At 41.1% G+C, this 57,671-nt stretch carries 34 protein-coding genes and 2 pseudogenes (2 of these 36 cut by a window edge); 21 read left to right on the top strand and 15 right to left on the bottom strand.

Features of this window, described 5'->3' with window-relative positions; genetic code table 11:
• The 6 genes from V7K44_RS19195 to V7K44_RS19170 all read right to left on the bottom strand — a co-directional run.
• On the bottom strand, positions 1-441 hold the start of the coding sequence (locus tag V7K44_RS19195) for a cation:proton antiporter domain-containing protein (protein WP_334933497.1). 1,698 nt of this gene lie to the left of the window's left edge; only the first 441 of its 2,139 coding nucleotides appear in the window; its start codon is at positions 439-441; the stop codon falls past the left edge of the window.
• Positions 442-589: 148 nt separating this feature from the next.
• Complete coding sequence (locus V7K44_RS19190; protein ID WP_334933496.1) at positions 590-1,246, bottom strand: HAS-barrel domain-containing protein; 657 nt, start codon at positions 1,244-1,246, stop codon at positions 590-592.
• A gap of 120 nt (positions 1,247-1,366) precedes the next feature.
• On the bottom strand, positions 1,367-1,564 hold the full coding sequence (locus V7K44_RS19185) for an NAD(P)H dehydrogenase subunit NdhS (protein WP_094351697.1): 198 nt from the start codon (positions 1,562-1,564) through the stop codon (positions 1,367-1,369).
• A gap of 161 nt (positions 1,565-1,725) precedes the next feature.
• Positions 1,726-3,039 (bottom strand): rod shape-determining protein RodA, encoded by a 1,314-nt coding sequence (gene rodA, locus V7K44_RS19180; RefSeq protein WP_334933495.1) that lies wholly within the window; start codon positions 3,037-3,039, stop codon positions 1,726-1,728.
• 167 nt (positions 3,040-3,206) lie between these two features.
• A complete protein-coding gene (locus V7K44_RS19175; protein WP_334933494.1) occupies positions 3,207-4,277 on the bottom strand; it encodes an Mrp/NBP35 family ATP-binding protein in 1,071 nt (356 codons plus the stop codon).
• A gap of 265 nt (positions 4,278-4,542) precedes the next feature.
• The gene (locus V7K44_RS19170) at positions 4,543-5,067 is read right to left on the bottom strand and encodes an SRPBCC family protein (RefSeq protein WP_334933493.1); all 525 of its coding nucleotides are present in this window, start codon (positions 5,065-5,067) and stop codon (positions 4,543-4,545) included.
• Between the two features lie 447 nt (positions 5,068-5,514).
• Between V7K44_RS19170 and hemF the strand changes: the two genes are divergently transcribed.
• On the top strand, positions 5,515-6,555 hold the full coding sequence (gene hemF / locus V7K44_RS19165; RefSeq protein ID WP_334933492.1) for an oxygen-dependent coproporphyrinogen oxidase: 1,041 nt from the start codon (positions 5,515-5,517) through the stop codon (positions 6,553-6,555).
• A gap of 268 nt (positions 6,556-6,823) precedes the next feature.
• A complete protein-coding gene (locus V7K44_RS19160) occupies positions 6,824-7,192 on the top strand; it encodes an STAS domain-containing protein (RefSeq protein WP_094351701.1) in 369 nt (122 codons plus the stop codon).
• A 63-nt stretch (positions 7,193-7,255) separates the two neighbouring features.
• Here V7K44_RS19160 and V7K44_RS19155 read toward each other — a convergent pair whose 3' ends face one another.
• Complete coding sequence (locus tag V7K44_RS19155; protein WP_334933491.1) at positions 7,256-7,861, bottom strand: chromophore lyase CpcT/CpeT; 606 nt, start codon at positions 7,859-7,861, stop codon at positions 7,256-7,258.
• Between the two features lie 209 nt (positions 7,862-8,070).
• On the opposite strand from V7K44_RS19155, the gene psb29 reads away from it, so the two are divergent.
• A complete protein-coding gene (psb29, locus tag V7K44_RS19150) occupies positions 8,071-8,778 on the top strand; it encodes a photosystem II biogenesis protein Psp29 (RefSeq protein ID WP_334933490.1) in 708 nt (235 codons plus the stop codon).
• A 272-nt stretch (positions 8,779-9,050) separates the two neighbouring features.
• Here the strand turns inward: psb29 and V7K44_RS19145 are convergent, their stop codons facing one another.
• From V7K44_RS19145 to V7K44_RS19135, 3 genes are all read right to left on the bottom strand, one after another.
• Positions 9,051-9,413, bottom strand: a complete 363-nt coding sequence (locus V7K44_RS19145; RefSeq protein ID WP_334933489.1) for a phage holin family protein — start codon at positions 9,411-9,413, stop codon at positions 9,051-9,053.
• 355 nt (positions 9,414-9,768) lie between these two features.
• Positions 9,769-10,461, bottom strand: coding sequence for an ExbD/TolR family protein (locus V7K44_RS19140; RefSeq protein WP_334933488.1), 693 nt, complete (start codon positions 10,459-10,461; stop codon positions 9,769-9,771).
• Positions 10,462-10,503: 42 nt separating this feature from the next.
• Positions 10,504-11,232 (bottom strand): MotA/TolQ/ExbB proton channel family protein, encoded by a 729-nt coding sequence (locus tag V7K44_RS19135; RefSeq protein WP_334933487.1) that lies wholly within the window; start codon positions 11,230-11,232, stop codon positions 10,504-10,506.
• A gap of 398 nt (positions 11,233-11,630) precedes the next feature.
• On the opposite strand from V7K44_RS19135, the gene trmB reads away from it, so the two are divergent.
• Positions 11,631-12,278 carry a tRNA (guanosine(46)-N7)-methyltransferase TrmB gene (gene trmB, locus V7K44_RS19130; protein ID WP_334933486.1) on the top strand — a complete coding sequence of 216 codons (648 nt, stop codon included), beginning with the start codon at positions 11,631-11,633 and terminating at the stop codon, positions 12,276-12,278.
• A 222-nt stretch (positions 12,279-12,500) separates the two neighbouring features.
• Here the strand turns inward: trmB and V7K44_RS19125 are convergent, their stop codons facing one another.
• Positions 12,501-13,163, bottom strand: coding sequence for a GIY-YIG nuclease family protein (locus V7K44_RS19125; RefSeq protein WP_334933485.1), 663 nt, complete (start codon positions 13,161-13,163; stop codon positions 12,501-12,503).
• Between the two features lie 171 nt (positions 13,164-13,334).
• Here V7K44_RS19125 and V7K44_RS19120 point away from each other — a divergent pair, with 171 nt between their 5' ends.
• Positions 13,335-14,261 (top strand): carbohydrate ABC transporter permease, encoded by a 927-nt coding sequence (locus tag V7K44_RS19120; RefSeq protein WP_334933484.1) that lies wholly within the window; start codon positions 13,335-13,337, stop codon positions 14,259-14,261.
• Between the two features lie 65 nt (positions 14,262-14,326).
• Positions 14,327-15,118: pseudogene (locus V7K44_RS19115) on the top strand (Rpn family recombination-promoting nuclease/putative transposase).
• Between the two features lie 14 nt (positions 15,119-15,132).
• On the opposite strand, the gene V7K44_RS19110 reads toward V7K44_RS19115, so the two are convergent.
• A complete protein-coding gene (locus V7K44_RS19110; protein ID WP_334933483.1) occupies positions 15,133-21,207 on the bottom strand; it encodes a translocation/assembly module TamB domain-containing protein in 6,075 nt (2,024 codons plus the stop codon).
• A gap of 260 nt (positions 21,208-21,467) precedes the next feature.
• Between V7K44_RS19110 and V7K44_RS19105 the strand changes: the two genes are divergently transcribed.
• The 8 genes from V7K44_RS19105 (at position 21,468) to V7K44_RS19070 (ending at position 33,740) form a co-directional block, all read left to right on the top strand.
• Positions 21,468-21,914 (top strand): DUF3110 domain-containing protein, encoded by a 447-nt coding sequence (locus tag V7K44_RS19105; protein ID WP_289795635.1) that lies wholly within the window; start codon positions 21,468-21,470, stop codon positions 21,912-21,914.
• Between the two features lie 161 nt (positions 21,915-22,075).
• Entirely contained in the window at positions 22,076-23,002 is a 927-nt protein-coding gene (murQ, locus tag V7K44_RS19100; RefSeq protein WP_334933482.1) for an N-acetylmuramic acid 6-phosphate etherase, read from the top strand.
• A gap of 618 nt (positions 23,003-23,620) precedes the next feature.
• A complete protein-coding gene (locus V7K44_RS19095) occupies positions 23,621-24,820 on the top strand; it encodes a response regulator (protein ID WP_334933481.1) in 1,200 nt (399 codons plus the stop codon).
• A 484-nt stretch (positions 24,821-25,304) separates the two neighbouring features.
• Positions 25,305-25,667, top strand: coding sequence for a response regulator transcription factor (locus tag V7K44_RS19090; RefSeq protein WP_334933480.1), 363 nt, complete (start codon positions 25,305-25,307; stop codon positions 25,665-25,667).
• A 122-nt stretch (positions 25,668-25,789) separates the two neighbouring features.
• Entirely contained in the window at positions 25,790-26,263 is a 474-nt protein-coding gene (locus V7K44_RS19085) for a chemotaxis protein CheW (RefSeq protein WP_334933479.1), read from the top strand.
• 125 nt (positions 26,264-26,388) lie between these two features.
• Positions 26,389-29,697, top strand: a complete 3,309-nt coding sequence (locus tag V7K44_RS19080; protein WP_334933478.1) for a GAF domain-containing protein — start codon at positions 26,389-26,391, stop codon at positions 29,695-29,697.
• A 38-nt stretch (positions 29,698-29,735) separates the two neighbouring features.
• Entirely contained in the window at positions 29,736-30,116 is a 381-nt protein-coding gene (locus tag V7K44_RS19075) for a four helix bundle protein (protein WP_334933477.1), read from the top strand.
• A gap of 3 nt (positions 30,117-30,119) precedes the next feature.
• A complete protein-coding gene (locus V7K44_RS19070) occupies positions 30,120-33,740 on the top strand; it encodes a hybrid sensor histidine kinase/response regulator (RefSeq protein WP_334933476.1) in 3,621 nt (1,206 codons plus the stop codon).
• Positions 33,741-33,886: 146 nt separating this feature from the next.
• Here the strand turns inward: V7K44_RS19070 and V7K44_RS19065 are convergent, their stop codons facing one another.
• The 3 genes from V7K44_RS19065 to V7K44_RS19055 are packed head-to-tail and all read right to left on the bottom strand — an operon-like array spanning position 33,887 to position 36,670.
• The gene (locus V7K44_RS19065) at positions 33,887-34,594 is read right to left on the bottom strand and encodes a Uma2 family endonuclease (RefSeq protein WP_334933475.1); all 708 of its coding nucleotides are present in this window, start codon (positions 34,592-34,594) and stop codon (positions 33,887-33,889) included.
• Positions 34,595-34,648: 54 nt separating this feature from the next.
• Complete coding sequence (locus V7K44_RS19060) at positions 34,649-35,542, bottom strand: ABC transporter permease (RefSeq protein WP_334933517.1); 894 nt, start codon at positions 35,540-35,542, stop codon at positions 34,649-34,651.
• A gap of 42 nt (positions 35,543-35,584) precedes the next feature.
• Positions 35,585-36,670, bottom strand: coding sequence for an ABC transporter substrate-binding protein (locus V7K44_RS19055; RefSeq protein WP_334933474.1), 1,086 nt, complete (start codon positions 36,668-36,670; stop codon positions 35,585-35,587).
• Between the two features lie 442 nt (positions 36,671-37,112).
• Here V7K44_RS19055 and V7K44_RS19050 point away from each other — a divergent pair, with 442 nt between their 5' ends.
• The 7 genes and pseudogenes from V7K44_RS19050 to V7K44_RS19025 all read left to right on the top strand — a co-directional run.
• Positions 37,113-38,663, top strand: coding sequence for an ABC transporter substrate-binding protein (locus V7K44_RS19050; protein ID WP_334933473.1), 1,551 nt, complete (start codon positions 37,113-37,115; stop codon positions 38,661-38,663).
• Between the two features lie 352 nt (positions 38,664-39,015).
• A complete protein-coding gene (locus V7K44_RS19045) occupies positions 39,016-41,238 on the top strand; it encodes an ATP-binding protein (RefSeq protein ID WP_334933472.1) in 2,223 nt (740 codons plus the stop codon).
• A gap of 28 nt (positions 41,239-41,266) precedes the next feature.
• Positions 41,267-43,075, top strand: coding sequence for a response regulator (locus tag V7K44_RS19040; protein ID WP_334933471.1), 1,809 nt, complete (start codon positions 41,267-41,269; stop codon positions 43,073-43,075).
• Between the two features lie 72 nt (positions 43,076-43,147).
• Complete coding sequence (locus V7K44_RS19035; RefSeq protein ID WP_334933470.1) at positions 43,148-49,042, top strand: trifunctional serine/threonine-protein kinase/ATP-binding protein/sensor histidine kinase; 5,895 nt, start codon at positions 43,148-43,150, stop codon at positions 49,040-49,042.
• Positions 49,043-49,115: 73 nt separating this feature from the next.
• Positions 49,116-50,447, top strand: a pseudogene (locus tag V7K44_RS33235) (serine/threonine protein kinase); the annotation flags it as partial.
• 32 nt (positions 50,448-50,479) lie between these two features.
• A complete protein-coding gene (locus V7K44_RS33230; RefSeq protein WP_442940702.1) occupies positions 50,480-51,781 on the top strand; it encodes a GAF domain-containing sensor histidine kinase in 1,302 nt (433 codons plus the stop codon).
• A 111-nt stretch (positions 51,782-51,892) separates the two neighbouring features.
• Positions 51,893-57,671: the 5' portion of an AAA family ATPase gene (locus tag V7K44_RS19025; RefSeq protein ID WP_334933469.1), read on the top strand. 23 nt of this gene lie beyond the right edge of the window; the window shows 5,779 of its 5,802 coding nt (coding positions 1-5,779); it begins with the start codon at positions 51,893-51,895; its stop codon lies beyond the right edge, outside the window.

Here is a 57,671-nt window from a genome sequence, read left to right as displayed (position 1 = left end):
GTATGCCAAAAGGGTATAGGAAGCGAATAAAGAGCCAATTAAGATTGAAGTATTCCAGCCATAGCCTAAAATCAGCCCTACTAAAGTTCCCATGACTAGGGGTACACTGAAAGTGAAGCTAGCAAACCCAAAGGCACGACTTTTTTTCCGGCGAAACTGTTCTAAATCAATTTCTAGCCCAGCGACAAACAGCAAATAAATTAACCCAATGTCTGATAGTAGGTTAATCATCGGTGAGTCAGACTGAAAAAGATTCCAACCGGAGGGTCCAAGTACCAGTCCTGAGAAAACCAAACCCACTAATCCTGGTAATCTTAGCCGCTCAAACATGATGGGTATAACTAAGATGACCACCAGCAAAATAGCAAAGGGAACAATTGGTTCTTTGCCAAGAACTTGGGAAGTTGGTTCCAGAACAAGAACTTGTGATATGAGTTCCATATATAGAAATTGAAGGGGCTATGGTAAAACAGCGATTACCTTGGGGGCGATCGCCCGATCAATATGAATAAATAGAGAAGCCACCTGACGATAAATCAAAAATCTTCTTAATTTACACTAACTAGGCGATTATTTAAGAATTAACTACCTACGGGTGGATTTGACTCAAAATGAACCGTAAGCGATCGTAGTCGTCTTTTAGTAGCACACTTAAGCTACGTCCAGCTTTAATTAGCCATTGTCGGTCAGCTTTGCGTAACTGGTATACATCTCGAATGGCAGCTGCGGTTAAAGACTCTATTGGCGCACCATTTATACACAGCAGTGTCCGTAAAAAATCTAGTTCTTCAGTAAATTTAATGATAGCTTCTGGTTCACATCGATAAACAGCTTGATGAATTTGCGGGGGACGAGGTGGAAGATACTGATATACTCTTTGGTTATAACTTTGATTTTGCGAAGATAGTTCAAATCCCACGATCGCAGCCCGGAATTCTGTACGGAGCATGGCAAATATTTGGGGTTGTTCTTCCCGTAAGTCTTGCAAGGACAACCCCAAAGCTCTCGCCCTGTGTACGGAATCTATGGGCATAGTTGTGGCATAATACACTACAGCATAAATTTTATTGCCAGATTCTTCATCTACAGAACAGACCCAACTACCAAAGGGTGGCATGGAGGGAAAGCTTAAATCTTCTGGCTCTAAACACTGAGCTAAAAATTCAGTACTAGTAGTTTCAATCACCTCCGCAATGTGGTTCGGATGGCGATCGCCAGTAGCAAACTGTGGTAGGGGGAGGCGCATGGGAGTGCTGTTAGCGATAGCGGGGCGTTTAGCCCGTGCTGAGTTAAGAATTAGGAGTTAGGAGTTAGGAGTTGAGGAATCATAACTCCTAACTCCTAACTTCTCACTCCTAACTAAGTCTTATTTGGCTTTTTTACGTCCGGCGGTGGTTTCTACGAGTTCCAATTCGCTCAGGCGGAAGGTAACTAATTTATCCCAGTTACCACCTTCAAATAATACGGCTACTTTGCCGTCACTCACCCGTTGCACAAGTCCTTCGTAGCGATAATAGGTATCTGCGGGATTCTTGACGCGAACAGTTGCTCCAGGCAGAATCATTTTTTTTAGCCTCGCTTGTTTCCTTTTAATAGCTTAATACTTGTTAATAGTCATTTGTCATTAGTTATTAGCAAAGGACATAGACGCGCCAGCGGCTACTCTTCGAGAACGCCAAGGGCGAACCCGCAGGGTAGGACAAAGGACAAATGACTAATGACGAATCAATAATACTTCTGCCTTTGTCGAAAATTTGCTACCGATTCTACTATTCCCAAGGAAATGAAGTTAGTCAGCATCGCAGAACGCCCATAACTCATCCAAGGTAGGGGAATTCCTGCCACAGGTGCTAAACCAACAGTCATGCCAATGTTGACAATCAGCTGAAACACAATCATGGACAAAACGCCAATAGCCAACAAGGAACCAAAGTTATCTTTGGCGGTTTGGGCAACATGCAGTAGACGCAAGCAAATTAAGCAGAAGACAAACAGCACTAACAAACAACCGACAAAACCAAATTCTTCCCCCACTGCGGAGAAAATAAAGTCTGTATGCTGTTCTGGTACAAAATTCAGTTGTGTCATGGGCCCCTTGAACAGACCCCATCCCCAGATTTCACCGGCACCAATCGCAATGCGAGATTGGATTAAGTGATATCCAGCACCGAGTGGATCGTGATCGGGATTCATGAATACAGTTAGTCGGTCTTTTTGATACTCTTTCAAAACATGGTTCCAGGCGAAGACTCCTAATTCGCCACCCAGTATATTGAGAGTCCACGCACCAATAGCACCTAAACCAAATCGACGCCAGGGAAGAGTTTGCCAGCCCACAATAGCCATTACAACTGACCAAATTAATCCTAATGGGCCAAAAGATAGTTCTTTGAATAAAACTATTGGCTCTGTTAAAGGCCAAGATATACTAAACAAAATGGCGGCAACCACCGGAGAAATCATCAGAATTAACCAGCCTGGGTTAGCATTTGCCCAGTAAAGCATTCCTAAGACGATCGCACCAAATACCAGTGATGTTGCTAAATCTGGCTGCAAAAATACTAATCCCCAAGGTATAGCGGTGATTGCCAGAACGCGGAAAACACCTTCGAGGCTAGAAGCAGTCCGCCTGTGTAGCAAAGCTGCTAATGTGATAATCATGCCGACTTTGGCAAATTCTGAGGGTTGCACATTAAAGCCGGCAATACTAATCCACCGTTGCGCCCCTTTGGCGCTAGTACCAGCAATCATCACGGCAATTAAACTGAAGTTCGTCAGTGTGTATGTTACCCAGTGCCACTGCATCAAGAGTTCGTACCGGATGCGAGATAAAAATAGGGCTATAAGTACGCCGATACCCGCTACCATCCAGTGCCACCACCAGTCAGTTACTGGCTGCTTCAGTTCCGTACTGAGAATCATCAGTCCGCCAAAAATACTGACAGCAATCGGCAAACAAAAAAGTAGCCAATCTATATGCTGCCAGGGCTTAACCCAAGACTTCCAGCGAATTTTGGGGAGCGATCGTTTTAACAACATTGTGCCAGTTTAGACTTTAGCTTTAATTGTTGGGAATTGGGAATTGGAAATTGGGAATTAGGCATTGGTTATTCTCCCTTGCTCCCTTGCTTCCCCACTTCCTAATACCCAGTCCCTAGTATTCCCAAGCTATAGCCCAGGAAGTAGATAGAAATCAAAATTTATAATTATGTCAGGGCAGCAACTGATACTTTACCAGCAATAGTAAGAGCGATCGCTGTTAATGCTTTTGCTGAAGCTGAATCTGGGTCGCCAACGACTATTGGCACACCGCTATCACCACCAACTCGCGTGGAAATCTCTAGCGGTACGCACCCCAACAGTGGCACTCCCAATTCAGCAGCTGTTTTGGAGCCACCACCGGAACCAAAGATGTCATATTGCTTATCTGGTCGATCGGGGGGGATAAAATAGCTCATATTTTCCACGATTCCCAATACCGGAACATTCATTTGCTGGAACATCCGCAATCCCTTGCGAGAATCTAATAGAGCTACGTTTTGCGGTGTGGTGACAATTACTGCCCCTGCCATCGGCACTGCTTGCGTTAAAGTTAACTGAGCATCTCCCGTTCCCGGTGGCATATCTACAATTAGATAGTCCAGTTCACCCCATTCAACTTGATAGAGAAACTGACGAATTACACCATTGAGCATAGGCCCCCGCCAAATTACTGGTTGATCTCGGTCAATCAAAAAGCCCATTGAAACTAATTTGACGCCGTGATTAAAAGCAGGTTCCAGGATTTCACCTGTTTCAGTAGAACGCACGACAATTTGGGCATTAGACAAACCCAGCATGGTGGGGTCATTGGGTCCGTAAATATCAGCATCTAGCAAGCCGACTTTCGCCCCAGTTTGGGCTAGAGCCACTGCTACATTTACTGCAACCGTACTCTTACCAACGCCACCTTTACCGCTAGAAACAGCAATGATATTTTTGACTCCAGAAATGCCAGTGCGGTCAGGTAAACTTTTTTGTTGCGGTGTTTCTGCCGTCACTTCTATGCTGACATCTGTCACGCCTGGGAGTTTTTTGACAGCTTTCTGACAGTCTTCGACAATAAATTCACGTAAAGGACAGGCAGGAGTGGTTAATACTAAAGTGAAACTAACCTTACCACCGTCAATTTTTACGTTGCGAATCATATTCAGTTCTACCAGACTTTTGCGGAGTTCTGGGTCTTCCACTGGTCGCAGCACTTCTAAGACAGAGCGGGAATCTAGGACATCGTACATAAAAATTCAAAATTCAAAATGAATAAATACACTTGTGGCGAACATCTTAGCTATTAACTGGATGCTTTCTTAAGTAAGGTCAGCTTAGTGTTATCACTGTCACTGCCATAATAAAACTTAACAAATTGCATTATTACCTAATAGAATCTTAACTTTCTTTGGGCATTGGGCATTGGGCATTGGTTATTCCCCTTGTCTCCCCAGTCCCCAGTCCCCATTACCCCTTATCCCCAGAGGGGGCCCCACCATCACCAGTTTCCAGTCCCTAAAAATCAAAACAACTGTCATTAAGGGATTTTTTCTTACCAGATACCGCTGGTAATGCCGTCTTTTCTACTGCCTCGACTAAAGATCGTGCAACGCGGTTTGCATAAGGACGGGATAAAGACCAAATCAGGGGCGATAACCAACCCCGTAGAGTTACAGAATAAGACAAACAAGTACCACAAACTGTTGACTCTACTTGGTAAGTTACCCGTTCCTCTATTCCAGGAATCGCCATCACTCGGATACTCAGCATCTCTCTGGGATTGACGCGTTCCACAAAAATTCTGATGGGAATCGGCGAAAAGCGTGTAACAGCTTGAAAAATTAATCCTGGTTTGGGTACTAATCCGTGGGGAACATTAGTACTCTTAAGTTGTGGATGCCAGGAAACATCTGTTAAGTCAACCACTTTTTGCCACAGTTCATCTACAGAAGCAGAACTAATCTCTCGATACGTCCACACTAGAGAAGCGCAAAACCGACGACGTTTGCGGTGGATGAATTTGGATAACCAACCTTGCATTTTCCTAATCCTCCTCCCTAGACACTTTCTGGTAACTCTGGTATGGTGTGCAACTACGCTCAATCCCTAAATTAAAACTTTCTCAAAAATGCCTGAAAAATAGCAAGCCTCGATTCGATACAAATCTTAACAGCCAATATCAGCAATATGACAAAAAAGTTTTGAGTAGAACCAAAGCCTTGATACTTCAAGCTTAAGACTAAAATTTAGTCTTTATACCAGAATATTCCAATTAAGAATTTCAAAAAAAACTAATTCAATATACAAGCCTATACGCATTTGGGGGAAAATAACTCTAGTGATGCCCATCAATCGGATAAATGCTTAACCCAGGAAGAAAAAAGCGGGTTGGGCAAATAGAGCTAGATTGTTGGCGCGTGTTTCCCCCAAATTTTAAAATGAAAAATTTGTGGCTTTCTGGAAATTGTAATTTAGGTTCGGGAATCTATGTTGACCAACTCGCAAACACCAACTGTAGAAGCAGAATCATCAAAGTCTTTGCCAGCACCTGACGCTCAGACTAGGGTCAGTCAATTTATGAAACAGCTGCAAGACGAAATTACCGAATCATTGGCAGAACTAGATGGTGTGGCTAAGTTTAATGAAGATAGTTGGGAACGCCCAGAAGGAGGAGGAGGGCGATCGCGCGTGCTGCGAGATGGTGCAATATTTGAACAAGCAGGTGTAAATTTTTCTGAAGTTCAGGGTTCCCATTTGCCACCCTCAATTTTAACCCAACGCCCTGAAGCCGCAGGGCATGGCTTTTATGCCACAGGCACTTCAATGGTATTACATCCTCGCAATCCTTATGTGCCCACAGTTCATCTCAATTATCGCTACTTTGAAGCGGGGCCAGTGTGGTGGTTTGGTGGCGGTATTGACTTGACACCTTATTACCCCTTTGCTGAAGATGCGGCACATCTACACAAAACGTTAAAACAGGCTTGCGACCAACACCACCCAGAGTATTACCCAGTGTTTAAGAAATGGTGTGATGAATATTTCTACCTCAAGCATCGTGACGAGACACGGGGTGTAGGTGGTCTATTTTTTGATTACCAAGATGGCCAGGGTGCTTTATATCGCGGGCCAAATCCCAATGGAGAAGCGGCTATTTATAGCAACCAAGTAGGAACACCAGCAACCCGCAATTGGGAAGATTTGTTTGGCTTTGTACAAGGCTGTGGCAGAGCATTTTTACCAGCTTACGTACCGATTGTAGAACGGCGACATGGGATAGAGTATGGCGATCGCCAACGCAATTTTCAACTCTATCGCCGCGGACGGTATGTAGAATTTAACTTGGTTTATGACCGAGGCACTATTTTTGGCCTGCAAACCAACGGACGCACCGAATCAATTCTCATGTCCCTACCTCCCTTAGTGCGCTGGGAATACGGCTATCAACCGGAACCCAATACCCCCGAAGCCGAGTTGTATGAGACTTTCCTTAAACCTCAAGATTGGATTAATTGGACACCCAAATAGTTGTGAGTGCTGTTAGCGGATAGCTAAGGTTTAGCCCGTGCTGAGTTAGGAGTTAGGAGTTAGGAGTTATAAGAAAGCGATCTTCCCCCGCTGTCTCATTTCCCTCATCTCCCCACTCCCCACTATTTTGGTGAGTTATAACTACTAAAGTTAAGCACTTAGCCAAAAAAGGTGACAAATTTAGCTATAGCTTGTTAATCTCAAGTGACAGCATTAGAAAATTCTGTCACTTGTTAATCTTAAAATGAATGCCACGGGGAGGGCTTTAGTGATTCATATAGACCAAAAAACTTATACAACCCAAGACGGAAACACTGTTATCGTCTTGACACCATCAGGCCGTCTGGATATCACCACGGCTTGGCAATTTCGCCTGAAGTTACAAGAGTGTATTTCCAAACTCAGTCGCCATGTAGTTGTAAATCTGGCTCAGGTAAATTTTATTGATAGTTCTGGTCTTACATCTTTGGTAGCTGGAATGCGTGATGCTGATAAAGTCAAGGGCAGTTTCCGCATCTGTAATGTACACCCAGAAGCCAAACTCGTGTTTGAAGTGACCATGATGGATACTGTTTTTGAAATCTTTGAAACAGAAGAGGAAGCTTTAGAAGGTGTACCTCGTAGCATTGCCAGTTAAAAAAGAGTTAGAAGTTAAGAGTGAGGAGTTAATTCATAACTCAAGAACTCATAACTCATAAGTTTATCTTATTGAATACTGATTTCGTTTGGTGTAGCGATAAGGCCCCATAATCGCTCCCCAGGTTGCTTTTCCAGTTGCGGGATCAATTCCTTTGTCGTAGCTGTGAAATTCTGCCGCTGTAGCTGCAAAACCTAAAGAAACATGAATGCTATTGCCAAGATAAGTAAAGCTACAACTAGTCTCTGGTAGTGGGGTAGCGGTAAACTTATAGCGATCGCCAGGTAGTTTCTCCCGAGTAACTGTTAGGATACAACCTGGTAGTAAATCTAATTGTTCGGATGTCAGTGTGTTTAGTAGAGCAGGGTTATCACCTGCGCCTTTTAATGCACCTGGATCTTGAGGCATATAATATTGAACTTCCACAGTTGCGTCAGAGTCGCTGCTTTGACGCAACCGGATAATTCGCTGGCGATAAGGTTGATCTAAGGTAATAACGTTAGCCTGTTCGGCAAATAACGTGATGCTATCTTCTGCGAACAAATTAACTGGTCTTTGCCACAGGCACAGGTGGACATACCAAACTGGTTCTGCTATAGCTTGTTCCCGATTATCAAATTTACCAGCTAGGTACTCACCTAAAGCAATTAACTGTGGCGAGAAGTTCATAAGTACAATAAATAAATCATTAAGGATAATAATTTTTAGCTAGTTTTTTAGGAGAAAGGGTCTTATTTCCTGTAGTTACCAGCTTATAAAATACTTTTAATGTGTATATATTGTAAATGAAACCGTCACCCGCTAAAAGCTCAACTTGGCAAAGTAGCCTTTAAGCGAGAAAATAAAGATACGTCGCCCTTAACATTTCTTTTTTCTTTGTGAATAACGTCCGTACAGTCTCTGATACAAAGCGAACTTTCTATAATCTTCACACCCGTCCGATTAACACTATTTATCGTCGGGTTGTGGAAGAATTGATGGTGGAAATGCATCTGCTGTCAGTAAATATCGATTTTAGCTACAATCCAATTTATGCCTTGGGTGTCGTCACTACTTTTGATCGGTTCATGGAAGGCTATCAACCAGAACGGGATCAAGAATCAATTTTTAACGCCTTATGTCAGGCTATAGAAACAGATCCGCAACGCTATCGACAGGATGCCCAAAGATTGCAAGCTGTAGCTAAAGGTTTGCCAGTTAAAGATTTAATTGGGTGGCTGGGCCAAACTACTTACTTAGATAGAGATGCTGACTTGCAAGCAACCCTACAAGCGATCGCCAATAATCCTAACTTTAAATACAACCGTTTGTTCGCAATTGGTGTATTTTCGTTATTAGAACAGTCAGATCCCGAATTAGTCAAAGACGAAAAGCAACTCACTGAGGCGCTAAAAGCGATCGCGGCTGGCTTGCATCTCTCCGATGACAAACTCAACAAGGATTTGGAGTTATACCGTTCTAACCTAGATAAAATGGCGCAAGCCCTAGTGGTGATGGCAGATATACTCTCAGCCGATCGCAAAAAACGCGAGCAACGTAAACAACAATCAACCACCCCAGTTGCTCCCCCAAGTTCCAACGAATAGTTAAGAGTTAGGAGATGGGAGTTATTCAATTTTAGGTAAGAATTCAGGAGTCAGGAGTCAGGAGCCAGAATAATTTTAAAATCAAGCGTGTAATAACTTCTTGATTTTATTAAAATTATTAAGTTTGGGTATCAAGGTCTTCTTAATTCTGACTTCTGGATTGTGAATTCTTACAATTTTAGATTTTAGATTTTTACTTTGATCCAAAATTAAAAATCTAAAGTTGCCAGAGTTTAGAGTTACTAATAACTCCTCACTCCTAACTCTTAGCTTTATACACCCAATATTTTGTAGACTAAGCTGTTAATGATAGTCAGCGTAAATGCCCCAATAACAGCACTCCAAATCCCGTAGCGCAAGCGAAAGCCCTCTACTAACCAAGCAGCAATACTAAAACAAACCACGGCAATCATAAATGTGAAAATGCCGGATAATAAGTCCAAAGTTAGTAGATTTGGTACTGCAAAAATGAGGCCTAAAATCGGTCTGACTATTGCCGTCACGATACCAAGTACTGCGGCAGAAAGGAACGCTTTACCAGGAGTATCAATTTCAACTCCCAAAGGCAACTTACTAATTATCAACAAGCTGATAGCGGTTACGACCCAAACAATTAAAAGCGTTACGATGTTCATGCCACAATCCCTGATACTAATTAGTAATTTGTAATTCGTAATTAGGACACACTGAAAGACGCTTGATACAAGCGCTTTTCAATCTGTTAACCTATTTGGACATCCTTCCCCAATTTGGTATGAAATGTGGATGGTAATTGGTGATAAATTGCTCAGTCTATAGGTGGAAAAATCTTTAAAGCTCAACCAATTATTTGTAAATTAGCAGTTTTTTTTTATCTAGCCAAGATTTATTCTAGATATCTTTAGGTTTGGGAAAAGGCTTGAAGGGGAAGTGGGGAGTGGTGGATGAGGAAGCAGGGGAGGCAGGGGGAAAAGAACTATTAATTATTGCCCTATGCCCCATGCCCCTATCTCATCTTTTAAGAGGAGGTTGAGTTTGTTTGGGTGCTACAGGCGCTTGAGGCGCTGGTGAGTTAGGAACTACGGGAGAAATTCCAGGATTGATAGGACTGATGCCTTGTCCAGCTGGAGGCTGAGTGATGCTAGGAAAGGGTGCAGAATTAGGTGCTAAGGGGAATTTTGGGGTAATATTCCCTTCGGGATTGATTCCTGGAAGTGGCGCAGCATCAGGATTGATTGGGAAAGAGGGAACAGTAGGCTGGTTAGGTGAGTTTATGGATGGTTGAGATGGGCCAGGAATAATTCCCAAAGAAACGCGATCGCCCCCTACTTGTCGTAGCAAGTCCAATGTCTCAATCACATCATTGTAAGTTGCGGTACGCGAAGCATTCAGCACGACAACGGCATTAGGGTTTGCTTGCAGATACTGTTTTAAACTCTGTCTCAAATCTTCCTGTTTTACAGGCTGTTTTTCTATGTAAGTATTGCCCACAGCATCGATGGTCACAATCACACTTCCACTTTGTGATGTTATTCCAGAAACTGTACTGGGGCTGGCTTTAGGCAAATCAACATTTATCGCCTGTTGCCGCGTAAATTGTAAAGCCGCTAATAAAAAAAATGTCAGGATACAAAAAACGACATCAATTAAAGGGATGATTTGAATTTGGACTTCTTCAATTGGTGTATGTAGATTAACTTTCATGTCTCACTCTCAAGCTTGTTTTAGGGATTGAATTATTGACTATTAATTAGGTGTAGTCGGAGGTTCAGGAGGTTCAGAAACTCTAGTCTTTCCGGGCTTGCGGGGTGGAGTGAAATTTTCTGGCACAATTGCTGAAGTCCTATTGCTAAAGTCAGGAGGAGACTGGCGATAGAGCAATTCCATCTCATTCCCTGCCTTCCGAAAAACTTTGACTTGGTTGACTACAAAACTTTGAAATAGGCGGTAAAATACCAAACTAATAATGGCAACTATTAGCCCACTTGCCGTACTAATTAAGGATTCACCAATACCAGTAGTTACCCCAGCAGTAGATTCAGTTCCCAAATCGCCAATCCGAATTGAGCGCAGAGAGTGGATTAAACCCAAAACTGTTCCCAACAATCCCAACAGTGGCGCTAGGGCAATTACGGCTTCTAAAAGTTTTTCGCCCCTGCGCATCCCAGCTAATTCGTCTTCTGCTGTAGCCTCCAGTGCTAGTCGAAAAGTTTCCGCATCACTTTTCGCTAAACGTAGAGGGGCGTAGAGAAAACGCCCGACAGGCTGATGGCTTGCAAGTCTTGCGATGTCCGCAGCTACTTCCCAATTATCCTGGGCAGCATCCAGGATGCGTTCGACTATTTGCTTTTCTTGAGTCAACATTCGCAGCCAGAACCACAAACGCTCGAAAATCACACTCAAAGCCAGAATCGAGAGAATTAGCAAAGGCCACATCGCTGGCCCACCCTTATAAAACAAATCTAAAATATCCACTGTTTAAGTTTCCTCCCTCCACGACTAAAGCAAATGTGCTAAGGCATTTTAATTCTAGAGATTAATGCAAAATGAGGGACTTCCAAAATATAAATTTCTAGAGAACCTAAAAAAACAGTGTAAGGATGACGTATTTGACTGAGACTGTTGTAAAAACTTGCTGCAGGGTAGGCAATTGAATCATAGACCGATAATTTTTGGCATACTTTTGCTAAACTTCGTTGTAATACCAATTTGAAAAAAGAATGCAATACATAGATAAGACCCAACCCAACCCTCTCCAAGGCTTCGGGGAGGGTGCGTGTCAGTAGAGTGGGGTGTTTGGTCGCAAACATTTTTTGAATTGATATAACCTGAAATTTCACCACAGAATATTGTCACGTACAGGAGAAAAGATTTTGGCAGCAGTCCGAGTCCGCCAGCATGTTAATCCACTTGGTAAAAAGTATCAAACACCAGCAAGTCCCCAAGACTTGGAAAAAATTTATGCAAAGCCAAATCAACCACTACATTTAGATATTGGCTGCGCTAAGGGGCTGTTTTTGTTGAATATGGCCAAGATAGAACCCAACTGGAATTTTCTCGGCTTGGAAATTCGAGAACCGCTGGTGGGAGAGGCGAATAAGTTACGTTCTGAATTAGGTTTAACAAACCTGCACTATTTATTTTGCAATGTGAATAATTCACTGCATTCACTTTTATCTTCCCTCCCTCCAGGAAGTTTACAACGCGTTACTATTCAATTTCCCGATCCTTGGTTTAAAACGCGCCACGCTAAACGTCGTGTAGTGCAACCAGAACTAGTGGCAGACTTAACTAATTATCTCGCGGTTGGAGGATTGGTATTTATGCAATCAGATATGGAATTTGTGGCTGTGGAAATGCGCGATCGCTTTGCTGCTAATTCAGCTTTTCAGAAAGTTGGTACAGAAGAATGGCTAGCCAAAAATCCGCTACCAGTACCCACAGAACGGGAAATAGGCACGCAAAAAAAGGGTGAGCCTGTCTATCGAGCTTTGTTTGAAAGGGTGAGAAGTACAGAATAGAGATGATTATAATATCAACTCTATTCCCCAATTTTGAATTTGAAGTTTTATTGAGCAGCCTTATAAATATTTATTAATATTACTTAAGTCTTGCTTGTTATATTTTTATTAAACATTGCCCAGAATTGGAAAGTTTTTTGGGACATAAATGTTTTATTAAGGGTCAAAATTTTGAATTGGTATTACTCAAAAAGTCAGATAGCGCAATCAAGCAGACAAAAATCAATACTTAGTTTCCTGTGTCTGTGCATCGATAATTACACTCCAGTCATCGTTGTTCACAGCAGCTTCAAGTTGACGCTGACGTTCGGCTTCACTCGCATCTATTGTTTCTAACTCTTTAGAAAGAGTTGTATCAGCCATTGCTTTCCGCAGTTTTAGCTTTTTCTCTTCGTAGGCTTGAAGTTGGGCTTCTGACATTACCGCCTTAGTCGCTTCACCTACCGTACTAGCCCACATTCCGCAATCATTTGCATTACCAGGTGGCGTACTTTCGAGTTCTGCTATCCACGCATCTCGCAAATCTTCCATTTCTTGACGCTTGGGAAACTTGAATGCTTGCACACGTACAAAAGCACACTTTTGTTCGCCATTTTGGCGAAGATGGCTGTTTAGGGAAAGCAACACATTCCGAGAATAGCCAATGTACTGCGTGCGGCGTTCTGCATCTAATACTGCGTAAACTCCGGCAACTTTAGCGTTCTGAGCAGCCACACTCCAAGTCTCAAGGTCAATGATTTCAATACCATTATTTACTAGTTCAGGAGTTATACTCACCTCAATGGCGGCGTGTTCGTTGTCAGAACTATACAAAAAATCATGCAGCCCACGGTGGTTTATGGGGACATTTTGATGTTCAATTGGCGGATTGTGCTGAGTTTCCATTGCAGTTGATCTCCAAGTTATTAATTAGTGATGTTCTACGACGAGCTTCTCTACGAGAGGCTACGCCAATGCTTACACAAGCAAATAATACCCTTAAAATATTGAAGCTTAAATCTACTCACATCTCCAAATTCTTTTTCTGACAAAGTGAAAATAACTATTAAATTTTCTATGAATCAATTGATACCTAAAAATTGGATGTTCATCAAACAGCGGCTTACCCCTTATTTATTTTTATTACCTGCCTTAGTTCTTTTAGGCTTAACTGTCTTTTGGCCTGCACTACAAGCGTTTTACCTCAGTTTTACCAGCTATGAAGATATTGCCCAGCCACCACAATGGATAGGTTTCGCCAACTTCCTCAAGCTTTGGAAGGATCTAGTTTTTTGGAAAACCTTGGAAAACACTTTTTTATATCTTGTGGGTGTAGTACCAATTTTAGTAATTGCTCCTTTAATACTGGCAATTTTAGTAAATCAGAAACTGCGGGGGGTGAATTGGTTTAGAGCAGCTTACTATACTCCAGTGGTAATTTCAATGGTGGTTGCAGGAATCGCTTGGAAATGGCTGTATGCAGAAAACGGATTACTGAATCAGTTATTTAAAGCTTTAGGTCTTTTTCCAGAAGGTATTCCTTGGCTAACTAGCCCAGCAAAAATTTTTGGCATTGTACCAATTTCTCTTGCCAGCGTCATGGCTGTCACCGTGTGGAAGGGATTAGGCTACTACATGGTGATTTATTTAGCGGGGTTGCAATCAATTCCCGCTGATGTGTACGAAGCCGCAGCCATTGATGGCTCTGATGGTATTAGCAAACATTGGGATATTACCATACCTTTGATGAAGCCATATCTAGCGCTAGTGGCGGTAATTTCGGCTATTTCGGCGACCAAAGTGTTTGAAGAAGTCTACATTATGACTCAAGGAGGCCCACTCAGTAGCTCAAAAACGATTGTTTATTATTTATATGAGCAAGCCTTCAATAACTTGGAAATTAGCTATGCTTGCACGATTGGTCTAGTGCTATTTTTAATAATTTTAGGCTTGTCAATTTTGCGATTAGCTATTAATCAGCAAGGTGATGATATCACAATTTAATAAATTTATAAAAATCATCTTCTCTCATCTCCGAGAATCTGAAAATCTTTAAATATTGAGAGTGCATGAAAACAGACACGATTTTTTACACCTTATTCCAAACTCTTCCAGGTGTCTTATTTGAACTTTTAGAACAATCGCAAGCTTTAGCATTACACTACCAATTTACTTCAGTATAAATTAAAGAATTAGCACGTCGTATCGATGGCTTATTCTTACCCAAACCTGACTACCCAGAAGATACAATCTATTTTGTTGAGGTACAGTTTCAGCGCGATGATGATATTTACTGGCGAATAATTACAGAAGCTTTCCTCTATATCAATCAATATAAACCTCAACGTCGCTGGCAAGCAGTATTACTTTTTGCTCAACGTAGTCTCGATCCAGGTATACCATTTATTTATCAAACATCATTAGCTTCACAGCAAATTCGTATAATTTATTTAGACGAATTAGATAATGTACCATCGTCTTCAATTGGGCTAGGCATAATTAAGTTAGTAGTTGCAGCAGAAGATCAAGCCGTCCAGCAAGCGAAAAACTTGATAAAACAAGTACAACAAACAGATGAAGCTAACCGTAGCAATCTTTTAGAATTAGTAGAGAGAATGCTTATCTACAAATTTGTAAACAAAAGTCAGCAGGAGTTAGAAGCGATGTTTGGATTAACCGATTGGAGACAAACTAAATTTTATCAAGAAGTAAAGGAAGAAACAAAGCTCGATACTATACCCCGTTTACTTAAATTTGGTTTAAGTCTAGAGCAAATTGCTGAAGCATTAGAATTGGATTTTAAACAAGTACAACAAGCTATTGAGAAACAAGGAAAAGAGGGAACAGGAAGTAATTCGTAATTGAAGAGATTTATTTAAAACCGCGTTTGATACTCTACTACAGCACGACTATCATCGGTTAAATTAGTGGAAGCACGCACACGATATTCATTGTTTATCCGATAATTAATACCCCATTGGAAGGGGTCGTTTGTTGTCAATATTTTGATGCTGGAAACGGATATCTTAGAAGAAATGTCAATCCCAGCTTCCGCTGCTAATTCTAAAGTTGAATTGCTTCTTCCCGCTTCGGGATTATCAGAAATAACGGTAGGAAATATCCGCAGTTCACTTAAGCCAAAGGTACTTCCAATCTGGTTAAAAGCTGACTGAAAATTGTTAAATACAGCCGAACCTGCGATGTTAATTAGACCCAAAGTACTGTCTGCACGTCCTTGAGTATCTACAAATCCACCTCCTAAAAGAGCAACAATTTCTGTTTGACTACGTGATGGACTACTTGTTAATTCTATATTTTCATTCAGCTTGCTAGCTAAACCGTTAATAGTGGCTTCGACTCGAACACTCTCTAACGCTGATAAACCTGTGGAATTTACCCGGCTGAAGTCATTACTTTGAGTTACATCCAGTACTTTGGCAAATAGCCGAATATCTAAGTTGGGGTCGCGGGGTTGAGAAGGACTAAAAGTTGCAGTGTGTTTATAGCCACGAGCAAGGTTAAATTGGGTAGTAAATAAATTTACCCCTCCTTTTTCTAACTGGATGGTGCCATCGGGTATCGGCTGATTGATTAAGCCGTTAACGATGAGATTACCAGTGGCGCGGAAGTTGAGAATAGGGTCACGGGTAATTTGGACGTTTTTACCTAGTTCCAAATCTAAATTCTTAAATCTGGCATTAGTATTTCCCGTGCCATTTCCAACTTCAGATTTGCTCTGCTTATTGTCTTTTGTGGGTGATACGCCAATACTACCATTTTCAGATATTGTGGCATCGGTAGATTCTGCCAGCAATACTTTACCATCAAATAAATTTACTCTACCGCCAATTATGGGATTAAGGGCAGAACCAGTAATTTGCAAATTGCCACTAGCGCCTCCCTGATAAAGTCCCTTGAGATTCAATGCTAGCTGATCGAGATTAACAGTCAGGGGATTTTTGATAGTTACGTTCTCATTGTTGAAGATGGGAATTTCACCAGCAGCTTTTACCGTCCCACGGCTAAATCTACCTTGAAGATTTTCTACTAAGATGCTGTCAAAATTAAACAGAACTCTACCTGTGACACCTCTCAGCTTACGTGGCAAAGCCTGGGCTGAAAAAGTAGCATCATTGACAGTAGCAATTCCATTTACTTCGGGTTTTTGCAATGTTCCCCGCACTTTGAGGTCTACTTCTCCTTCACCTTTCTCAAATAACACTTGATTATTCAATGCGTTTAACAGCCCCAATCCCTCGTTTTCCAACTTCATATCCAAACTGATTTGATCGCTGTCTGGTGCGACGGAAGCAAAAGGTAATTTATAAGGGATGCTGCCAGTAATATCAACAGGTTTTGGCCCAGCAACTGCTACAGTACTACCAAAGTTTAAGCGTCCATTGGCATAGCTGAAACTTGCTGTTGCTGATTCTATTTTGCTCTGATTTAATATTCCTTCTGTGATTTGCAATTCCCCTCTAGCTTGGGGATTAGCAATGCTGCCTGCTAAAGCTGCTGTACCATTAAGATTACCTGTGATTCCAACTGGTAGTTTGACAACATTATTTAGTAGTTGTACTGGAAAATTATTCACCCGCAATTGACCAGATTGTTCATCACCACCAACGTTACCCGTAAACGCAATCAGCCTGTTTTGAGATTCGATTCGTAATGGTCGCAAACTTAAAACACCGTTCTCAAAGTTGCCTTCGGCAATCACTTTTTCGGCAGTATAAAAACGATTTCGTTCTTCCTTTTTACCCCAAGCAAAGTCTTGTCCATTCAAATTAAAATCTACTGATAATCCATTGGCTGTAGTTGTATTTACAGCCACTTCCCCATTGAAAGTCCCCTTTAAGTCTGCCAAATCTGGTATTGGAGTGGAATTAAGTCGCTGTTCTTCCTGTTCTGCCACCAAAGCTTCAATTTCAGAAAACCGTTGGATTTGGGTTAATAAGGGTTCATTTGGCGTTCCTTGGGAGTTGGTAGTCAAATCCGCTGCGGTGCCGTAGATTTCTGGTGAACCACCTGGCAAATTTTGTAAATCAAATACCTTTGCTACAGCTAGAACATCTTGGATCTCACCCTGCTTGACGTTCAGTTTACCTTGTATTTTGGGCCCTTTAGGGCTTTGAGCCACAGTACCAACAAGGACGTAGCTACTTTTTCCTTTGACAAATTCGCTATTAGTGAGTGTAGCTTTACCGTCACCGTAGCGGAATTGAGCAGCTATTCGATCGCCTTTAACCCGGCCAATTTGGGGATTGGCGATCGCTAAATTCCCCGTTGTTGCCAATGTCTGCTGATTAAACAGCAAATCCCCAGTTAACAACCCAGCTATCTTACCAGCACCCAGGCGAGTAATCAGTGGCGGAGTCAAATTCAATATTTGTAAGGGGAAATTTGCCAGTTTCAGTGCCCAATCATTTCCTTGAACATTACCTGTAGCTGATGCTTGCTGCCACTTAACTAAGAAAGATTTCGGGCGATTATTGGCGTCTAAATTGAAAGATAGGCGATCGCTATTACCCGCCAAGTTTAAAGTCAAACCGCGTCCTTGTACTGAATCGATGTTTCCAGTTAACAACGGCTCAAAAGCAATATCTTGAACAACCAAGTCTCGTAAATTGATTTGCCCTACGACATTTGGCAAGGGCAGCTTACCAGTAATTTGACCATTAAAATCTACATTTCCCGCCACAGCAACCTGATTAGGAAGATTAATCGGTAACTGTTTTAAGTTATAATTCTGCGCCTGGACATTGAGATTTAGGGCAGTAATTTCCGGTATACCTGCTTGTTTGGCATTGGCTAATATGTTACCAGTGACACTTAAACCGGGAGCCGTTGCTCGCTCAATAGTCAGCCTTTCACCACTCCAAGCGATCGCAGCCGTCAGAGGTCGCTCAAGACCAGGGATACCTTGAGATAATTGCACCTGTCCAGCAGCACGCACATCAGCTAATTTGGACGATCCGACATTGCCTGCTAATTGCAACTGACCGCCAAACTGACCTCGCAATTGCTGATTGAACCGATTTAATTCCACACCGGAAGCATTAACCAAAGCTTGATAGCGACCATTAGCCACTTGGATATTAGAAGCTGTAATATTTCCACCCGCAACATCCAGCCGTCCCTGACCGTTAGCTTGGATAGTTTGTGGTTGGAAAGAATCAACAGAACCCGCCACGTTTGCTTGACCAGTTAACGTCCCTCGGAACTGCGGTGGTACTGCTGCCAACTGCTGCACAGGTACATTAGTTGCCTGAACTTGCGCCTGATATACACCATTCCCCACTTGGATATTAGAGGCTGTAATAGTTCCATCTCCAACATCCACCCGTCCTTGACCGCTGGCTTGGATAGTTTGCGGTTGGAAGGATTCAACAGAACCTGCCACCTTTACTTGACCAGTTAACTTCCCTCGAAACTGCGGTGGTACTGCTGCCAACTGCTGCACAGGTACATTAGTTGCCTGAACTTGCGCCTGGTATAAACCATTCGCCACTTGGATATTAGAGGCTGTAATAGTTCCACCTGCAACATTTACCCGCGCCTGACCATTGGCTTGAATAGTTTGCGGTTGGAAAGACTTAACAGAACCCGCTACGTTGAACTGACCATTTAATGCCCCTTGAAATTGCTTTGGTACTTTTGCCAACTTCTGCACAGGCACATTCTTAGTCTGAACTTGTGCCTGATAGACACCATTCGCCACTTGGATATTAGAGGCTGTAACCGTACCCTTGCCAATAGCAAGGCGACCCTCACCACTGCCACGGAAGGTTTTCAGACTAAAATCATCTCTGCTACCTGCGATTTGGAACGTTCCCGCCAAAGGATTATCTAAAGCTGGAGGAGACTGTTTCAATATTTGTCCCAACCGCACACCATTAGCTACAAGTTGAGCCGAAAAGCTTTGGTCTTGCAGTTGGATTTTAGAAACTGCAACTGTGCCGCCACCAATTTGAACTCCTGCACCATCACTGCGAATAGTGGCAATTTCAAATGGCGCTGTGCTGCCTAAGAGGATGAGACGACCATTGAATTGTGCCCCTGCCAAAGAGACATTTTGCAGTTGACTTTTGTCTACAAAGGGTTCTAACTTCACCCCAGAGGCAACAGCCACAGCTTGCCAACGCTCATTGGCATAACTACCAGTTGCCCGGACTGTACCACCACTTACATTCAGAGCGACATTGCGGAAAGAGACGGTGCGATTTGGAGCGATGCCTGGGGCAACTCCAGAGGAGAACGCAACTTCACCAGTTCCAGGATAAGTTCCATTGGGAGCTTGGAACCGTACCACAGTTTGGACATTAGTGGTAGCGCCAGTTAGTTGAGCTGTACCAGAGACATTGCCGATTTGAAAGGTGGGTGTTGTTTCGTAGACATTTGCGATCGCATCTCCTGGAACATTCTTGGCAGCGAAATTTAAATCCAGTCGTGGGCTTTTACCAAGTTTAATTGTACCAGTGCCCGTGATTTCACCACCAACTTTAGCTTTACCTTGAATATCTTTCAGGGTAATTAAAGAAGAACTAGTAACAAGCTCAAACTTACTACTGATGCTATTAAAATCAACTTTATCAATCCGAGCCGTTTGAATCGTGGCAACTGAGCCGGAGAGAATTGGTTCTTTAGTTGACCCAGTAATCTGCAAATCTGCTTTTACTTGTCCAGCGATCGCTACAGGTAATTTTACCTTAAGAGTCTCCTGGGCATTCGCTAAACTCACCGCATTTACACGCGCTGCCAACTTCAAGCCTGCTTGAGTATCGACGATTCCCGTAGCCACTAAAGGAATTTTGCCGTAGTTGCTAGTCACATTATTTAGCTGCAACTCCGTTCCTTGAAAGTGGAGGTTTCCTTGACTATTCCTCAACAATTGCGGGACTTTGGGTATTTGCAACGTTACCCCTTGCACAGTAGCGTTGCCAAACAATAGAGTTTGCTGTCCTGGTGTCAACCGAACTAACAAATCGCCATTGGCTCGACCCGCTTGTAAGTTCACTGGTAACTTAATCAACCGAGTAATATTCTCAGCCAGAAAATCTTGTGCTTGCACCTGGAAAGTCCCTGCTAGCACCTTAGAACGTGTCTCTCCCTGAATGGAAATATTGCCACCACTGTCTGCTTGGCCCCCAACTTCAAACCGGATCAACTGATTATTTGCTAAAAGTTGAGCAGATCCGTTGAGTTGAGAAAATAGCACAGGCAAGTGCTGAGTGTTGATAGTGTTAGCAGGGCGTTGAGCCGATACTGAATTAGAATTTGGGTATTCTCCCCTGCTCCCCTGCTCCCCTGCCCCCCTGCTCCCCTGCCCCCCTGCTCCCCGGTCACTGAGCGTAGCCGTTCGCGCAGCGTCTCGTAGAGAAGTGCTGCCCCCCTGCCCCTCTACCTCCTCATCTCTCTCTACTCTCTCATCCGGCATCAAGGCCAGCTTGGCATTCCGAAACCGTAGGTAGTCCAAATCGGTTTTAATTGCACTGCTTCCACCTGACGAAGTGATGGTAGTGGAAACCCAACGCCCTTGGTCATCCTGGTCAATGTAAATATCTGGGTTGACTACGGTTACATCTAGCTTTAGATGGCGATTAAAGATTAATTGCAACAGATCAAAACCCACTTCTACAGATTCGACTGTAGCTCGGTCTGCATCTGTGGGTGTGGCTGGGATAGCTGAAGCCCCAAACTGTACTCCTGTCAACGAAAATTGTGTGACTCTTCCCAGTTTTACCGGACGGTTGAGTGTAGTAGTGAGACTTTGTTGTGCTAACGGCGTTAACTCTGTTTGGACAAAAGTCCACAACCGCCAAATACCAACGATAACTCCTAACAGCAAAAGTCCACTCAAGGCAATGCTACCCCGGCTCAACACCAGCAACCACATACGTTTGCGGATAGGGGAGGGGGAATGAATATCTTGATTGGTAGATTTAGTCATTTGCTTTCACTGTATTAATTGCCGGATGTCGCTGGCACACACAAGCATTAACTGGCACATTGGTTCAGTATGCCATTTCCAGGATACGCCAACTAAACCCAAGACCCCATTGGTTGAGTTACGGTATTTTCTCGATCCAATACTTATGCTTAATAATATTGGCGTTTTCAGGAAAATCTGAATAGAGTGAAAATTATTCCTGTGACTTTCCTTGAGGCACAATCTCGAACTTTAATATGAATAAACCTTAAAAAGGACAGATGATTACACCAATGCGTGTTTTTGTGTTAATTTTTAATGCTCGAACGGAAAATGAGGGGATTCACACGATCCGGGAAGGCGATGCCAAAAGTGGCAAGCTACGCAATAAAATTCTGATGTTCGAGTCAGAAGACGATGCGACGCGCTTTGCCCTGATGTTAGAAGCTCAGGATTTCCCCGCACCCACACCGGAGCCGATGGATGCTGAAGAAATCAAGGAATTTTGCGAAAGTGCTGGATATGAATGGGAAATCATCCCAGAAAACAGCAATTTAGTTGTAACTCCCCCAGAACTTAACGTCGAAAAAACTGACTGGCAAGAAGATGCCCAGAAGGAGGATACTGTTGAAGACACTTTCCCTCTCAATCAACAGCCGCTAGAAGAACCAGAATTGTCTGATTCTGAATTAGAGAAGATGCGTCGCAAATTGGAAGGATTGTTGTAATTAGTCATTAGTCATTAGTCACTTGTACTGAGCGTAGTCGTTGGCGGAGCCTCTCGTAGAGAAGTATTGGTCATTGGTCACTGGTCGCTAACTGACAAATGACAAATGACAACGGACAAATGACAAAGGACGAATGATAAATGACAAAGGACGAATGATAAATGACAAATTTGCAAGAACGCGGGCATCTTTTAACTGAGCTGGTAAATCCTAACAGTCTGAACTTAGATCAGCTCAGTTCTCTGGAATTGGTGGAGTTGTTTAATGACGAAGACCAAAAGGCTGTCGCAGCAGTTGCAGCGGCGAGAATTCAGTTGGCAGAGGCAATTGAGCGCACCGCAGAGCGTTTGCGCCACGGAGGGCGCCTATTTTATATCGGTGCGGGTACAAGTGGCAGGTTAGGGGTTTTAGATGCTGCTGAGTGTCCACCTACTTTTTGTACACCCCCAGAGTTGGTACAGGGGATTATTGCTGGTGGTGCTGCCGCACTAGTACGTAGTTCGGAAGATTTAGAAGACAGCATTGAAGATGGCGAGGCTGCGATCGCAGGGCGGCACGTTACCCAATTAGATGTCGTAGTTGGCATTACCGCTGGCGGCACAACACCTTATGTCCACGGCGCACTTCATGCTGCTCGTCAGCGAGGAGCCATAACTATTTTTATCGCTTGTGTTCCTGCTGAACAAGTTAGCTTTGATGCCGAGATTGACATTCGCTTATTGACAGGACCAGAAATAATCGCCGGTTCAACTCGCCTGAAAGCGGGTACAGCTACTAAATTAGCTTTAAATATCCTTTCTAGCGGCGTGATGGTTAAACTAGGCAAAGTTTATGGCAATCGCATGGTGGATGTAGCAGTAACAAATCAAAAATTACGCGATCGCGCTTTGCGAATTTTGCAAGACCTCACAGGTTTAAGTCGAGAAACTGCTGGTTTTTTACTAGAACGTAGTGGTAAATGGGTCAAGCTGGCGCTATTGATGCACTGGACTGGATTGGAAAAAGACGAAGGCGATCGTCTACTTTCAGAACACCAAAGTAATCTCAGGGCAGCTGTTCTCAGCTATCAAAATCATAAGCAACCTTGAATAAATTTTCTAAATAAATACTTTATAATCTGGCTGTTACTTGTTTTAGTAACACGCCTTTTTTTTAAATAATATTCTTTAGAAAAGCTGCTATTAATTAGCATAGTTAAGAATAGTAAACTTAAATAAATATTTTAACCTATATTGTCAATGTGAATAACTAAAGCAAGTCTATTTGGAGACTGCTAATCATTTTTAAACAAAAATTCAGAACTTATACGGATATGATTCAGTATGAAAATTATTAAAATGATATATTGATACACCATGATATCGACTATGGCAACTTACTTTAGTCATAAATATTAGCAGAAAAGTAAATTCTGTCAATAAAGACTTTATGCTAGATAAATTCTTTACTAGCAATAGTTTTGCTATCTTAACATCTGCCTTGCTTTTAATAATCTTGATTTAGACTGCTATATAACAAATCCATTTGCACTGATTAACATAATCTGCCAATCGCTATATAGCTAGAACACTGTGACAGAAGTGTTGCCTACCTTTAACAAGTTACTTCAGAAATTTGTCTGGTTAATTGAGATGGTAGGTGAATTGACACCTTGCTCTACTAGTATCGGTTTTTAATGGCTAGCTTTTTAATAAAAGGAACAAACTATGGCTCATCAAGAACTTATTTCAAATAATCTAGTAAATGAATTTAAAACTTGTACTCAGTTGCAATACAATGGCAAGTTAAATATTAAAAGTTCCAAGGGCAGCCAATGGACTTTTTACTATCGATTGGGACGGATAGTTTGGGCAACAGGAGGAACTCATCCCTTCCGACGTTGGCGTAGACATATAGCCCAGAATTGTCCCCAGATTGATGTTGATAAGTTGCAGTTACGTGAGCAAGACCTATCAATTGATTACTGGGACTATAAACTGATAGAAGTATTTTATAAAAAACAGAAAATTCAGAGAGAGCAGATTCAATCTATTGCGGAAAATACGATAGCAGAACTATTATTTGACCTAGCTTTGCAAGGAAACTTTGCTTCTCTAAGTTGCAATCGCAACCAAGAAGTTATCTTAGAAACCCCAATGAGCTTCACGAGTGCAGAAATGTCTGTAAAGCACATGCAAGACTCATGGAAAATTTGGTCAGAAGCAGGTTTAGCAAATTTTTCTCCTGACTTAGCACCAATTCTACGGCGACCAGAACAACTTGAGCAGATGGTAAGTCCATCTGTCTACAAAAACTTTGTAAATTTAATCAATGGCAAATTCACTCTGCGAGATTTAGCCATGAAAATGAAGCAGAGTGTACTACCACTCACCCGTTCGTTGCTTCCTTATATCCTTAAAGGAATCATTGAATTGGTAGAAGTACCTGACTTGCCTTTAGGAATTACTGAAGTCAACAATAACTCTACCACCACACAAGCCAAGAAGCGGATTGCTCCACTAGTGGCTTGCGTCGATGATAGCCCTCAAGTATGTAAAATGGTAGAGGATATTGTCACTTCCAATGGATTTAGGTTTGTCAAAATTCAAGATGCTGTACAAGCTCTACCAACCCTAATTCAGGATAAACCAGACCTGATTTTTTTGGATTTGATTATGCCAGTTGCTAGTGGTTACGAAATTTGTACTCAGTTACGAAGAATATCTACATTTTCCAACACACCAATAATTATATTAACAGGCAGTGATGGTCTTTTAGATAGAGTTCGTGCCAAAGTAGTTGGTTCTACAGATTTTCTCACTAAACCTGTAATGACTGATAAGGTAATGAGTATAATACGTAAACATTTACCTACACAGACTGTATCAAATAAAAAGAGTAAATCTAATTTAGAAGTTTGTAATTAGGGAAAGTTAGAGGCAATTTTTGATTCTGAATTATTCCTCAAATTTTGTAGACTTTTCCACCTCAGTAAAAATTAAATTATTGAGGTTAAATAATTTTAAATTAACTCTATTTTTAAAATCAGGTATTTGCGATTTTAGATATATTATCATCTTTAAATTCTTTTGCTGGCAGTCATTTTTACATTTTGAATGTTCAAGCCAAAATGTAAAATCTAAAATTAGGTTATCAAACTATTTTATATTCAGAAAACTTATATTAAGTTATGTTTATTAAGTACTTTCTCTGAGGTTGATACATAAAGATTGAATCAAAATTAGACAAATACAAATTTTTGTATTTATAGCAGTCCTATTTGATTTGTGAATATTGTTTAGGGCAAAGGGGTTAGGGCTAGTCTCTAGTCCCTTCCATGTCTTTTTGAGGAATCATTTAGGATTTGTCTATTTTGTTTACGTTTTGAGAAAAAGTTAACGAGTAATTGCCATGAATACTGTTTTAGTTGTTGAAGATGGCTTAACAGATATGGAAATAATCAGCCGTTACTTGCAACAGGCAGGTTATTCTGTAATTAGCGCCACTAGTAGTGAAGAGGCTCAAGACAAAATAGATGAAAATAAGCCAGACTTAATATTTCTCGATGTAATTTTACCGGGTAAAAGTGGCTTTGAAATTTGCCGAGAACTGAAAAATAATCCTGACACTAGCAATATCCCTGTAGTTTTTTGCTCTACAAAAAATAGTGATGTAGATAAAATTTGGGGTAATATGTTAGGCGCTGATGGTTATCTATCAAAACCGATCGATCGCGAGGAACTAGTAGTAATTTTAAAGCGATTACTTAATTAGTGAAAATATCATAAATTAACAAATCATAGAAGTCACTAGTTTTTAGATTAATCTCTCCAAGAATAAACAATAACTGCAAATGTGGCTAAAGATAAATAATCAAGGACAAAGGATCGATAGCTTTGGAAACCCAGGAAAAGTTTTTAAGTTTTAATTTGGGAGTAACTGATACAGCCGTAATTTCTTTACAACACATCGCAGAAGTTTTGCAAGTATCATTACCAGAAATATGTGGCGTTCCTCAGATGCCAAGTAGTGTCTTGGGTATTTATAATTGGCGCGGTGAGATGCTTTGGTTAGTCGATTTAGAGGCAATGTTAGGTTATCCTCCAATTTCACAAGGGTCAAATTTAGTTTCAAGAATGATGGCAATTGTTATAGAAAATAAAGGTAAGTATTTGGGACTATTAGTACGACAACTTATAGATATTGAATGGCTGGATACTAAAGAAATGAAACCCGCAAGTGCTGAATTATTTTATCCAAAAATATCACCTTTTTTACAGGGGTATTTTATTAATGATTCGGAGGAGATAATTTTTAATTTGGATGCCACAACTATTATTCAATCTCCAGCATGGGAAATTCATAATTGAATATTTAGTAAAGTGTGATTAGGTAGATTTTTTTGAAAACTCCTAATCCTTAATGAGTAAATACCAGATAAATATCGCTTGCCACATATCCAGTTATTACCAATCACAATTTTGAGGTTAATCAAATGACATTTTTGTATAACAATAGCCATGAGAGCGAGCATCTAATCTCTGAATTAGAAAATGAGAATGGTAACGCTCATATAGCAAATATTGCTAGTAGTGAAATATCTTTATTAAATGCGATAGCTCTAGAATTTAAAACTTGGCGGCGACAGTTGAAAGACATCGCAACTCATATGCGCCAAGCCCCAGACCTTGATACATTAATGAAAATTACTGTAGCACAAATTAGAGAAAAGATTGGCTGCGATCGCGCCTTAGTTTATCAGTTTACTTCGCGAGAATCAGGTAATGTTTTAGCCGAATCGAGAACACTAGGTTGGACTCCAACTTTAGGCGAAAATATTCCTGGAATTATTTTTGGCTTGTATACTAATCAAGACTATATAGAAGCTGTAGTTATTGACGATATCAATCAGATTCAACTTACCCCTTATCAAAAGCAACTGCTAGATAAATTTCAAATTAAAGCTAGTTTGAGTTTACCGATTGTAGTAGAAGGTAAAGTGTGGGGTTTACTAGTAGTTAATAATTGCTACTCAAAGCGGCAGTGGCAAGAAGTAGAAATTAGCCTACTATCTCAACTGACAACAGAACTAATTTACAAATTACAAAGCTTTGAATTCCAAAAAGAACAGCAACAGCGGCTACTAGCAAAAAAATCGGTAGCCAAAGTCATCGACAAAATTTTGCGGATATCAAATGTCGATAAGCTGTTTCAAACAACCACTCAAGAAGTACGTCAATTACTAAAATGCGATCGCGTCGGTGTCTATCGCTTCAAACCCGACTGGAGTGGCGAGTTTGTCGCTGAGTCAGTGGGTAATGGCTGGATAAAAATGGTCGGCCCTGATTTTTACATGGTCTGGGAAGATACCCACTTACAAGACACTCAAGGAGGACGTTATGCCAAGGGTGAAAGCTTTGTGGCCAATGATATTTATCAAATGGGCCATTCTCAATGTCATATTGACATTTTAGAGCAGTATGAAATGAAGGCTTACATCATTGCGCCCATATTTGCTGGAGAAAAATTATGGGGTTTGTTGGCAGCTTATCAAAATTCTGGGCCTCGTGATTGGCAACCTTGGGAAGAAACCTTTGTAACTCAAATTGGATTGCAATTTGGTGTAGCTATCTCACAAGGGGAATATCTCGAACAAGTGCAGACAAAATCTGACCAACTAGCTCAAATAGTTGAACAAGAGAAAGTTTTCACTAAGATAGTCAACCGTATCAGACAATCTTCAGATGTAGAAAGCGTCTTTAAAACAACTACTCAAGAAGTGCGTCAATCACTACAATGCGATCGCGTCGCTGTCTATCGTTTTAACCCTGACTGGGGTGGTGAATTTGTGGCTGAGTCTGTGAGTACTGGTTGGACAAAACTGGTAGGCCCTGATATCAAAACCGTTTTGGACGATACCTACTTGCAAGAAACGAAGGGAGGTCGGTATATCAGAGGTGAAAACTTTATCGTTAATAATATCTATGAAGTAGGATTAGCTCCCTGTCATATTGAGATTTTAGAGCAGTTTGAAGCCAAAGCTTACATGATTGTTCCGATATTTTTCGGGGATAAATTGTGGGGATTGCTGGCAGCTTATCAAAATTCTAGCTCCCGTGAATGGCAAAGCTGGGAAGTGAACTTTTTAGTTCAGACTAGCTTGCAATTTAGTTTAGCTAAATCACAGATAGACTATTTGGAATTAGTGCGAGTCAAATCTGAAAAACTAGCTCAAATAGCAGAACAAGAGAAAGCTGTCACCAAGATCAGTAACCGCATCCGGCAATCTTTAGATGTAGAAGAAATCTTCAAAACAACTACTCAAGAAGTTAGGCAATTAATGCGATGCGATCGCGTCGCCGTGTATTGCTTCAATCCTAACTGGAGTGGTGAATTTGTCGCAGAGTCAGCAGGTCATCTTTGGGTAAAACTCGTAAGCCCCGATATCAAAACTGTCTGGGAAGATACCCACTTACAAGAAACTCAAGGAGGTCGATATGCCCAAGGGGAAAATTTTGTTGTCAATGATATCTATCAGGTAGGTCATTCTCCTTGTCATATTGAAGTTTTAGAGCAATTTGAAGCCAAAGCTTATGTAATTGTTCCTGTATTTGCTGGGGAACAATTGTGGGGATTGCTGGCAGCTTATCAGAATTCGGGAACTCGTGATTGGGAAGAATCGGAAGTCACTTTGTTAGCACGTATTGGCAGCCAGTTAGGACTGGCATTACAACATACCGAATACTTGCAACAAGTACAAGCGCAGTCGGCAAAATTAGCAGAAGCCGCAACACGGGAAAAGGCAGCTAAGGAGTTACTCCAACAACGATCGATTCAACTCTTAAAAGCCCTTAGACCCGCCCTTAACGGCGACTTAACAGTACGCGCACCGATTACAGAAGACGAGCTAGGCACGATCGCTGATGCTTACAATAATACTCTGCAAGCACTGCGGCAAATTGTTGTTCAAGTACAAGGGGCTGCTCAACAAGTTGCTCAAACTTCTAGCAATAGCGAGGCTTCATTAGCGGGACTAACCAATCTGGCACAACAACAATCTGAGGAGATTACCGCAGCCTTAGATGACATTCAACAGATGGTGGACTCTACTCAAGCTGTAGTAGCGAATGCTGAGTTAGTACAACTAGCAGTGCAAAAAGCCAATCAAACTGTAGAGTCTGGCGATACTGCTATGAACCTGACTGTAAAAGCAATCCAAGGAATTCGTGAAACCGTTGCTCAAACCAGCAAAAAGATTAAACGCCTCAGCGAATCTTCACAAAAAATCTCTAAAGTGGTGAATTTGATTGGTAATTTTGCCACACAGACAAACGTACTCGCTTTGAATGCAGCCATTGAAGCTACTCGTGCTGGTGAATATGGTAAAGGCTTTGCAGTTGTAGCTGATGAAGTCCGTTCTTTATCTCGCCAATCAGCAGCAGCAACCATCGAAATTGAAAAATTAGTTCAGGAGATTCAAGCAGAAACCGGGGAAGTTGCAGTAGCAATGGAAACTGGTATTCAGCAGGTAGTAGAAGGTACTAATCTTGTTAGCGACACTCGCCAAAACTTAAATGCGATCGTTTCTGCGACTGCCGAAATTAGTCAGTTAATCGAGCGAATTACCGCAGCGACTCAAAAACAAATGGCGCAATCTGTAACAGTCACTAAATCAATGCAAGATGTCGCAGAAATTGCCGATAAAACTTTTGCTGAATCTCAAGAAATTGCGACTGTGTTCCAAGATTTATCAGGAATGGCGCAAGAGTTATTAACAACTGCTAGTAAGTTTAAAGTGAAATGAATTTTAGATTTTAGATTTTAGATTTTGGATTTTGGATTATGAATGAGGAGGATTTTAAGCGGAGAACAAAGCAGCTAGCATTGCGAGCAATCCGCTTAGTAGAAGCTCTCCCACAGAGCAGAACGGCAGATGTAATTGGCAAGCAGCTAATCCGTTCAGCAACATCTGTGGGAGCTAACTATCGGTCAGCTTGTTGTGGCAAGTCAACCGCCGATGTCATTGCTAAACTCAGTTTGGTAGAGGAAGAAGCCGATGAAAGTCTTTGTTGGATGGAACTTGTTGTTGAGGTTGGTTTATTACCACTGGAAAAAGTGAAAAGCTTGATGTTAGAAAATACCGAAATTCTGGCAATGACAGTTGCATCAATTAAAACTTTACGCAACAAATCCAAAATCCAAAATTTAAAATCAAAAATCTAAAATATGATTACAGATAACGAAATTCGAGAACAAGGCTACATCTATTTTCTAGCTGAAGCCCCAGAATTAGTCCAAATTATTGAACAAGAACTATTTAGCTTATCCGAAGATTATAGCATTGCTAAAATTCACAATTTAATGCGGGCTACTCATACACTTAAAGGTGGTGCAGCTAACGTTGGGCTAGAATTAATTAAGACGATCGCTCATTTTTTAGAAGATGTATTTAAGGCTTTATACAATCCAAAAGTAATCGTAGATGCAGAATTTCAAACACTTTTATTACAAGCTTATGAGTGTTTGAGTATAGCATTAAATACTGAGCTAATAGGCAGTACTGTTAATGACGAAGAACTGCTTCATCGAGCGACTTCAGTGTTTGCACAGTTACAAGAAAATCTGGGTGATGCATTTGGTGCTGAATCTCATATTCCCACTTCTGAAGAATTGGGATTTGATATTGTGCAATCTGTTTTTGAAGTAGGAGTAGAACAACGTCTAAACAGTATCGCTGAAGTTATTAACAATCCACCAAATAATGACAAATTTATCGAGTTTTTACACTCTCAAGCTGAAGTATTTCTGGGCTTGGCAGAATCTTTAAATTTGCCTGGATTGGGAGAAATTTCCCAAACGATTCTCTCCGCATTGCAAGCAAATCCCAGTCAGGTACAGCAAATTGCAGAAATTGCCCTGGTAGATTTACAACAAGCAAAAAAATTAGTATTAGAAGGCGATCGCACATCTGGTGGAGAACCTTCATCAGGTTTGCAAAAACTCGCAGTAGTGGCAAATAATGAGTTATCTGAAGAATTGCCAAATAATTCATTTACTAACACATTTATCATCAATGTAGAACAATTTTATCAATTTCTCACTACATCTGATAACAATAAAAATGAATCGGTAAAGCCAACAACTGCCAAATTCTATTTAAAAGTAATTCGCTACATTTTTGGCTGGTTTAATCACCAGATGCAAATACCAGAGGTGGAACTAAATTTAACTTTACTAGTTCCCAGATTAGAAAGAAGAAGTCTGCTGAATTATATCGAAAACTGGCTGAAAGACTTTCTTGATTTCGTTCGCGATGAAGAAGATAGTCAAAGTCTTTGTATTTATCGACGTGGAATTATCTTAATCATTTTATTTGCAGTTGCAAAATTTCAATATTCTCTGAAAGCATCTGATAGCTACCTCTCAGCAATTAAAATATTACAAAACCAAATTCATAAATTAGCAAAAGAATATAAAAGTTATCCTCCTGTTACTAGTGAAGAGAAAAATTGGCTTGATAGCCCCAAGTTACAAAAACTGTTAGTTATTAAAGAGATTGTATCTTCTCAATCAACTGATAACTTACTAGAAGCAATATGGGGAGAAGAAGCTAGGCAGAACCTTGTTGTTGAAGTCGTGACAACCCAGGCTGATAATTCTTCAGAAAAGCTTGATTCATTAACTGTCAGCGAGCAGGTAGTTATAGACGTTCCGAAAACAGCTATTGAAGTCATCCCTGATATAGCTACACAAATTAACAAAGAAATAGACGATAAATCAGAGTATGTTCAAACTAAAAACTTTCGTCAACCTTCATTTATTCGGGTAGATACAGAGAGACTGCAACACCTCAATTATTTAGCAGGAGAATTGCTGATTTACCAAAAACGGCGTAGTTTACAAGATGAACAGGTCAAAGAAATAATTGAGCAACTAGAACAGCAACTCACTAGACATCAAACAACTTTAAACAATTTACGCGATCTACCTTTACAAATACAAAATATTACCTCACAACAAACGCAAAGTTTTGCAGTGGATTTTGACTCTCTAGAAATGGATGTATATACAGAATTTCACATGACATTGCATGAAGCAATAGAAGAAACACTGCAACTACAAGAAACCACAGAATCTCTCGATTTGCTTCTGACACAAGCTACTCAAATTAGTGATAAACAAGAGAATTTAACTCTTAATATTATAGATAGCTTAGTCGAAGCACGAATGGCGCCTTTGGGCAATATATTGAATCGCTTCCCTCACATGGTAAATAAATTGGGGAATGTTCATGCCAAACTTGTAGAATTGAAACTTACTGGTAGTGAAGTACTAGTAGATAAAGCGATCGCAGAAAAGCTCTACGATCCTTTGTTACACTTAGTGCGTAATGCTTTTGACCACGGTATTGAAGCTCCGCAAGTTCGCCGAGAGCTTGGTAAACCAGAAGAAGGTTTAATCGAAATCTGCGCTTATCATCAGGGTAGCCAAACTGTTATCGAAGTTCGTGATGATGGCCAAGGATTGAATTTAGAGAGAATTCGCAGAAAAGCTGCTGAACTTTATCCCATACAAACTGAAGAAAAAACTAGAAAATATGCTTCTAGTCTGGCTGAACCTGAACTTTTAGATTTGATATTTTCGCCTGGATTTACTACTGCAAATAAAGTAAGTGAAATTTCTGGGCGTGGCATGGGTTTAGATATTGTGCGTACTCAGATGCACGCACTCCACGGCTCGATTTCAGTTCAATCCTTACCCAACCAAGGAACAATATTCATACTCAAAATTCCTTTTTCTATGACTACAGAAAAGTTAATGCTAGTTCAAGCCAAAGGTGTTGTTTATGGTCTGATGTTAGACAGTATCGAAAGAATATTGATTCCCTCTGAACAACAGATTAAAGAAATTGAAGGCAAAAAAGTCTTGTATTGGAATATAGACAATGATGAGACTATGGTTAGCCTTCGTCAACTTTCAAAGTTGATTAATTATAATGGTTCATTCATTAATAATGAGACTCTATACAACACTTCAAATACTCACAACCCAAGTGTAGCGAAAAATCCGGTGCTTTTGCTACAGCGAAATCAGGGAAAAGTTGCTTTAGAAGTTGACCAAATAATCGGCGAACAAGAACTGGTAATCAGACCTTTAGGAAATGCGATCGCACCGCCAAAATACATTTATGGTTGTAGTAGTTTAGCCAATGGTAATCTCATCTTAGTAATTGATGCTTTGTTACTGGTAAAATCTAGCGAAATCCAACAAACAACACTTGACATCAGGGCGCTACCAGTAGCTTCTTCGTCAAATAAAAAAGCCTTGCCGATATCAGGGCATACTTTTTCATCTACACCATTACTTGCGGCATCGACTTCCACAACAACTATAGAAACCCAATCCAGTTATTCTGAAGAGCCAGATTATAAATCACCAAAAGTTGTTTTAGTAGTAGATGATGCAATTAGTCTCCGGCAAACCCTTTCTCTAACTCTCCAAAAATCTGGCTATCAAGTAATACAAGCTCAAAATGGTGTAGAAGCTCTAGAAAAATTGCAGTTACATCCTGAAATTAAAGTTGTCGTCTCCGATTTAGAGATGCCACGAATGAATGGTTTTGAGTTGTTGAGCAATTTCCGCCAATACACAAATTTAGCAAAAATTCCTGTTGTGATTCTTACTTCTCGCAGTGCTGAAAAACATCGCCAGCTTGCCCAAGAATTGGGTGCAAAAGCTTACTTAACCAAACCTTTTTTAGAGCATGAGTTTATCTCTAAAATTAAGGAGTTAATTAACAATAATCCAAATGATTTAGATCATTTACTCATAGTGAAAAATAATTAACAATTTGTAATTACGAATTACGTTAGCGTAGCGGTAGCGAGTCCGCGTACTCTGTAAAAGTTGCAAGCTACGCGCAGCTTCTGTCTGCGATACGCTGCGCGTTCGCGTAAGCGTCCCGCAGGGAACGTAGAGAGCGTCATTACGAATTACGAATTATCCGGTAGATTATTTGTATCTACACCTAGAGAACGTAAATACTCGGCTAATTGTTCAGCCCGCGATCGCTCTTGTTGTGCCTGTTCTGCATCTGTAAAATAGCGGTTTCCTTGCTCGTCATACCAACATAAAAACTCCTGTTGTATACCGGCAATTACAGCTTGGTGTCGCCCAATACCTAATCCAACCTCTGGCATCAAATAAGGTTCACCTATTTGTAGTTGGTAGCTTCCATCTATCAACTTATACACTTCAAAGGGTTGATGTTGGTCGCGTCGCCAAAACTCAGGGTTATAAATTACGTAGTACAATACACCGAGTTTTCTATATATATCTAGCTTTTCGTCGTATTCACCTCCTGGAGTATGGGATACCATTTCTAATGTGAATATTGGAACTATCCCATTTTCTTCCCAAACAGCGTAACTTTTGCGTGATTTACCACCCTTTTTCCGTTCTACTCCCAGACTTAAAAAAGCATCTGGGACTACAGGTACTCTGGGATTTACTCCTGTGGTGTGATACACTCCCATATCTACTCCGAAGTACCAATCCATGCGATTTGCCCAAATGGAGTTAAGTAAGAAAAGTAAAATATTGGGCAAAAAGTTTTGATCTTCGTTATCCACTGGGGTATCGTCTGAACACGGAAGTTCGTCGGTAGTTGGTAACGCATTTTTGAGATCGGGTGAGAGCATAACCGTTGTCTCGCTGGCGTTTGATGCCTTTATTATAAATGAGCCAACAAAAGTTTAGCGTTTGGGTGCAGCTTCCCCAAACTTAATTAAAAGTGCGATCGCAATACTAACAAACAAAATTAACGTCATACTCAAGGCTGAACCGAATCCCCAATTTTGCGTTGCTCCAAGAAACTGGTTATAAACTAACCGCGCCGCCGTCATACTAGAAGCACCACCAAGTAATTCTGGATCGACAAAATCCCCCAAGCCTGTGATGAATACAAGCATAGAAGCAGCCGCAATTCCCGAAAAAATTTGCGGTACGGTTACTTGGAAAAAAGTTTCCACTGGATTTGCACCTAAATCAGCCGCAGCTTCTAGCAAGCGCTTATCTAGCTTTTCGAGAGAAGCATATAAAATCAAAACCATATAAGGTAATAAACTGTAACTCATGCCAATTAATACAGCTTGACTATTGTTGAGTAATTCCCAAGTAGGCAAGCCTAAATTGCTGAATAAACTGTTCAATAAACCAGTAGGACGAAGAATTGTAATCCAAGCATAAGAACGGAGTAAGGAAGAAGTCCACAAAGGTAGAACAAAGGCTAATAGCAGCAAATTTCGCCAACGCTGCGGCGCTATCTGAGCAATCCAATAGGCGACGGGGAAGCCCAAAATTAAACAAATTACCGTAGTGCCAAAGGCAAAAAATAGCGATCGCCCAATTACTTGCACGTAAAGTGAGTCAAATATTCGGATGTAGTTTTTGAACCCGTTGGGATTGACCAAATCTCCTGGTCGGATGTCTGCAACTAAACTTAACTCGAAAATTATCAAAGATGGCAGCACCAACAAAAGTAATAACCAAATCGCAGATGGTGCCAGCAATACCAAAGGTTGCAGCCAATTTCTGACGGGGTTCTGCAATTTTTCTATTTTAGAAATCTCATTTTTTTCCAAATTAATCACTCCTAACTCCTAACTCCTAACTCCTAACTCCTAACTCAATTAACTGCTAGTTAATTGAGTCCAATAACGATCGTAAACCTCTTCAAATTCTCTTACAGGTGTAACACGTTCACAATTTTTTAACAGGGACTCTGATGGAAACAAGTTAGTGTTGTTTTGGATTGTTTTTGGCAATTGCTCAAATCCGGCGCTATTAGGCGTAGAAATATTTAGGCGTTGAGTGATTTGGGCTGCGATTCCTGGTTGCAAAATCATGTTAATCCAAGCATAAGCTCCAGATTGGTTGGGGGCTGTTTTGGGAATTACAATAGTGTCTGTCCATAATGAAGAACCACTGCGAGGAATCACATATTTGAGTTTAGGATTTTCTTGAGAGATTTTCACGGCATCTGCGGAATAACACATTGCCAATAGTAAATCTCCTGCCAGAATTTGATTTTGCCAAGCGTCGGTGTCAAAACGGGCGATCGCAGGTTTTAGGGACTTCAATTTTTCATAAGCTTGTTTAATTTCTTGTTCATTTTTTGAGTTGTAAGAATAACCGAGCATTCGTAAGGTTGCACCCATAACTTCTCGAACATCATTGAGCAAGGTCATCCGCTGATTCAGTTGCTCTTGATTTTGCCAAAGATAATCCCAGTCTTGTGGTGCATCTTTAATTTTTTCGGAATTGTAAAGTAAACCTGTTGTCCCCCAGTTAAAAGGGATACTGTAGCGGTTATTGGGGTCATAACTAGGATTCTGAAACCGGGGAAATAAATTCTCTAGACCGATTAAGCGATTGTGATTTATTTCTGTTAACAAGCCTTTGTCTACCATCTTCTGCACCATATAATCAGATGGGTTGATGATGCTGTAAGTGCCACCGCCTCCAGCTTGCAATTTAGCCAGCATGACATCATTGGAATCATACACATCTGCCAGCACTTTCATGCCAGTTTGGGCGCTAAAAGTTTTCAGTAATTGGTTGTCAGTATATTGTGTCCAGGTAAAGACATAAAGTTGGTCACGCTGACCATTCGTATTAGAATTAGCACGTACTTCAGCCAGCCTCCAGCCACAACCACCTAAAGATAAGCTAGAAAGTGCTGCCACCCCTTTTAAAAATTGGCGTCTGTTAGTCATTAAGTTAATAGTTAATCATCTTTTGTATTGTTGCCGATTGATTCTAAATATGCCTTTAATTGGAGTGCCCATAGGTAGTTTAAAGATTAACTTAAGTGTATCTACCTGTGCAACTGTTAATAAGTTACTCCTGTTATACCAATTCTGTATAAAGATGCGCCAAATTATATAAGGAACGAACCGCAAAGGACACAAAGGAAGAAAGAAAATTTGGCGCAGCCTCACAAAGAAATGGTATTAGCTAATGTTAGGCACGGTTTTTAATCAAGCTTGAGTTATAAAAATTAACAAAGCGAGCGATCGCCAAATTATCCAGGAAACTCAGTGTGGCAAGCTGTACTGCACTTCTGTACTAGCAAAAATCACAGGGTTTGTCCTTACCTTACCAGTTAAAACTGTGACAGGAGTTTTGGATTCATAAATGTAAGGAGGACTCATACAAATGTTTAATTGGCAAAACCTGCGGCAGCAAATTCGATATTGTCTGATTTTCTTGGCTGCCCTCTGGTTGAGCTTAGGGGTTCCAGGTTGCAGTTTTTCCCCACCCAATTCTCAAACAGCTTCATCTCCTGGGCCTACCCAGACCAACCCGGCTGTACAACGTTTTGACGGTGTGACGATTAACGTCATTACCCATGATGAAGCAATTTATACGGGGACTAAGCGACATATTGCTGAATTTGAATCGCTGACTGGAGCGAAGGTCAATCTAACGGGTATTCCCTTTAAAAATCTTTACACCATATTGGAAAAGAACTGGTCTGGTAACAATTCAAAGTACGATATGGCAGTTATCTTGCCTCAATGGTTGATTGACTTTATCAATGCTGGCTATCTGGAAGATTTAACTGCACGAGTGAAGACTGATGCTACTTTGCAGTGGGATGATATCGCTCCGATCTTTCGGAATGTCAGTGCGACTTATAAAGGGCGCACCTACAGTATTCCGTTGGATGGCGATTTTCACATGGTTTATTACCGCAGCGATCTGTTAAAGGAAGTTGGTTTGACGCCTCCAGAAACGTGGGATCAGTATTTGGCGATCGCTAAACGGTTTCACGCCAAAGACCTAAATGGCGACGGGAAACCAGACTATGGCTCTTGTGTTTCAAAACGCGCTCATGAAAATAGCACAAGTATGTTGATATCTATTGCTACTCCTTTTTTGCAATCTCAGGGAACAGCACAAGGGGCATTTTTTGACCCAGATACGATGAAACCCCTAGTGAACAATCCAGCTTTTGCCAAAGCACTGGATATTTACAAACAAACTATGGATTATGGAGTTCCCCAAGATCAAAATCTGGGTGGTTCTAAAGCTAGAGAATTATTTATCACTGGCAGGTGCGCTCTGACTATTGATTGGGGCGATGTCGGGCCTCTAGCTATAGATTTGTCTGTGTCTAAAGTGATGGATAAAGTCGGTGCTGTCATCACTCCAGGTACTACTCAAGTCCTCGATCGCAAGACCAACAAATTGGTCGCCTGTGATAAGTTTACCTGTCCTTATGCTATTGATGGTGTCAATCACGCGCCCTACGCTGCCAACGTCGGTTGGACTGGTGTGATTCATGCCAAGGCAGCACCGAGGGTACAGGATGCCGCATATGCGTTTCTCTCCTATATGAGTCAACCTACTCAGTCCAATGTAGATGTAACCATTGGTACAACTGGCTTCAATCCCTACCGAATTTCGCAATTTGAAAACTCAGATCCCTGGATTAAAGCAGGACTGTCGTCCGAAGCTGCCAACAACTATCTTGGAGCAATTGGGGTCAGCTTGAACAGCCCCAACATAGTTTTGAATTTGAGCATTCCCCATAATCAGGAATATCAATTTGAAGTCCTCGATGCGGCTGTATCTGATTTTTTGGCGAACAAACTTACCACAGAGAAAACAATGCAGCAGATTGAACAGGGATGGGAGCAGATTACCAATAAAGTGGGGCGTGAGTCTCAACGCGCCGCTTACCGCGCTAGCCTTGGGCTATGAGGGAGCAATTAATTCAAAATTAAAGACATTTCAGACGTTCGCGTAGCGTCTCGCAGAGAAGAGGAGTGCGGTCTTGGGGTCTCCCCAAGAGGAGCAACTCCGGGGGATTTAAACCCCGAGTGAAATCCATCCCACCCCTTGTCCCCTGCTCCCCTACCTCTTTTTCAACCCAGCTGTTCATTTCACAAATGAAGTGGGCATCTTAAAAATAATTGAGTAAAAATTATCTCGAATATGATTTGTAATACACTGCCAATATCAGTAGCTTGAGACTGTAAAAGGAGCCACGCTAGTGCGAAATTGGAACCTGAGCACAAAAATTATTGCTTCCTATTCAGTGCTAATCGCAGTAATGGCTGGAACAATAGCTTCGGGGATGTACTGGCAGTTGTACTCTAGTCAACGACAGGCAATCCGTAATCGTCTTTTGGCGGTTGTCAGTCTAGCTGTTCCACAAATCGATAGCGATTATCACGGATTGATTGTTAAACCAAGCGATCGCACCTCAGCCTTTTACAAAATTAATCAAGATAAACTTGTAGCAATTCAAGCAACCAGTAAAGATATTAAACGTATTTATACGGTACGCCAACAACCAAATAAAAAATTTGTCTATGTCTTAAACTACGACCCTGCCGATCGAGGCAAAGGTGTATTGATTGGCATGGATTACACAAAGTCATTAGATGATTTGTATGCCGCCATTGCCCACAATGCACCGTTTGTTGAGCAGGAATTTCGCCAAACTACAAATGGTGAAACCATTCTTTACGGCTATGCCCCAATTACCAATCTCCAGGGGCGGGTGAATGGATTCTTGGTGGTTGAACTGGATGCAAGTTCTGTAGTTCGCCAAGAATATTCGGTAGCCGGATTTGCTCTGATAAATTTTTTAGCTGTGTTATTAGTAACTGTAGTTTTAGTGCGTTGGCTATCGCGATCGCTGGTAGTGCTACCTATTTTACAACTCAATAGCGCTGCCAAGCAATTAGAAACGGGGAATTGGAATGCCACTCTACCAAGCAATCGCACCGATGAACTTGGAGAACTCTCCGTATCTTTTAACAGCATGGCCAAACAGTTGCAAACCTCCTTTGCCACCTTAGAACAAAAGGTAGAAGAACGCACACTACAACTAGCAGAAGCAAAACAAAAAGCCGATACTGCCAACCTTGCCAAGAGTGAGTTCCTCGCTAACATGAGCCATGAACTGCGAACTCCGCTCAATGGCATCCTGGGCTATGCCCAAATTCTCCAAAATGGTGAACCCTTAACAGAACGAGCTAAAAAAGGTGTAGATATCATCTATCAGTGCGGCAATCATTTGCTTAATCTGATTAATGATATCCTTGACCTCGCCAAAATCGAAGCCCGCAAGTTGGAATTATATCCTGACGATGCTTATTTCCCGGCACTTTTAGAAGGCATTGCAGAGATGATGCGCGTGCGTGCTGGTCAAAAAGGAATTTCTTTTACCTATCAACCTGATTCTAATTTACCTGTTGGCATTACAGTCGATGAAAAACGCATCCGCCAAGTGTTGATTAACTTATTGGGCAATGCTATTAAGTTTACTGACGAAGGCGGAGTTACATTTCGCGTTAAAACTCACAAACTGGAAACTGCAACCTATCAAATTCGCTTTGAGGTTGAAGATACAGGGGTCGGGATATCGCCAATCGGACTCACAAAAATCTTCCAACCCTTTGAACAAGTGGGTGATGTGAAGAAACAAGCAGAAGGTACTGGATTAGGACTAGCAATCAGTCTGCAAATCGTTTCTCTGATGAGTAGCACCCTAAATGTGGACAGCCAACTTGGACAAGGTAGCACCTTCTGGTTTGAAGTTGAACTTCCCGAAGCTCAAGAATGGGCAGCAAGTCTGCGAACAACTAAGCAAGGGAAGATTATAGGATTTGAAGGCAGCAAGCGCCAGCTACTGGTAGTCGATGACCGTTGGGAGAATCGGTCAGTTTTGGTTAGTTTACTGGAACCTTTGGGTTTTGCAGTGATTGCCGTCAGCAACGGTCGAGAAGGATTGGACAAGGCGCAGGAGATTCATCCTGACCTGATTATTACAGACTTGATGATGCCAGAAATGGATGGTTACGAGATGCTGCGACAGTTGCGGCAGATTCCTGAGTTGCAGAATGTTCCAGCGATCGCTTCTTCAGCTAGTGTATTTGAAAGTAATCAGAATGAGAGTATCGCAGCCGGAGCCGATGCGTTTTTACCCAAGCCTGTAGAAGCCCCAGCGCTGCTGAAGTTGTTGGAAAAATACCTGAATCTAAAATGGATTTATGACCAAAATTCCATTGATGTGGAGCCGATGAAAGCCAACTCAGAGGCAATATCTTCATCCACCCCAGATGAGATTGTCCCCCCAACTGAGGAGGTTTTGTCACAGTTGCACACATTGGCGTTGCAGGGACGCTTGATGGCCATTGAGCAACAGCTAAAAACTGTGGAAAAAACAGATGAGCGATACCAACCATTTGTTAAAGCAGTACGTGAGTATGCAGATAATTTCCAGACTGAAAAAATCCGAGCATTGATTGAACAATATCTTCCCTAATCCCTAATCCCCAATCCCCATTTTTCCTATGACAGTATTCTCTACAAATTCCATTACATTTAACAGTCCCGTTACCAACCAGTTTGACAATGGCATTATCCTGATTGTCGATGATGTGCCAAATAACTTGAAGGTGCTTTCAGATACCTTAGCCAATGCTGGTTTTGAAGTTGCGATCGCCACTAGTGGTGAAAGTGCGCTACAACAATTGGAACATACTTCAGTGTCTTTGATTTTACTGGATGTGATGATGCCGGGGATGAATGGCTTTGAAACCTGTCAGTGCATCAAAGCCAATCTGAAAACCCGAAATATTCCAATTATCTTTATCACGGCCCTTTCTGAATCGGTGAATAAAGTCACAGGTTTTGAACTAGGAGCCGTTGACTATATTACCAAACCGTTTCAACAAGGTGAAGTGTTAGCGCGGGTGCGATCGCACTTAAAGCTTAACCACTTGAGTCAGTCTCTTGAAGCCAGAAATACAGAACTGCAACAACTCACCCAGCAACTAGAGCAACGAGTCACTGAACGAACCCAGGAACTATTTGGATCGATTGAAACCCTCAAACAAACTCAACAATTGATGCGCTTAGTATTTGATACTATTCCCCACTGGGTAGCCTGGAAAGATATCAATTCAGTTTATTTGGGCTGTAATCAAAGTTTGGCTACTGTATTAAACTTAAGTTCGCCTGATGAAGTTGTGGGTAAAACTGACTATGACTTACTGATCAGTAAAGAAGAATGTGATTGGTATCGTGTGTGCGATCGCCGCGTTATGGAATCTGGTAAAGCAGAACTCCACATAATTGAACAATGGCAACGGGCGGATGGTCAGAAAATTTGGTTAGATACGAGCAAGATGCCTTTACGCGATGCCAAAGGAAATGTGTTCGGCATTTTATTGGTGACAGAAGACATTACCAAACGTCAACTGGCACAAGAAGAACTCAAACAACAAAAACAAAATCTAGAAGAAGCATTAGCAGAACTTCAAGGCACTCAAGTGCAATTGGTGCAAAGTGAAAAAATGTCGGCATTGGGAAACCTTGTAGCAGGGGTGGCACATGAAATTAATAACCCTGTTGGCTTCCTGGGCGGTAATATTCAACCTGCCTTAGATTATATCAAGGATATATTTGGCTTAATTGATTTGTATCAACAGGAATATTCTCCTCCCAGTGGAGTAATTCAAGATGAAATCGAAGCAATTGACCTCGATTACATCCGCGAAGATTTACCGAAGTTAGTGGGTTCTATGCAAGAAGGTGTGAAGCGAATTCGGGATATTAGTACTTCTTTACGAACCTTCTCTCGTGCTGATAGCGATCGCCCCGTTGCTTGCAATATTCATGATGGCATCGACAGCACCATTTTGATTCTCAAACATCGTCTCAAACCTTCGCAAACCCGCCCAGAAATTCAAGTTATCAAAGAATATGGTCAGCTACCATTGGTAGAATGCTTTGCTGGGCAGTTGAATCAGGTGTTTATGAATATTTTAGCGAATGCGATTGATGCTTTGGAAGAGTCAAATATTGGACGCAGTTTTGCAGAGATAAAAATTCGTCCTAATTTTATCACAATTATTACTCAAATTAGTGAAAATAAGCAAAAAGTAATTATTAAGATTAAAGATAATGGTAAGGGAATGAATGAAGAAGTCAAACAAAAGCTTTTTGATCATTTATTTACTACCAAAGCTGTCGGTAAAGGAACAGGATTAGGATTAGCGATCGCTCGTCAAATCGTTGAAGAAACCCACGGTGGAAGATTGAGTTTTAACTCGGTTATCGGTGAAGGTACGGAGTTTATTATTGAGATATCGGTGTAATCTTGACTCGTTTAGTAAACAATTTCAAGCATCTGGGAATACTAAATCTGGAAACTTTAAAGATTTAGCAGTATGGTTAGCACTCTTGTCAATATTCCTGGATACAAGGTTAGCGAAGAACTCTACAATGGTTCTAGAACCATTGTGTATCGAGGGTATCGAGAGACTGACTCATTACCTATAGTTATTAAACTGCTGAAAAATCCTCATCCCACTTTTAGCGAACTCTTGTCGTTTCGGAACCAGTACACCATAGCTAAAAATCTTAACTCACCGCTAATCGTCCAAACTTATAAGTTGGAACCCTATCAAAATGGCTATGCGCTAGTGATGGAAGACTTTGGGGGGATTTCCCTCAAGGAATGGAGAATCAAGGGAAGGGGAAAATCTTTACAGGAGTTTTTAGAAATAGCGATCGCACTGTGCAATACCTTAGATATATTATATCACGAACGGATTATTCACAAAGACATTAAACCTAGCAATATTCTCATTAATCCCGAAACCAAACAAGTTAAATTAATCGACTTTAGTATTGCATCTTTACTACCACGTGAAACCCAAACGCTAGTCAATCCCAATATCTTAGAAGGAACACTCGCTTATATTTCCCCAGAACAAACAGGAAGAATGAATCGGGGGATTGACTACCGAACTGATTTTTATTCTTTGGGTGTGACATTTTACGAGTTACTTACAGGAAATTTACCTTTTGCATCAAATGAGCCAATGGAATTAGTGCATTGTCATATTGCTAAACTTCCACCATCCCTTCAGGAAGTCAAAAGTCAAAAGTCAAAAGTCAAAAGTGAAGATATTCCACAAGTGTTGTCAGATATTGTAATGAAATTGATGGCAAAAAATGCCGAAGATAGGTATCAGAGTGCTTTGGGACTGAAATTTGATTTAGAAAATTGTTTACATCAGCTACAAGTTGATGGTGAAATTCAGAGTTTTGAAATTGCTCGTAGGGATGTGTGCGATCGCTTCATTATTCCTGATAAACTTTATGGACGAGAAACCGAAATATTAACTTTACTCCAAGCCTTTGAGAGAGTTAGCCTTGGTGCAACAGAAATGATGCTGGTAGCAGGTTTTTCGGGAATTGGAAAAACTGCGGTTGTCAACGAAGTTCATAAACCGATTGTTCGCCAACGCGGTTATTTTATCAAGGGCAAATACGACCAATTTCAACGGAATATTCCCTTCAGTGCATTTGTACAAGCCTTTCGGGATTTAATGGGGCAATTGTTAACAGAAAGTGATGCACAGATTCAGGAATGGAAAAGCAAGATTTTAGATGCTGTTGGGGAAAATGGACAGGTAATTATTGAAGTCATCCCCGAATTATCAAGAATTATTGGCGAACAACCACCCGCCATAGAATTATCAGGAACAGCGGCACAAAATAGATTTAATTTATTATTTCAACAATTTACCCAAGTTTTTACCAGTGTTGAACATCCATTAGTGATGTTTTTAGATGATTTGCAATGGGCAGATTCGGCATCATTGAAGTTAATGCAGCTTTTAATGGCTGATACAGGTCATCTTTTGTTAATTGGTGCATACCGTGATAATGAAGTCAATTTAGGACATTCATTAATGTTGGCTTTGAGTGAAATCAAAAAAAACAAAGCGACGATTAATACAATTACGTTAGCACCACTGAGTCAACTCAAAGTGAATCAATTAGTTGGTGACACACTTAAATGTACAGAAACTTCGGCATGGACTCTTTCTCAATTAATCTATCAGAAAACTCAAGGAAATCCGTTTTTCGCAATCCAGTTTCTCAAAGCATTGCATCAAGAAAATCTGATTGAATTTGATATTGAGTTAGGCTGTTGGCAATGTGACATTACCCAAGTGATGACTCAAGCCGTTACAGATGATGTTATTGCCTTTATGGGTTTTCAATTGCGAAAACTAGCGCTATCAACTCAACAGGTGTTACAGCTAGCTGCTTGTATTGGTAATCAGTTTGATTTAGCAAGTTTGGCAATTGTTTCTAAACAATCTCAAATTGAAACGGCTGCGGCTTTGTGGAAAGGATTACAAGAAGGGTTGATTTTACCTAACGGTGATGTTTATAAATTTTATATTGGGCAAGAAACTCTTGCATATACACCGGAAAATATTCAGACTGTTACATACAAATTTTTACACGATCGCGTCCAACAAGCCGCTTATTCTCTGATTCCCGACGACCAAAAACAACTGACGCACTTAAAAATTGGGCAATTGCTTTTAAGTGTAATGAGCGAGACGGAAAAAGAGGAAAAAATCTTTGAGATTGTCAATCAATTAAATAAAGGAGCCGATTTAATTGTTGCAGAAACTGAACGTGAGGAATTAGCAAAACTAAATCTAATTGCTGCCCAAAGAGCTAAATCTGCAACCGCTTACGTCGCAGCAATTGAATACGCCACTAAAGGTATACAACTTCTCACAACAAGTTGTTGGCAGCAATGCTATGAACTAACGTTAGCTCTGCATGATTTAGCCGCAGAAGTAGCCTGTCTGAGTGGTGATTTTAGGCAAATGGAGCAGATAGTTGACGAAGTAGTGCAAAATGCTCGTCAATTACTAGACAAAGTGAAGGTCTATGAAGTGAGAATTTTGGCTGAGGTAGCCCAGAGTCAACAGCCCAAAGCTATTAAAACCGCTCTTTCGACTTTGGAATTATTTGGAGTATTGTTTCCACAGCCGACTGACGCAGATATTACTGAAAGTTTGCAACAGACTCAGGATGTATTAAAAGGAAAACATTTAGAAGATTTCTTGGAACTGCCCCAAATGACAGACCTCCAAGCCCTGGCAGCGATCCGAATTTTAGCGGCGGTGACAGCAGCAGTCTATCAAGCGGTTCCAGAATTACTGCCATTAATCGTGTGTAAGCAGATTAGGTTATCAGTGGAATATGGTAATGCTGCGGTATCAGCACAGGCTTATGCTTGGTATGGAGTGATTTTGTGTGGTATTGGAGAAATAGATTTAGGCGATCGCATTGGTGAACTGGCAATGGGACTACTATCACGCTTCCAAAGCAAAGAATTTAAAGCCAGCACGATTAACATGGTTTATCCCTTCGTGAAGCCTTGGAAACATCATATTCAAAATTCACTCGCTCCTTTACTCGACGGATACCACAGCGGTCTGGAGATGGGTACTTTAGAATATGCTGCCTACTGTGCCTACAATTACTGTTCGCTATCCTATTTTCTCGGAAAAGATTTGTCAATCCTAGAACCAGATATGAAGGTTTACAATCAGGCATTGGCTCAACTCAAACAGGAAGTTGCTCATAACTATCTGAGAGTCTTTTACCAATCCGTTTTAAATTTACTCGCAGAGAGCAAGTGCCCTTGGGAAATTCAAGGTGTAATCTATGACGAACAAATCATGTTGCCCTTGCATCAGAAGGCAAACGATCTTTACGCAATGGGAACACTGTATATCAATAAATTAATTCTTTGTTACTTGTTTAATGAGTGGGAACAAGCTATCAAAGTGGCGGCTGATGCCAAACAATATTTAAGTGGAGTATCCGGTTGTTTTATGGTGCCGGTATTTCACTTTTACGATTCATTGACTCATCTGGCGATGTTACCCAACGCTCAAGGTAAGGAATGCCTGCCCCAGCAAGTTGTTGACAACCAGAAGAAGCTGGAACAATGGGCAAACCATGCACCCACAAACCATTTACACAAATTTTATTTGGTTGAAGCAGAGCAGTATCGGGTATTGGGGCAGATGTATGAAGCAATGGATTACTACGATCGCGCGATCGCCTCTGCAAAAGCGAATGCATATATTCAAGAAGAAGCCCTAAGCAATGAAGTTGCTGGCAAATTCTACCTCAACTGGGGCAAAGAAAAAGTCGCCCAAGGATATATGCAAGAAGCATACTACTGTTACGCACGTTGGGGGGCAAAAGCCAAGGTTGCCGATCTGGAAAGACGCTATCCGCAACTGTTAGCCCTTATCCTCCAGCAAACCCATTCTCCTTTCTCCACTAACGAAACAATCTTCTCGTTAGCAAGCGTTACATCCACGAATTCCGGCACTTCCCACAGTAGCAGTGTCTCTGTTGCTTTAGATTTAGCTACTATTCTCAAAGCTTCTCAAACTCTTTCCGGCGAAATTGAATTTGAAAAACTGCTTTCATCATTGCTTGAAATCGTCATTGAAAATGCTGGGGCTGATAAATGCGTGTTCATGCTGTTGCGAGAGGATTTACTAGGCGATGCCAAAGGTGAACGCCTGCTAATTAAAGGGTCAATTACCGTGGGGATGCAGCCAGTTGTATTGCAGCGCCTTCCCGTTGAGGAAAGTCAAGACATTCCCCTGAAGCTGATTTACAAAGTGAAGCACGATAGGCAGACTGCTGTGATACTTGATGCAAGCACCGATCCGATCTTAGCCAACGACCCGTATATCATGCGTCAGCAGCCGAAAAGTATCTTGTGTAGCCCGATTTTACATCAAGGTAAGTTGATAGGCATTTTATATCTAGAAAATCATTTAGCAACGAGGGCGTTTACTAGCGATCGCATCGAACTCCTGAATTTACTCTGCGCTCAAGCGGCAATTTCTTTAGAAAATGCCCGACTTTATGAGCGATCTCAGGAAAATACCCAACAGCTAGAGCGATCGCTTGAGGAGTTAAGCATCGCACAGTCTGTCTTACAATCATCCCAGCAACGACTCCAGCTATTGGTTCAGCAAACTCCATTAGCAGTTATAGAGTGGGATACCAATTATCAAGTTACTGACTGGAACCCAGCCGCAGAAAGAATCTTTGGCTACAGCAAACAAGAGGCTTTGGGTTGTGGATTCAAATTCATTATTCCTGAAATAATTCAAGCAGAAATGGAGCGAGTCAGCGGCGAAATAATATCGCAGGAGGGCGGTAATTACAGTATCAATGAAAATGTGACAAAGGATGGTAAAATTATCATTTGTGCTTGGTATAACAATCCGCTTGTAAGTGCAGATGGCGAGTTAATCGGAGTTGCTTCCCTAGCAGATGATATTACAGAACAGCAAACTGCGCTACGCGATCGCAAAGTTGCCCAAGTCCAACTTCAACAAAAAGCACAAGAGCTAGAAACTGCTTTACAAAACCTGCAAAATGCCCAATTACAAATGGTGCAAAGTGAGAAAATGTCTGCACTCGGAAACTTAGTTGCTGGTATAGCTCACGAAATGAATAATCCTTTAGGTTTTATTGCTGCTAGTCTCAAACAAGCGAAACCTACTATCGCTGATATTGTTGAACATCTCAGACTATATCAAGAAAGTTTACCCAACAAAAGCGATGAAATCGAAGACCACGCCGAAGAAATCGACTTGGATTATAGCTTAGAAGACTTACCCAAGATGATTGATTCTATGTCTATGGCGTGTGACAGGTTAAAGAACATCAGCACCAGTTTGAGAACTTTCTCTCGTGCCGATCAAGACTACAAAGTACCTTTCAATATCCACCAAGGCATTGATAGCACTATTCTCATTCTCAAACATCGTCTCAAAGCCAATGAACAACGTCCGGCGATTCAAGTTGTTGCAAACTACGGTAATTTACCTCAAGTAGAATGTTTCCCCGGTCAATTAAATCAGGTATTTATGAATCTTCTCGCAAATGCTATTGATGCATTAGATGAATCTAATCATGGACTCAACTTTGAAGAAATTAAAGCCAATCCTAACTGCATTACAATTACAACCTCCCTCGAAAATAATCTCGTTAAAGTTGCCATTCTGGATAATGGTAAGGGAATTAATGAACAAGTTAAACAAAAAATATTTGACCATTTATTTACTACGAAAGCGGTTGGTAAAGGTACAGGTTTAGGGTTGGCGATCGCTCGTCAAATTGTTGAAGAAACCCACAGTGGAAAATTGAGTTTTAACTCGGTTATAGGTGAGGGGACAGAATTTATTATTGAAATTCCAGTATAATTTTAGGCTCTTTTGGTAAACATCTTCAGATATCTGGGAATACTAAATCTGGAAATTTCACAGATTTAGCAGTATGGTTAGCACAACAGTTAATATTCCTGGATATCGCATCTATGATTTACTCTACAATGGTTCGAGAACCCTAGTTTATCGCGGGTATCGAGAGAGTGACTCATTACCCGTAGTGATTAAACTGCTGAAAAATCCTTATCCGAGTTTCAACGAACTCTTGTCGTTTCGCAATCAGTACACCATTGCCAAAAATCTCAACTCACCACTAATCGTCCAAACCTATAGCCTCCAAGCCTATCAGAATGGCTATGCGTTGGTGATGGAAGACTTTGGGGGGATTTCTCTTCAAAATTATTTTACCTCTGACCAGGGGCGATATATTGCATCTCTAGACGAGTTTTTACCGATTGCGATCGCACTCTGCAATGCCTTAGATATATTGTATCGTGAGCGCATTATTCATAAAGATATCAAACCCAGCAATATCTTAATTAATCCTGAAACCAAACAAGTCAAATTAATTGACTTTAGTATTGCATCACTTCTACCACGAGAAACGCAAACCCTTATTAACCCCAATGTGTTGGAAGGAACACTAGCTTATGTTTCTCCTGAACAGACAGGGAGAATGAATCGGGGAATCGATTATCGCACAGATTTTTATTCCCTTGGTGTAACTTTTTATGAATTACTCACGGGTGAGTTACCATTTGCATCAAACGATCCAATGGAATTGGTACATTCTCATCTTGCTAAAACAGCACCTTTAGTAGATAAAATTAATCCACAGATTCCGGCAATTATCTCAGAAATTGTTAGTAAACTGATGATGAAAAATTCTGAAGATAGATATCAGAGTGTATTGGGATTGAAGTTTGATTTAGAAAAATGTTTAGATCAGCTAAAAGAAACTGGTGAGATTGGAGACTTTGAAATTGCTACTAGGGATGTGTGCGATCGCTTCCTCATCCCCGATAAACTCTACGGACGAGAAACTGAAGTTGAAACTCTATTGCAAGCCTTTGAAAGAGTAAGCCTTGGCGCGACAGAAATGATGCTGGTAGCAGGTTTTTCCGGCATTGGAAAAACAGCAGTCGTCAACGAAGTTCACAAACCTATTGTCAAGCAACGCGGTTATTTCATCAAAGGAAAATTCGACCAATTTCAACGCAATATTCCCTTTAGTGCTTTTGTCCAAGCATTTCGAGACTTAATGGGTCAATTGCTTGCCGAAAGTGATTCTCAAATCCAGCAATGGAAGAATAAGATTTTACAAGCTGTGGGAGAAAACGGGCAAGTAATTATTGAAGTTATCCCCGAACTAGAAAGAATTATTGGCTCGCAACCACCCGCAGTGGAGCTATTGGGAACAGCAGCCCAAAATCGCTTGTCATCGAAAATGCGGGGGCTGATAAATGCGTGTTAATGCTGTTGCGAGACGAACAACTGCTAATTAAAGGATTGATTACTCTGGGGACAGAACCAGTTGTATTGCAGCGCCTTCCTATTGAGGAAAATCAGGACATTCCCCTAAAGCTGATTTACAAAGTTAAGCACAACAGGCAGACTGCTGTAATAGTTGATGCAAGTGCCGATCTGACTTTAGCAAATGACCCGTATATCATGCGCCAGCAGCCTAAAAGTATCTTGTGCAGCCCGATTTTGCATCAAGGGAAGTTGATAGGCATTTTATATCTAGAGAATAATTTAGCAACCGGGGCGTTCACAAGCGATCGCGTCGAACTACTGAATTTACTTTGCGCTCAGGCGGCGATTTCTTTGGAAAATGCTCAATTGTATGAGCGATCGCTAGAATATGCCCAACAGCTAGAGCAGTCATTCGCCGAATCACAGCAAAAATCAGAAGATTTGCAACAAGCATTGCAAGATTTACAACAAGCTCAATTACAAATGGTGCAAAGTGAAAAAATGTCTGCACTAGGCAATTTAGTCGCTGGTGTAGCTCACGAAATGAATAATCCTCTCGGTTTTATTGCTGCTAGTCTAAAACAAGCTAAACCAACGTTTACTGATATTATCGAACACTTGAAACTATATCAATCAAGTTTACCCAACAAAAATGAGGAGATTATTGTTCACGAGTCAGAAATTGATTTGGAATACACATTAGAAGACTTGCCAAAAATGATTGATTCCATGACGATAGCGTGCGATCGCCTCAAAAATATCAGCACCAGTTTGAGAACTTTCTCCCGTGCTGATAGAGATTATAAAGTGCCGTTTAATATCCACCAAGGTCTTGATAGTACTATTTTGATTTTGAAACATCGTCTCAAAGGCAATGAACAACGTCCTGCTATTGAAGTTATCACAAACTATGGTAATTTACCTCAAATTGAATGTTTTCCTGGTCAATTAAATCAGGTATTTATGAATCTTTTAGCGAATGCTGTTGATGCATTAGATGAATTTAATCATGGACGCAGCTTTGAAGAAATTAAAGCTAATCCTAACTTGATTACAATTACAACCTCAGTCGAAAATAATCTAGTTAAAATTGCCATTACTGATAATGGTCAGGGGATGAGTGAACAAGTCAAATCAAAAATGTTTGACCATTTATTTACTACAAAAGCTGTTGGTAAAGGCACAGGTTTGGGATTAGCGATCGCTCGTCAAATTGTCGAATCAACTCACAGTGGTAAATTAAGTTTTAACTCAGTTCTAAATGAGGGTACAGAATTCATCATTGAAATTCCGGTATGATTTTTGGCGATTTTGAATTGTTCTCCACCAAAAGTTTCAGATCCCCGACTTCGCGAAGTCGGGGATCTTTTTTGGGAATACTAAATTTGGAAGTTTCACAGATTTAGCAACATGGTAAGTATCTTTGTCAATATTCCCGGATATCGCATTAGTGAAGAACTCTACAATGGTTCCAGAACTCTGGTTTATCGAGGATATCGAGAAACTGATTCATTACCAGTAGTGATTAAACTACTGAAAAACCCTTATCCCAACTTCTCGGAACTCTTGTCGTTTCGCAATCAGTACAGCATCGCTAAAAATCTCAACTCAGAGCTAATCACCCAAACTTATAGCCTAGAACCACACCAAAATGGCTATGCGCTGTTGATGGAAGACTTTGGAGGGATTTCTCTCAAGGAATGGAGGGTGGGGAGAAGCGGAGAATCTCTGATGGAGTTTTTGGAGATAGCGATCGCACTGTGCAATACCCTAGATATACTCTACCGAGAGCGGATTATTCATAAAGATATCAAACCAGCGAATATTTTAATTAATCCCGAAACCAAACAAGTTAAATTAATTGATTTTAGTATTGCATCTTTACTACCACGAGAAACGCAAACACTAATCAATCCCAACGTCTTAGAAGGGACACTTGCTTATATTTCCCCAGAACAAACAGGAAGAATGAATCGCGGGATTGATTACCGCACAGACTTCTATTCTTTAGGTGTGACATTCTACGAATTACTGACTGGAGTTTTGCCATTTCAATCAAACGATCCGATGGAGTTGGTGCATTGTCATATTGCAAAACAACCTGCTTCAGTTATTAGAGATGAAATACCGCAGGTGATTTCAGATATCGTCATGAAATTGATGGCGAAAAATGCAGAAGATAGATATCAGAGTGCATTAGGACTGAAGTTTGATTTAGAAAATTGTTTACATCAGCTACAAGTTTCTGGTAAGATTGAAAGCTTTGGAATTGCACAGAGGGATGTGTGCGATCGCTTCATCATTCCCGATAAACTTTATGGACGAGAAACCGAAGTATCAACTCTACTCCAAGCATTTGAAAGAGTCAGCCTTGGTGCAACAGAAATAATGCTCGTCGCAGGTTTCTCTGGTATTGGAAAAACAGCAGTTGTCAACGAAGTTCATAAACCAATTGTCAGACAACGTGGCTATTTTATCAAAGGCAAATATGACCAATTTCAACGCAATATTCCCTTTAGTGCCTTTGTGCAAGCATTCCGGGATTTGATGGGGCAATTGCTATCAGAATCAGATCGGCAAATACAAACCTGGAAAAATAAAATATTAGCCGCACTGGGAGACAACGGACAAGTTTTAATTGACGTAATTCCTGAATTAGAAAATATTATTGGCTCACAGCCCCCAGCTACAGAATTATCAGGAACGGCTGCCCAAAATCGATTTAATTTGTTATTGCCAAAGTTCGTGCAAATCTTCACAAGTATTGAACATCCTTTAGTGATGTTTTTAGATGACTTGCAATGGGCAGATTCAGCCTCGCTGAAATTGCTACAATTATTGATAGCAGAAACCGGACATTTATTGGTATTGGGTGCGTATCGAGATAACGAAGTGTCACCCGCTCACCCCTTCATTCTCACTGTAGATGAAATCGTCAAAACTGGCGCAGTAGTCAACACCATTACACTACAACCGTTAAATTTAGTCAATCTGAATCATTTGGTAGCAGATACGCTAAATTGCGAATTATCCTTAGCGCAACCTTTGACCGAATTGGTATACCAAAAAACTCAGGGTAATCCCTTCTTTGCCACCCAGTTTCTCAAATCATTGCATGAAGATCAATACATTACTTTTAACTGGGAAACACGACATTGGCAATCCGATATTGCGGCAGTCCGGTCGCTTTCTCTGACAGATGATGTCGTCGAGTTTATGGCACTACAATTACAGAAATTGTCGCTGACAACTCAGAATACTCTGAAACTGGCTGCTTGTATTGGGGCACAGTTTGATTTGAATACCCTGGCGATTGTTTCAGAAAAATCCCCGGAAATAATCGCAGATGATTTATGGAAAGCCTTACAAGAAGGTTTGATTATTCCGAATACAGAAATCTATAAGTTCTTTATTCAGTCTGACAGTACATTGCTTGCTGATACAGCAGCGAATCCAACTTATCGATTTTTACACGATCGCGTCCAACAAGCCGCCTATTCTCTGATTCCTGAAAATCAAAAACAGACGACTCATTACCAAATCGGACAACTGCTTTTACAACAGATTTCCTCATCAGGAATAGAAGACCGGATTTTTGAAGTGGTCAATCAATTAAATTATGGAACTGCTTTAATTAACCAACAAAGAGAACGAGAAGAACTAGCACAACTTAACCTCATCGCCTGTCACAAAGCCAAAGCCGCTACCGCCTATCAAGCGGCTCGTGAATATGCCGCAGTGGGATTATCTCTGTTGCGGGAAAACGGTTGGCAACAGCAGTATGAAATGACCCTCGCCTTCCATGAATTAGCAGCGGAAGTGGCAATGCTAGGCGGTGACTTTGAGTCGATGGAACAGTTCATTAAGATCGTCATTGAACAGGCACACTCTTTACTAGAAAAGGCCAATGTTTACCGCATTAGAATTGAAGCAAATATCTACCAGAATAAATCGACTGAAGCCCTTGCGATCGGATTAAAACTGCTGCAACAGTTGGGCGTAACGATGACCGAATCACCAACACCAGAAGATATTCAACAGTCAATTGAAGAGATTAGAGAACTGATTGGAGATCGGAAAATTGAAGATTTTGTTCACCTGCCAGTGATGACAGATGCGAACACAATTGCTATTATCCAGATTGCCAATAGCAGCTTACCAGCAGCTGTAACCTGTGGCTCTCCTTTGTTTTCATTACTGATTGCCCTATCAGTCAAATTATCCCTGCGGTACGGAAACATCTCTGCTTCAGCTTCTAGCTATGTTGGCTATACCCTCATTATGTGTAATTTCTTGCAAGATGTGGATTCAGCCATAGAGTTTGGCCAGTTGGCATTGAATGTAGTCTTAAAATTCGATGCGAAAGCGACTAAACCTGAAGTATTAGAGATATTGGGAGGGTTTGTCTTGCACCGAAAATCTCACATCAAAGCATCGTTACCTCTCTTAAGGGAGAGCTATGCAACAGGCCTAGAAGTTGGAAACCTGCAATTCGCCGGATATAGTGGATACTGTTTCTGCCTGAATGCTTTTTGGTGCAGTCAGCCCCTTGCCACTGTGGAACAGGATACACGCGCCTATTACAATGGTTTGGTGCAAATTAACCAATTAACATCGGCTAGTTGGTGTCTGATCTATTTACAATCGATCCTAAATTTACTGGGTTTCGCAGAGCATCCTACCATTTTATCTGGGTCAGTCTTCCAAGAAACGGAATTTCTGGCTCTGTTGCGGTCTGCCAATGACCTCTTTGGGTTGTCTCACTTCTATGTGTATAAATTGACCCTTTGCTTTTTGTTTAGCGAGTTTGAGTCGGCTAACAACCATGCGCTTGAGGCGAAACGCTATTTGAGTGTTACTGCGGGAATGGTCAGTGAAGCTGCATTTTATTTCTATGATTCTCTGATTTCTATGGAAATGTTAAGTCAACAGGTAGGCGAGGTGTCAACCTTACTAGAACGGGTGGCGCAAAACCAAACCAAGCTACAGCACTGGGCGCATCATGCCCCGATGAATTATCAGCATAAGGTTGATTTGGTAGAAGCTGAAAAATGTCGAGTCTTAGGACAGAAAAGTGAAGCAATTGAGCTATACGACAAGGCAATTTTTGGAGCCAAAGCCAACGAATACATTCAAGAAGAAGCGCTAGCCAACGAATTGGCAGCTAAATTCTACCTCGACTGGGGCAAACAGCGTATTGCCCAAGAATACATGACTGAAGCCTACTATGCCTATGCCCGTTGGGGTGCTAAAGGCAAGGTTGCTGACTTGGAAAGACGCTATCCCCAACTGCTTGCCCCTATATTACAGCAAACCCGTTCTCCCCTCTCAACTAACGAAACTATTTTCGCCTTGGGGAGTGTCACCTCCACTAGTTCCCCTAGTTCCAGCAGTAGCAGTGTTTCTGTAGCTTTAGATTTAGCTGCAATTCTCAAAGCTTCTCAAGCTATCTCAGGCGAAATCGAACTCGAAAAACTGCTTTCATCATTGCTTTCCATCATCATCGAAAATGCCGGGGCTGATAAATGCGTGTTAATGCTGTTGCGAGACTCGCGCCTGTTAATTAAAGGGTCAATTATTGAGGGTTCGGAACCAGTTGTGTTGCAGTGCCTTCTGGTTGAGGAGAGTCAAGATATTCCCCTGAAGCTAATTTACAAGGTCTTGCACAACAAGCAGACTGCTGTGCTAATTAATGCGATCGCCGATCCAACCTTAGCCTGTGACCCCTATATCATCCGTAAGCAGCCTAAGAGTATCTTGTGTAGCCCGATTTTGCATCAAGGTAAATTGATGGGCATTTTATATCTAGAAAACAAGTTAACAACGGGGGCGTTCACGAGCGATCGCGTCGAACTACTAAATTTACTTTGCGCTCAGGCGGCGATTTCTTTGGAAAATGCTCAATTGTATGAAAAATCACAAACCTACGCCCAGCAGCTTGAACAAGCCTTGCGAGAACAGCAAAAATTGGCAGCCTTAGTGCAAACCAGCACTGATTTTATCGGCATCGCCACGCTGACTGGACAAGCCATTTATCTGAATACAGCCGGACGACAGTTAGTTGGACTTGATAGCAATGCCGAAATCTCCAACTTTTATATGCGCGATTTTCACGCATCAGAAGACTTTGAGCGGATCGAGCAAGAAATCCTACCTCGCGTGATGCAGCAGGGTGTTGGTTATGGAGAGTGTAACTTTCGCCATTTCCAAACTGGGGAGTTGATTCCTACTGATTACTTACTCTTTACGATCAAAGATCCTCTCACCAATCAGCCACTTTATTTGGCATCGATTTCTCGAGATATTAGCGATGTCTACGACGAGCTTCGCTTACGCAAAAAAGCTGAACTTGCCTTACAACAAGCGCTAACTGATCTGCAAAACGCCCAATTACAAATGATCCAAAGTGAGAAAATGTCTGCGTTGGGTAATTTAGTTGCAGGTGTTGCTCACGAAATGAATAATCCTCTTGGTTTTATTGCTGCCAGTCTAAAACAAGCTAAACCAACTTTCGCCGATATTATCGAACACTTAAAACTATATCAAGAAAGTTTACCCAACAAAGCTGATGCAATTCTTAACCACGCCGAAGAAATTGACTTGGAATATACTTTAGAAGACTTGCCCAAGATGATTGATTCTATGTCTATGGCCTGCGATCGCCTAAAAAACATCAGCACCAGTTTACGTACTTTCTCTCGTGCAGACCAAGATTACAAAGTGCCTTTCAATATCCACCAAGGGATTGATAGCACTATTCTTATTCTCAAACATCGTCTGAAAGCTAACGAACAACGTCCTGCAATTGAAGTTGTCACCAATTACGGTAATTTACCTCAAATTGAATGCTTCCCCGGTCAATTAAATCAGGTGTTTATGAATGTTTTAGCAAATGCTATTGATGCCTTGGATGAATCTAGTCAGGAACGTAGCTTTGAAGAAATTAAACTCAATCCTAACTGCATTATAATTACAACCTCAATCGAAAATAGTCTAGTTAGAATTGCGATCGCGGATAATGGTAAGGGGATGGATGAAGAGGTAAAATCAAAAATATTTGACCATTTATTTACTACGAAAGCTGTCGGGAAAGGGACAGGTTTGGGGTTAGCGATCGCTCGGCAAATTGTCGAATCAACCCACAGCGGAAAATTGAGTTTTAACTCAGTTATAGGTCTAAGTACAGAAT

This window comes from Nostoc sp. (genome assembly GCF_036917235.1).
Classification (GTDB): Bacteria; Cyanobacteriota; Cyanobacteriia; order Cyanobacteriales; family Nostocaceae; genus Nostoc.
This window is presented reverse-complemented; position numbering and strand designations above follow the sequence as displayed.

What these genes read in the sequence shown, in the direction of transcription:
- V7K44_RS19145 (WP_334933489.1), bottom strand. Translation starts at nt 9,413, where the DNA reads ATGAACATCGTAACGCTTTTAATTGTTTGGGTCGTAACCGCTATCAGC.
- V7K44_RS19140 (WP_334933488.1), bottom strand. Translation starts at nt 10,461, where the DNA reads ATGAAAGTTAATCTACATACACCAATTGAAGAAGTCCAAATTCAAATC.
- V7K44_RS19185 (WP_094351697.1), bottom strand. Translation starts at nt 1,564, where the DNA reads ATGATTCTGCCTGGAGCAACTGTTCGCGTCAAGAATCCCGCAGATACC.
- rodA (WP_334933495.1), bottom strand. Translation starts at nt 3,039, where the DNA reads ATGTTGTTAAAACGATCGCTCCCCAAAATTCGCTGGAAGTCTTGGGTT.
- V7K44_RS19050 (WP_334933473.1), top strand. Translation starts at nt 37,113, where the DNA reads ATGTTTAATTGGCAAAACCTGCGGCAGCAAATTCGATATTGTCTGATT.
- V7K44_RS19125 (WP_334933485.1), bottom strand. Translation starts at nt 13,163, where the DNA reads ATGGAAACTCAGCACAATCCGCCAATTGAACATCAAAATGTCCCCATA.
- V7K44_RS33230 (WP_442940702.1), top strand. Translation starts at nt 50,480, where the DNA reads ATGCTGTTGCGAGACGAACAACTGCTAATTAAAGGATTGATTACTCTG.
- V7K44_RS19080 (WP_334933478.1), top strand. Translation starts at nt 26,389, where the DNA reads ATGACATTTTTGTATAACAATAGCCATGAGAGCGAGCATCTAATCTCT.
- V7K44_RS19065 (WP_334933475.1), bottom strand. Translation starts at nt 34,594, where the DNA reads ATGCTCTCACCCGATCTCAAAAATGCGTTACCAACTACCGACGAACTT.
- V7K44_RS19075 (WP_334933477.1), top strand. Translation starts at nt 29,736, where the DNA reads ATGAATGAGGAGGATTTTAAGCGGAGAACAAAGCAGCTAGCATTGCGA.
- V7K44_RS19055 (WP_334933474.1), bottom strand. Translation starts at nt 36,670, where the DNA reads ATGACTAACAGACGCCAATTTTTAAAAGGGGTGGCAGCACTTTCTAGC.
- V7K44_RS19110 (WP_334933483.1), bottom strand. Translation starts at nt 21,207, where the DNA reads ATGACTAAATCTACCAATCAAGATATTCATTCCCCCTCCCCTATCCGC.
- V7K44_RS19070 (WP_334933476.1), top strand. Translation starts at nt 30,120, where the DNA reads ATGATTACAGATAACGAAATTCGAGAACAAGGCTACATCTATTTTCTA.
- V7K44_RS19045 (WP_334933472.1), top strand. Translation starts at nt 39,016, where the DNA reads ATGGCTGGAACAATAGCTTCGGGGATGTACTGGCAGTTGTACTCTAGT.
- hemF (WP_334933492.1), top strand. Translation starts at nt 5,515, where the DNA reads ATGTTGACCAACTCGCAAACACCAACTGTAGAAGCAGAATCATCAAAG.
- V7K44_RS19155 (WP_334933491.1), bottom strand. Translation starts at nt 7,861, where the DNA reads ATGAACTTCTCGCCACAGTTAATTGCTTTAGGTGAGTACCTAGCTGGT.
- V7K44_RS19035 (WP_334933470.1), top strand. Translation starts at nt 43,148, where the DNA reads ATGGTTAGCACTCTTGTCAATATTCCTGGATACAAGGTTAGCGAAGAA.
- V7K44_RS19040 (WP_334933471.1), top strand. Translation starts at nt 41,267, where the DNA reads ATGACAGTATTCTCTACAAATTCCATTACATTTAACAGTCCCGTTACC.
- V7K44_RS19190 (WP_334933496.1), bottom strand. Translation starts at nt 1,246, where the DNA reads ATGCGCCTCCCCCTACCACAGTTTGCTACTGGCGATCGCCATCCGAAC.
- V7K44_RS19105 (WP_289795635.1), top strand. Translation starts at nt 21,468, where the DNA reads ATGATTACACCAATGCGTGTTTTTGTGTTAATTTTTAATGCTCGAACG.
- V7K44_RS19090 (WP_334933480.1), top strand. Translation starts at nt 25,305, where the DNA reads ATGAATACTGTTTTAGTTGTTGAAGATGGCTTAACAGATATGGAAATA.
- V7K44_RS19170 (WP_334933493.1), bottom strand. Translation starts at nt 5,067, where the DNA reads ATGCAAGGTTGGTTATCCAAATTCATCCACCGCAAACGTCGTCGGTTT.
- V7K44_RS19095 (WP_334933481.1), top strand. Translation starts at nt 23,621, where the DNA reads ATGGCTCATCAAGAACTTATTTCAAATAATCTAGTAAATGAATTTAAA.
- V7K44_RS19175 (WP_334933494.1), bottom strand. Translation starts at nt 4,277, where the DNA reads ATGTACGATGTCCTAGATTCCCGCTCTGTCTTAGAAGTGCTGCGACCA.
- V7K44_RS19120 (WP_334933484.1), top strand. Translation starts at nt 13,335, where the DNA reads ATGAATCAATTGATACCTAAAAATTGGATGTTCATCAAACAGCGGCTT.
- murQ (WP_334933482.1), top strand. Translation starts at nt 22,076, where the DNA reads ATGACAAATTTGCAAGAACGCGGGCATCTTTTAACTGAGCTGGTAAAT.